Source organism: Pseudomonas sp. B1(2018), assembly GCF_003097365.1.
Lineage (GTDB): Bacteria > Pseudomonadota > Gammaproteobacteria > Pseudomonadales > Pseudomonadaceae > Aquipseudomonas > Aquipseudomonas laurylsulfatiphila.
In genome coordinates this window covers 1-57,671 of record NZ_PYUK01000011.1, presented here as the reverse complement: position 1 = coordinate 57,671, position 57,671 = coordinate 1, and the positions used below count along the sequence as shown (strand labels likewise).

Genomic DNA, 57,671 nt, shown 5'->3' with positions numbered 1-57,671 from the left:
CTGGCGCTGGCCGACACCCTGTACGGCGGTGAGCGCAACGTCATCACCATCAACATGTCCGAGTACCAGGAAGCCCACACCGTCTCCAGCCTCAAGGGTTCGCCACCGGGCTACGTCGGCTATGGCGAGGGCGGCGTACTGACCGAAGCGGTGCGACGCAAGCCGTACAGCGTGGTGCTGCTCGATGAAGTGGAGAAAGCCCACCCGGACGTGCTCGAACTGTTTTTCCAGGTGTTCGACAAAGGCGTGCTGGATGACGGCGAGGGTCGCGAGATCAACTTCCGCAATACCGTGATCATCCTCACGTCCAACACCGGCACCGACCGCATCATGCAGTGGTGCCTGAATGCTCAGCCGCAACCGACGCCGCAGGACATCGTCGAAGGGCTGCGTGACGAGTTGAACCAGGTGTTCAAGCCGGCCTTCCTCGGCCGCCTGACCATCGTCCCCTACTACCCGGTCAAGGACGCGATTCTCGAGCGCATCGTCGCGCTCAAGCTGGACCGCATCCGCCAGCGCTTCGAGCGTAATCATCAAGCGCAGTTGAGCTATGACGACGCGCTGGTCAAGGCGATTGCCTCGCGCTGCACCGAGGTCGACAGCGGCGCCCGCAACATCGACAACATTTTGTCCCAGACCCTGATGCCGGAACTGGCCCAGCGGGTCCTGGAGCGCATGGCGCAGGACAAACCGATTCAGAGTTTGAACATCGAGTTGGGCAGCGACGGCGATTTCGCCTATCGCCTGAGCTGATCGAGCATTAACAGGTAGTGGTCATGGACAAGAAATATTCAGGGAAGCGTCCCGCAAGGACGACGTTGGCCAAATGCCTGACGGCGGTGGCGATGATGACGGTACTCAGCGCCTGCGGCGTCACCGACCGGGTCGGCAAGCGGGTCGACAACACCTGGGCCGGCGACATGCTGTTCGAGGATAACGAGAAGGTCATCCTCACGTCCGACGGCGGCAACCAGCTCAACCCCGACGCGTCCGGCAAGCCGCTTTCGGTGGTGCTGCGGGTGTACCAGCTGACTTCGCTGGAGCGCTTTGCGTCGGTGGATGCCGACTCGCTGTGGGACGACCCGCAAAAGGCCCTCGGCAATACCCTGATCGAAAACCGCGAAATCACCTTGTTGCCGGGCATGGGGCAAGTCGACAAGTGGCCGCTGAACAAGGCAGCGGGCTATGTCGGCGTCGCGGCTTTTTTCCGCAACGACGAGAACAGCCGCTGGAAGGTCGCGTTCGACGCCAACTCCCTGCGCAAGGACGGCATCTGGTTCTCCTCCGACGGCTTGCGTGTGCTGGTGGACAACAACACGGTGTCTGCCGTCAGTGGTGTCGATGTCCTCGATAAACCCAAGACCCAGGAACAACTGGCCAAAGCCGCTGAGCAACCGGCCGAACCCACGCTGACCGAGCGCGTGCAGGACGCCGTGGTGCAAAAAGCCCAGGACCAGGCGAGTGCCTCCGCGCAAAAAGCCGTGGAGTCGAAATTGAATTCATTATTGGAAAGCGCTCAATGAGTAAGCAAAGCCGGGTGATGTGGTCCGAAGGTATGTTCCTTTTGCCACAACATTTCCAGTATCAGGATGAGTTCCACCAGCATCAGCTGGCGCAGGCGACCCTGCGCAACACGCCTTTTCACTGGGGCGTGCAGTTGCTCGAAGTGGACGAGGAAGCCCTTGCCACCGGCTCCCTGCAGCTCAAGCGCCTGAAGCTGGTGTTTCCCGACGGCAGCCTGTTCGACGCACCGCAGCACGACCCGCTGCCGGCGGCCCGTGACCTGAAGGACCTGCTCAAGGGCAACGACCTGAAGGTCTACGCCGCGCTGAAACTGCCTGAGCCATTCGGCCTCAATTACGTCGAAGACGGTCAGGAGCAGAAGACCGGGCGGCGCTTTCGCAAGCAGTTCGACACCTTGCCGGACCTCAATGAAGGCGACCTGGAAAACGAAATCACCAGCCTGCGCCTGAACGTGGTGATGCTGATCGACGGCGACAACCTCGATGGCTACACCTGGTGCCCGATTGCCCGGCTGTCGCGCAACAACATCGGCGGCTTCAACCTCGACGGGCATTTCGTGCACCCGACGCTGCACCTGGGCACCCACGACACCCTGGTCGGACTGGGCAAGCGTTTGCTCGGCGCCCTGCAATCCAAGAGCAAGGCGTTGTCGGGTCGGCGTCGCGAGCGCGCGGACCAGATTGCCGAATTTGGCTCCAGCGACGTCACCCTGTTCTGGCTGTTGAACACGGTGAACCGTGCCCACCCGAGCCTGGCGCACCTGCTCGCGCATCCGCGCCTGCACCCCGAGCGCTTGTATCTGTTCCTGGCCGAACTCGCCGGCGGCCTGCTGACGTTCTCGCTGGATACGCAGCTCAACGACATCCCCGAATACGACCACCACGACCCGGCGGCCTCGCTGGTCAAGCTCGACGAAATGATTCGCGTGCTGCTCGACAACGTCGTGCCGAACCAGTGTGTGGTGATCAACCTGACCCAGACCAAACCCTCTTACTGGCAAGGGCAGTTGCACGACCCACGGCTGGCCGAGGCGGACTTCTATATCTCCGTGCACGCCGACATGCCGGGCGCAAGCCTGCTGGAGCTGGTGCCACGGGCGTTCAAGGTCGGCTCGCCGGAAGACATCGAAGTGGTGGTCAACAGCGCCATGCCCGGCGTCACCCTCAATCATTCGACCCGCCTGCCCAATGCGATTCCGGTGCGACTGGACAATCACTACTTCTCCATCGAGCCCCATGGCCGGGTGTATGAACGAATGATGAGCGCCCAGGCCATCTCTTTCTACGCGCCCAGCGCCTTCACCAACCTCAAGCTTGAACTGATGGCGGTACTCAAATGACCGAAGCCGTACTGCAAGGCGCCGTTGCGGCCGCCCGTGAAAAACCGACGCTCAAAGACCTGGTGCAAGACTTCATCAGCATGGCGCTGATCGTGCGCAAGGGCCGGCAAGTGACGTCGGTCAGCGCCTTCGAGGCCAGTGTCGACACCTTCTTCAAGGCACTGGAGCGCGATGCCCGCAGCGCCAACTACAGCGTCGAACAAGTGAAGGACACCCAGTACGCCCTGTGTGCGTTCCTCGATGAAAGCGTGTTGCGCTCCGGGGACAACGAGTTGCGCCGGCACTTTGAATTGCAGCCGCTGCAGTTCCGCTATTTCGGCGTGCACCTGGCCGGCGAAGGCTTCTTCGAAAAAATCGATGCCCTGCGTGGCGACGTCAAACAGCACCTCGATGTGCTCGAGGTCTACCACCTGTGCCTGGCCCTGGGTTTCGAAGGCAAGTTCAGCCTCGGGCAAAAGGATCAGCTGCGTTACCTGGCCAATACCCTGGGCCAGGACATCGCGCGTTATCGCAAGACGCCCAAGGCCCTCTCGCCCGACTGGGCGTTGCCCGACCAGGTCTCGCAAATGCTGCGCCATGAAGTTCCCCTCTGGCTCTACCTGGCGCTGATTGCGCTGGTCTGCGCAGGTGTCTACCTGACGCTGGACTGGTTGCTGGCCAAGGACGTAGCCGCGTTGTCCGAACAAATCAGCCAGCTGTTCAGTGCCTGAGCACAGGTCAGGTAACCGAGTCAGGAAGACATGAAGACATTATTGCGTTTGTTGAAAAGCTTTTGGTTCCTCGTTCCCGCCCTGTGGCTGGCGAGCCTGGCGGTCTGCTGGTTCGTCGCGCCGCATGTGAGCTGGCTGCGCGGTTATGCGCCGGAGGCGATGGCGATCGTCAGCGCCTTCTACCTGCTGATCATTGTGCTGCGTCAGTACAAGCGTATCCGGGCCGAGCACAACCTTGAAAACCTGGTGCAGATCGAAGTCGATCGTTCGCTCAAATCCACCGGTGAGTTCCGCGATCAGCAGGTGCTGCGCGAACGTCTCAAGCACGCGATCGCGATGCTGCGCACCGACCGCTCGGCCGGTGGCGGCGGCTCGTCGGCACTTTACGATTTGCCGTGGTACCTGGTCATCGGCATGTCCGCGGCGGGCAAGACCTCGTTGCTGACCCGCTCTGGCCTTTCCGCAAGCATTGCCAGCAGCGCCAACGACACCGAGAGCGGCACCCAGCATTGCGATTGGTATTTCAGCCCCGAGGCCGTGATGATCGATACGGCCGGCCGTTATCTGCGCGACGACCCGTCGGCCAGCGAATTCGCCGCCTTCCTGCGCATGCTGAAAAAGCAACGCAGCAAGGCCGCGGTCAACGGTCTGGTGCTGGTGGTGAGCCTGCCTGAACTGCTGGCGTGCAGTGCGGCCGAGCGCAACGAACTCGCCGCGCAACTGGTGTCGCGCATCGAGGAGTACAACGCTTGCCTGGACGCGAGCCCACCGATCTACCTGATGCTGAGCAAGACCGATCAACTGCCGGGCTTCAGCCAGGCGTTCGAGGGCCTGGACCTGAACGAACGCCAGCAACCGCTGGGCATGACCTTCGGTTTGTCCGAGATCCGCAACCAGGGCCTGCGCCCGGTGCTGGATGCCAAGCTGGCCAACCTGCACAAGCATATTCGCCGTCACGTCGACGCCCAGATGATTGCGCTGGGTGCCGATGCCAACAGCGCACTGCTGAACTTCCCGAACTATTTCGCCGAACTGTCCGGGGTGCTGGAGCAGTTTCTCCAGCACTTCGCCGAGACCGGTCGCAGCGGTGCGCCGCTGTTGCTGCGCGGGCTGTACTTCACCAGCGCCCTGCAGACCGACCAGCAGTTGGGCCAGGTGTATGAAGACGACCTGGCCGAGTCGTTCGCCCTGCAACCGGAACATGAGCAATCGGAGCCAAGCACCGGCAAGAAAATCAGCGACCGCAGCTATTTCATTACCGATACGTTCCGCCGGGTGATCTTCCCGGACCGCGACCTGACCCTTTATCAGTCGCGCCTTGGCAAGAACACCTCCGTCAGCCCTGCCCTGCTGGGTCTGGCGGTACTGGCCGGCGTCGCGTTCATTGGCTGGCAAGCCCTGTCGTTCCAGAACAACCGTCAGTGGCTGGCCACGTTGCGCGAGCAACTGAGCGAGCTGCAACAGTCCCCGGAGCGTGCCGGGTTGCTCGCCTCGGGCCAAGGCCTGGAGCTGTTGCGCGAGCAGCTCTCGGCCATCGAGAAGAACCGTGCCAAAGGCGTGCCGTTGCAGTTGGGCGCAGGCCTGTATCGCGGTGACGACATCTACCGCGTCGCGCAAGCCGCCTATTTGCAACAACTGCGTACCCAGGCGCTGGAACCCGTCACCTTGCAACTGCAATTGCAGATGCGCGCCTTCAACGAGTTCGCCAAAACCATGGACCCGCAGAACAGCTTTGCCTCGGCGGCGTCCAAGGCCGACGCTGCCAAAGGCCGTGCGCAAGGCCTGAAGCTGCCCACCCGCCTGAACGGCTTGCCGCGCAGTACCGGTGAGGCGGCCAGTCGCCTGAGCGGCGCGGCCAAGGGCGCTGCCAACAAGGCCCGCGGCGAAGCGCTGGCAGCACTGCGCAACCCGGCCACGGCCAGCGATGCCGCGGATTTGTCGGCGACCACCGGCGGGCTGTCGTTGTCCGAAGAAATGCTCGGGCGGCTGGATGAGCGACAAGTCGCGTCCATCATCGAGTCCTATAACGCACTGAAGCTCTACCTGATGCTGACGCAACCCGGCACCCACCCGGACCCGGAGTTCGTCGGCGCTGCGTTGCCGGTGGCCTGGGCCAATACCGCCAGTGCCGACAACCCTGTCAGCACCGCGGTGATCCAGGACAACTCGCCGGTCTACGTGCAATTGCTCAAGAATGGCCAGGCACCGTCCTTGTCGCGTAACGAGCAACTCATCAGCGAAACCCGCAACAGCCTGAAGTCCTTCATGATTTCCAGCTCTCTGGTGGACCGTGAATACCTGCGCCTGCAACTCGAATCCAGCCGTCAGTTCCCGGCCGTGGGCCTGAGCGACCTGGTGCCGATGCCCGGCCGGCAGTTGCTGTACGGCACCGAGGCGGTGCCGGCGATTTTCACCCGCCAGGGTTGGGAACAGTTCGTCAAGCCTGAGCTGATCAAGCTGGTGTCGGGCAACCTGCAAAACGAATCGGACTGGGTGCTCGACGGCGAAGGCGGCGACAGCATCGTGCAGAAAGCCAATTTCATCCGCGAGTTCATGACGCGCTACAAGCGCGACTACACCCAGGCCTGGTACACCCTGATCGACAGCGTCGGTGTTCGCCATTTCACCGACATGGCCAATGCCACCCAACAGCTGGCCCTGCTCAGCGACGTGCAGAACTCGCCGGTGAAAATCCTCCTGGCGGCGGTCAACGACAACACCCAATGGGATGTCCCGGCCCCCCGCGAAACACTGCCGGCGGGCGTCAAGCCCGATGACGGCTTCTGGAGCAGCGTCAGCGGGATTTTCGATGGCAAGAACACCTCGCCCAGCGCGCTGATTTCGCCTTTGCCGGCGGTCGATGACGGCAGCCTGGCGAAGCGCTTCGAGCCTGTGTCGCGGGTATTCGCCGTGCAAAACGCCGAAGGCGCCGACAGCACGATCATGGACCGCTACCTCGCGGCCTTGCGCAAGCTCAAGGTGCGGATGAACAACATCCAGCGCTCCCAGGACGTGGGCAAGAGCAGCAAGCAGCTGATCAGCGAAACCCTCGAAGGGCTGCCAAGCGAAGTGACCAGCGTGCGCAACTATGTCGAGACCACCGTCGACACCAGCCAGGGTGGCCTGTCCGAATCGTTGCAGGGCCTGTTCAGCCTGCCGATCCAGTTTGCCTGGGAAACCCTGCGCGACCCGGCCGGCCAGCAGATTGCCAAGGCCTGGGCACAGCAGATCGCCAAGCCGTGGGAGCAAGTCATGGCGCACCGTTACCCGATTGCGCCAGGCAGCCGCAATGAAGCTTCGGTCAAGGACCTGCAGCGTTTCGTCGACCCGGAGTCCGGGCTGCTGCCGAACTTCAAGCGCAACGAAATCGGCAACCTGTCCGGAGGCGAAGGCCTGGGGATGAGCAGCAACAGCAAGGCAACGCCGCTGGTCAACCCGAACATGGTCAACAGCATCGACAAGGCCAGCTCGTTGGGCCAGGTGATCGCCAGCCTGTCGGACCGCGACAACGGCTTCGAGATCATGCTCGAACCTTCCGCCAACCTGACCGACATCATCTTCACCCTCGATGGCCAGGTGCAGCACTACCGCAACGGCAAGACCAGCTGGAGCCGCTTCTCCTGGCCGGGCACGACCACCACGCCGGGCGCACGCCTGGATGTGGTGACCCTGACTGGCGAGCGCATCACGGTGTTCGACTACCCGGGCCGCTGGGGCCTGCTGCGCATGAACGACAGCGCACGGGTCAGCGATCTGGACGGCATCCAGCAACGCTTCAGCTGGAACACCGGCAGTGGCCCGGTCAGCCTCGCCGTGCGCAACTACGGCGGCGTCAAGTTGACCGACCTAGCCAACGTCAAGGCCTTGAGCGCGCTCAACGCCAAAGAAGGCCAAGCGCTGTGAGCCGCCGCACCTTGAACCCGGGAACCGGCCAATGATCGGCTGCTTCGGCAAGGTCCCCGCGAGCCCGGACTTCGTCAGCCTGCAAGGTGCGGGCGACGAGGTCTGCGAGTTCGATAGCTGGCTGCAAGGGGCGCTGGCCGCCCTGCAGCATCGCGAAGACTGGCGAGCGTTGTTCGACGCTTTGCCGGTGTGCTTTTTCAGCTATCGCGCGCGCAGCGGCAACTGGTTGCTGGGTGGGTTGATCAGCTCGAGGGATTCGAGTGGACGGCGCTACCCGTTTTTCATTTTCCAGACGCTCAAGGCCAGCGAAGCCGAACCGCTGGTCAATCCGTTCACCCTGGGCGAACTGTTCAGCGGGCAGATCAGGCCGCTGCTGCACATGGCGGTCCAGGGCGAAAGCACTTCGGTGCTGTTCGAACGCATCAAGGCCCTGCGCCCGTTGCAAGGACAGGACTTCGAGTTGTTCCGGCGCGTGCATGACAAGTTCCTGGTGAACTTCAACCTGGGCGACATCGCCTGCGCGCTGCAGGGCACCTACCCGGAATTCGTCACCAACGCCGTGCTGACCCGGCTCCAGGCCCTGAGAAGGCACCTCGATCAGGCCACGCCGATAGGCATCACCCTGCCCTTGCCGGCGGAACGGGGGTTGAAAAACCCGACCGCCGATTTGTGGGTCACCTGGCTGACGCAAATGACACCCGAACGCGCCGTGCCGCACATCAACCTGCTGGCGGACGACTTCATGCGCCCCCGGGTGATCTGCTTTGCCTCACGCAATACCAGCGATGCCTATCGCCTGCTGACCGGCATCAACGACCGCTCGCAGAGCTACGACGTACTGGCGTCATTCGATGCCTTTGACGAGCACCACCGCACACACGCCTTTCCCGAAATCGACCGCCCTCTGGGTGACGTTATCGACCGTTTTGTCGATGCCCTGGATTCGAAGTCCGTATGAACAAGATCAAGTATTACTTCTTGCGCTATCAACCCTACATCCTGGGGGTGTGCTTTTTCCTCGCGATCTTCGTGGTGTGGGGCATCGGGCGTGCGTTCGGCTTCAGTTCGCTCAACAGCCTGTTGACCGGTATCGGTGTGTTCCTGGGTCTGTCCGCCGGCTATGTGCTGCTGCTTTATCGGGGCGTGTCCCGGCATCACAACCTCGAGGGACTGCTGCGCGAGGATGCCGACCAGGCCGTGTTGAACGCGAGCCCGGCGGATCGCGAGGAAGTCAGCCTGTTGCGCGAGCGCCTGTTGCAGAGCATCGAGCGCTTGCACAGCAACAAGCCACGGGGCAGCAACCCCAAGGATGCGCTGTATGCCCTGCCCTGGTACCTGGTGGTCGGCCAGCCTGCGGCAGGCAAGAGCACCATGCTTTACCAGTCGGGGCTCAATTTCCCTTACGCCGAGCGCGAAGGCGTGCGGGTCGCCGGTCTGGGTGGCACGCGCAATTGCGACTGGTTCTTCAGCTCCGAGGCCGTGCTTCTGGACACCGCCGGGCGCTACATGAACAACCAGGAAGAGGCCGGCAAATGGCGTGCCTTCCTGCAACTGCTGCGCCAGCATCGCCAGCGCCGGCCGCTCAATGGCCTGATCGTCACGGTGAGCATCCACGACATCCTGCAAGCCTCGCTCGAAGATCAGGAGCGCATCGCCAAGCGCCTGCGCGAACGCATCCAGGAAACCCATGCCTTGCTGGAAGTGCGCCTGCCGGTCTACCTGGTGTTCACCAAGTGCGACCTGGTGCCGGGCTTCGCGCCCTTCTATCGCCAACTGGACGAGACCGCCCGCGGCGAAGTGATGGGCAAGACCTTTTCCCACAAAGGCTATGAGCAGGCCGACTGGGGGCAGCGCTTCGGCGTCGCGATGGACGAACTGGTCAGCTATTGGCAACAGGTGGCGAGCCAGCAACTGGTCACGCAGGACATCCAGATCACCCGGCAGGATTCGGCGGTGTACCGGTTCCCGCTGGAGCTGGCGGCCCTCAAGCCCCGGCTTCAACTGTTCGTCGATGCCCTGCTGCGCGCCAACCCTTATCAGAGTGCGGAACTGCTGCGCGGCTTCTATTTCACCAGCGCCCTCGATGCCGACCAGCCGGAACTGGGCGGTCATGCACGCCAGGTGACCGAGCGTTTCTCGCTGGAAGGTGAGCGGGAGATCGCCGACGGCAATGCGCAGCCGCGCCCGTTGTTCATCAACAGCCTGTTCCGCAAGGTCATCATTCCCGACCAGCACCTGGTGGCGCTGTACACCACCAACCACCGCGAGCGTCGGCGCAGGGCAGCCTGGATCGGCGGTGCCGGACTGGTCGCTGCATTGCTGTGCAGCCTGTTGGGCTGGTCGTACGTCAACAACAAGAACACCCTGCAGAGCCTGTCCACAGAACTGACCCAGGCCGCCGCCGACGATCACTCGGCCATCGGGCAATACACCGCCTGGCAAACCCTGGATCGCCTGCGCTTCTGGACTGCGCACTACTACGCGCAACACCACGATCAGGGCGTGCCGCTGCGCCTGCGCCTGGGGCTCTATCAAGGCCACAAGGTCGAGCCACTGGTGCGCAGCCGCTATTTCGAGCGCCTGGAAAGCGTGATGCTCAAGCCCACGGCCGACAACCTGACCCGCTCGCTGTATCTGCTGACCACCCTCAAGGTCTATCAGCGCAACGCCAAAGAGTTGATGCCCGTGACCGGCGTGGACAGCGTCGAACCCAAGGCGCTGCCCAATGACAACCGGGCGCAGTCCATCGCCGGTTTCGGCAAGACGACGCTGGACACCTACGTCATGCTGTCGCGTGCCCAGCGTGAAAAGGCCGACCCCGGGTTCCTGAAAGCGAAAATCCCGGATTACTGGTACCCGGCGATTGCCCGTCAGGTGGGCAACGCCAGTGTCGCCGCCTCGGACTATGAGTTCGCCAGCCGCCAGATCAACTTCTACAGCGACCAGATCCACGAGCCGGACGTGCCGCGGATCCTCGACAACGCGTTCCTGATCTCCAGCTCGCGCAACTACATCAACAGCCTGCTGACCCAGTCGTTGCGCTCGATCGAAACCATCACGCTGGAGTCGGACACCCTGTTCGCCTTCGCCCGTGCGGATTTCCAGAGCCTGAAGACTGAAGGGCAAAGCCAGCTGAGTGCGATCGCCGGCAAGCTGCTCAGCACCCCCAACATCGGAAAAATCATCATCGCCGGGCACGCCGATCAACTCGGCGATCCCCAGGGCAACCTGCAGGTGTCCAGACAGCGGGCGCAAACCATCAAGACCTACCTGGTGGGCAAAGGCGTGCCCGGCGAGCTGGTGGAAGCGATCGGCGAAGGCAGCACCAAGCCTCTGGTCAAGTGCGACATGCAGCAACCCAGGGCCCAGCTGATTCACTGCCTGGAGCCTAACCGGCGAGTAGAAATCGAAGTGCGGGCACTCAACTGAGCAGGCGCGCCTTGTGAAGAAATACCGGTATCCGGGTCATCTCGACGAGAGGTCCGGGCCGGCATAAGACACCTCTCTTGATCGTTTCAAAGAGGTTAAAGCGAAGGGCTGTGACTTGCGCGCAAGTCGCCTCCCTTTAAATGAAGGTAAGGAGAAAATAGAAATGGCATTTGACGCATACATCCAGATCGACGGCATTCCAGGTGAAGTTCTGGACGACAAACACAAGGATTGGATCGAAGTGCTGGGCTACGAGTACGGCGCCACCCAAGCGACTTCCGCGACGGCCAGCTCGTCGGGCGGTGCTTCGTCGGAGCGTGTTGCGTTGAGCGACTTCAGCATCCGCAAAGCCGTGGACAAGGCTTCTGCCAAGCTGTTCGAAGCCTGCTGCAAAGGCACTCACATCGCCAAGATCCAGCTGAACGTGAACCGCGCCGGTGGCGACAAGGTGACCTACCTGACCATCAACCTGGAAGAAGTCGTGGTGTCTTCCGTGAAAGCGGTCGCCGGCGGCAGCCAGAACGGTGAAGACAAAGCCGTTGGCGATCTGCCGATCGAAGAAATCAGCTTCAACTTCGCTCGCATCAAGACCACCTACACCCAGCAGAGCCGTGCAGATGGCCAGGGCGGCGGCAACGTCACCGGTGGCTGGGACCGTACCGCGAACAAGGTTTTCGCATAACACCGTGGTAACGACGGGCCGCGCAAGCGGCTCGTTTTCAGCACCGTGCCTGCCCGGCGGGCACGGTGTTCTTTTAGCCTGATCAGAGTTTCCCATGTCTGAATTTCTCAACGACCTTTCGCTGGCCGAACTGACAGCGCCCATCAACGAGGGGAGCGGCGAAGACCTGAGCTTTTCCACCTTGTTCGATCAGGTGAAAGAAGCACGGCGAGCAGACCCCGACTACCTGACCCAGGGTGACTGGCAAACCGACCTGAAGTCATCCGACTGGGACCTGACCCTCACCCTCGCTGCCCAGGGCCTGGCTCGCCAGAGCAAGGACCTGATGCTCGTCGCCTGGCTCAGCGAAGCCCTGGCGCACAAGTACCATTTCACCGGTATCACCTTCGGCCTGACCCTGGCCGAACGCATACTGGACAATTTCTGGACCGACCTCTTCCCGTCCCTCGAGGATGGGGTCGATGAACGCGCTGCCCGCCTGGCATGGATGAAAACGTCGCTGGCGGATGTCGTGGGCGGACTGCCCATCACCCAGGGCCAACAATACGGCCTGCTGCGCTATGACGAATCCCGGCACATGGAAAACCTTGGGCTGCAGAACCCCCAGGCCATGCGTGCCGCCCTCGACGAAGGCAAGATCAACGCCGAGGTGTTCCAGCGTTCGGTGGTGCTGACCGACTCCGATCACCTGCGCCAGAAGGCCGGCGAAATAGCCGCCAGCCTCAACGCATGCCAACGGCTGCAGAACACGGTCGACAGGCTGTTCGGCCATGACGCGCCGAGTTTTGCCGGGCTCCACGACGTGTTGTCCCGCGCCGGCCAACTGGCCGAGAAGCTGCTCAAGGATCGCGGAATCGAACTGAACCCGGCCCCTGCCGCGCCCACCCCGGCCGTCTCCGAAAGCGCTGGCGCACAACCCACAGGTGCTGCAATGACCCAGACCCAGCAAGACCTTCCAGTCACGCCGCTGCGCACCACGCCACAGACCCGCGACGAGGCGTTCACCCTGCTGGCGGGTATCGCGCAATTCTTCAAGCAGACCGAACCCCAGAGCCCTGTCCCCTACCTGATCGAACGCGCGATCAAATGGGGCAACATGCCGCTCGAGGGTTGGCTCAATGATGTGATCAAGGACAGCAATGTGGTGGACAACATCCGTGATGTGCTGGGGACCAAGGAAGCGAAGTCCTGACGACCATCAAGCAACGTCACTCCCTCCTCCCCCCCTGTTAAAGATCAATAGATAACCCTGTGGCGAGGGAGCTTGCTCCCGTCGGACTGCGCAGCAGTCCCTGTTTTTTGGCAGCTTCGCACTGGAGCGCCCAACGGGAGCAAGCTCCCTCGCCACAGATAAAGTATTCATCCCTTCCTGAACAACATTCTCCCCACCCGACGTAAACCCCTGCCTGCCGTTTGTCCGCTGCGACCGGTGGCACACACTTTTGCACGCCATCCAGCCAGAAACTCCGTTCAGGGACTTGTGCTTCCGGTATTATGGTATACCATCAGACGCACAGACACCCAAAACCTCTACGGAGCAGCTCATGAGTTTCGAAATCCGCAAGATCGTCAGCTATGTCGAAGAAACCTTTATTGAAGGCGGCAAAGCCACCGATAAGCCCGTGACCATGGTCGGTCTGGCCGTGGTGATGAAAAACCCCTGGCTGGGCAACGGTTTCGTCGAAGACCTGAAACCACAGATCCGCGCCAACTGCTCTGACCTCGGCGCACTGATGGTTGAGCGTCTGGTGGGCATCATCGGCGGCGCCGAGAAGATCGAGGCTTACGGCAAGGCTGCGGTGGTCGGTGCCGATGGCGAAATCGAGCACGCTTCGGCGGTGATCCACACCCTGCGCTTCGGCAACCACTACCGCGAAGCGGTCAAGGCCAAGAGCTACCTGAGCTTCACCAACAAGCGCGGCGGCCCGGGCACTTCGATCCAGATCCCGATGATGCACAAGGACGACGAAGGCCTGCGTTCGCACTACATCACCCTGGAAATGCAGATCGAAGACGCCCCGCGTGCCGACGAAATCGTCGTGGTCCTGGGTTGCGCCGACGGCGGCCGCCTGCACCCGCGCATCGGCAACCGCTACATCGACCTGGAAGAACTGGCCGCCGAAAAAGCCCAGTAACCGGCCAGCAGAACGACAACAAGAAGGCACTGCAGGAGCGCTCCATGATTCGGCTCACCGCTGAACTCACCCCGGCTGGCACCAGTTACCTGGCGACCGGCCAAGGCCAGCCCGTGGTCTTGATCCACGGCGTGGGCCTGAACAAAGAAATGTGGGGCGGCCAGATCGTTGGCCTGGCCACGAAGTACCGCGTCATCGCCTACGACATGCTCGGCCATGGCGCCAGTCCGCGGCCAGAGAGCGGCACGCCGCTGCTCGGCTATGCCGACCAGTTGCTGGAGCTGCTCGACCACCTGCAATTGCCCAAGGCAACGGTGATCGGTTTTTCCATGGGCGGGCTGGTGGCGCGGGCGTTTGCCCTGCACTACGCGCAACGCCTGGAAGGCCTGGTGGTGCTCAACAGTGTGTTCAACCGCAGCGCCGAACAGCGCGCGGGGGTCATCGCTCGTACCAGCCAGGCTGCCGAACACGGTCCGGACGCCAATGCCGAAGCGGCGCTGTCGCGCTGGTTCAGCCGCGAATACCAGGCGGCGAACCCGGCGCAGATCGCCGCGATTCGCCAGACCCTGGCCGGCAATGACCCGCAGGGTTACCTGACCACCTATGAACTGTTCGCCACCCAGGACATGTACCGCGCCGACGACCTGGGCAGCATCCGGGTGCCGACGCTGATCGCCACCGGCGAACTGGACCCCGGCTCGACCCCGGAAATGGCCCGGCAACTGGCCGAACGCATTCCCGGCGCGACCGTTGCCGTGCTCGCCGAGCAACGGCATATGATGCCCGTAGAATCGCCGCGCCTGGTCAACCAGCTGTTGCTGGAGTTTCTGCAGGCCGCGCACTCCCAACAAAACCAGATCAAGGGGATCGTTGCATGACACTCGCACGCTTCCAGATGTGCATCGGCGGTGAATGGGTCGATGCCCTGTCCGGCAAGACCTTCGAAAGCCTCAACCCGGCGCTGGCCGAGCCTTGGGCCGAATTGCCCGATGCCGACGAAGCCGATGTCGAGCGCGCCGTTCAGGCAGCGCAGACCGCTTTCGACAGCCCGGCCTGGCGCGGCTTGACCGCCACCGCGCGCGGCAAATTGCTGCGACGCCTGGGCGACCTGATCGCCGAAAACAAGGAACAACTGGCGCAGCTGGAAAGCCGCGACAACGGCAAGCTGATCCGCGAAACCCGTGGCCAGGTGGGTTATCTGCCGGAGTTCTTCCACTACACCGCAGGCCTGGCCGACAAGCTCGAAGGCGGCACCCTGCCGCTGGACAAGCCGGACCTGTTTGCCTACACCGTGCACGAAGCCATGGGTGTGGTTGCCGCGATCATCCCGTGGAACAGCCCGCTGTACCTGACCGCGATCAAACTCGCCCCGGCCCTCGCCGCAGGCAACACCATCGTGATCAAGCCGTCGGAGCACGCCTCGGCGACCATCCTCGAACTGGCGCGCCTGGCCCTGGAAGCCGGGATTCCGCCGGGGGTGGTCAACGTCGTCACCGGTTATGGCCCAAGCACCGGTGCCGCCCTCACCCGCCATCCGCTGGTGCGCAAGATCGCCTTCACCGGCGGCGCGGCCACGGCGCGGCATGTGGTGCGCAGCAGCGCGGAGAACTTCGCCAAGCTGTCGCTGGAACTGGGCGGCAAATCACCGAACATCATCTTTGCCGACGCCGACCTCGACAGCGCGATCAACGGCGCCATCGCCGGGATCTACGCCGCCTCCGGGCAGAGTTGCGTCTCCGGTTCGCGCCTGCTGGTGCAGGACGAAATCTACGACGAGTTCGTCGCTCGCCTGGTGGAACGCGCCCAGCGCATTCGCATCGGCAACCCCCAGGAAGACAGCAGCGAAATGGGCCCGATGGCCACCGCGCAGCAACTGGCCGTGGTCGAAGGCCTGGTGGCCGATGCCATCGCCGAAGGTGCGCGCCTGCGCCTGGGTGGCAAGCGACCGGAGAATCTGGGCGATGGCTGGTTCTACGAACCGACGCTGTTCGAGTGCGACCGCAACTCGATGAAGATCATGCAGGAAGAAGTCTTTGGTCCGGTGGCTTCGGTCATCCGTTTCAAGGACGAAGCCGAAGCCCTGGCGATCGCCAACGACTCGCAGTTCGGCCTCGCCGCCGGCATCTGGACCCGCGACCTGGGCCGTGCCCACCGCCTGGCCCGGGACGTGCGTTCGGGGATCATCTGGGTCAACACCTACCGCGCGGTCTCGGCCATGGCGCCGATCGGCGGTTTCAAGAACAGCGGCTATGGACGCGAAAGCGGCATCGATTCGGTGCTGGCCTACACCGAGCTGAAAACGGTGTGGATCAACCTGTCCCAGGCACCGATGCCTGATCCCTTCGTGATGCGCTAGGAGTCCTGGAAAATGATCGAACCCGGCATTTACAAAGACGTGATGAGCTCGTTCCCGTCCGGGGTCACGGTGGTCACCACCCTGGACCCGGACGGCGGCATCGTCGGCATCACCGCCAGCGCCTTCAGTGCGCTGTCGATCGACCCGGCACTGGTGCTGTTCTGCCCCAACTACGGCTCCGACACCTACCCGGTGCTGCGCGACAGCAAGCAGTTCGCGATTCACTTGCTGTCCGCCGAGCAGACCGCCGAAGCCTATGCCTTCGCCGGTAAAGGCAAGGACAAAGCCAAAGGCATCGAGTGGCACCTGAGCGAACGGGGCAACCCGATCCTGGCCAAGGCGACGGCGATCATCGAGTGCGAACTGTGGCGCGAATACGACGGCGGCGATCACGCGATCATCGTCGGCGCGGTGAAGAACCTGATCCTGCCCGAGCAACCGGTGACGCCGATGATCTACCACAAAGGCAAGCTGGGGCCGCTGCCTGCCCTGGCCTGATGGCTCGACACAATCCCCCTGTGGGAGCGAGCTTGCTCGCGATGACGGTGTATCAGTGACATAGATGTTGAATGTCAGTCCGCTATCGCGAGCAAGCTCGCTCCCACAGGTACCGCGGTGCATATTCTTTTTTTGTCAGGAGCCGGCATGAGCCCAGCAGCCTCGTTACTGTTCCGCCAGCAGGCCTACATCAATGGCCAATGGCTGGATGCGCCCGATGGTGCGCAACAGGACATCTTCAACCCGGCCACCGGCGAGTTGATCGGCCAGGTGCCGAACCTCGGCGCCGGGCATGCGCGCCTGGCCATCGAGGCCGCCAACAAGGCCTGGCCGGCCTGGCGTGCGCTGACCGCCAAGGAGCGCAGCAATAGGCTCAAGCGCTGGCATGCCCTGATGCTGGAAAATGCCGACGCCCTGGCCGAAATCCTCACCCTCGAACAAGGCAAGCCACTGGCCGAAGCCAAGGGCGAAATCCTCTACGCCGCAAGCTTCATCGAGTGGTTCGCCGAAGAAGCCAAGCGCATCTACGGCGACACCATTCCCAGCCACAAGGGCGATGCGCGCATCGTGGTGAGCAAGGAGCCGATTGGCGTGGTCGCGGCCATCACGCCGTGGAATTTCCCGGCGGCGATGATCACCCGCAAGGCCGGCCCGGCGTTGGCCGCCGGTTGTCCATGCATCGTCAAGCCGGCTCCGGAAACACCCTTCTCGGCACTGGCCATGGCTGCGCTGGCGGAACAGGCCGGCATTCCAGCGGGTATTTTCAACGTGATCACCGGCGACGCCATCGCCATCGGTGGCGAGCTGACCACCAGTGCGCAGGTGCGCAAACTGTCGTTCACCGGCTCCACCGCCATCGGCAAACTGCTGATGGCCCAGTGCGCACCGACGCTGAAAAAAGTCTCGCTGGAGCTGGGCGGCAACGCGCCGTTCATTGTCTTCGACGACGCCGATCTGGAGCGTGCCGTCGACGGTGCGCTGATCGCCAAATTCCGCAACGCCGGGCAGACCTGCGTCTGCGTCAATCGCTTCCTGGTGCAGGCCGGCATCCACGACGCCTTTGTCGCACGCCTTGCCGAGCGGGTTTCGCAGCTCAAGGTCGGCAGCGGTTTCGAAGAAGGTGTGACCCAGGGCCCGCTGATCAACGAGCGTGCCGTGGCCAAGGTCGAAGAGCACGTGCAAGACGCCCTGGCCCTGGGTGCACGACTGCTGTGCGGCGGCGAACGCCATGCGCTGGGCAATGGTTTCTTCCAGCCGACCGTGATCACAGGCGTCACCCCACAGATGAAAGTCGCCCGCGATGAAACCTTCGGTCCGCTGGCCGCGGTGTTCCGTTTCGACACCGAGGCCCAGGCCATCGAAATGGCCAACGACACCGAATTCGGCCTCGCCGCCTACTGCTACACCCGCGACCTGGGCCGCGCCTGGCGCATGAGCGAGGCGCTGGAGTACGGCATGGTCGGGATCAACGAAGGGCTGATTTCCACCGAAGTCGCACCCTTCGGTGGCATCAAGTCCTCGGGGCTGGGCCGTGAAGGCTCGAAGTACGGCATCGAGGATTATCTGGAACTCAAATACACCTTGATGGGCGGCCTTTGAGCCCACGGGAGCTACGCAAATGAGCAACGAAAAATACGAGAAAGGCCTGAAGATCCGCACTCAGGTATTGGGCGAAGCCTACGTCAATCGCTCCATCGAGAACGCCGACGACTTCACCCGACCGTTGCAGGAGATGGTCACCGAGTATTGTTGGGGTCATGTCTGGGGCCGTGAGGGTTTGTCCCTCAAGGAACGCAGCATGATCAACCTCGCGATGATCTCGGCCCTCAACCGGCCCCATGAACTCAAGCTGCATGTGCGCGGCGCCTTGCGTAACGGCCTGAGTCGTGAGCAAATACGCGAAATATTGCTTCAGGTCGGCATTTATTGCGGTGTCCCCGCTGCCGTAGACAGTTTCCGGCTCGCCCGTGAAGCCTTCGCCGAAGCCGATGCCGAGGCCTCCAGTTAACCCTTGGCTGTTTGATCCGACCGAGCACCGGGATTCCCGTAATCGAAGTGCTCTTTTTGCATGGACAGCCACAATCAGAGCGGACCCCATGAAACGCCTGCCACTCGACGACAGCTTCAAGGTCAATCGCAACCCCGTCACCCTGCGCGAAATCGTGCTGGATAAACTGCGAAGCGCCATCATGAACTTCCAGCTCCTGCCGGGAGACCGTCTGGTCGAACGCGATCTGTGCGATCGCCTGGGCGTCAGCCGTACTTCCGTGCGCGAAGCCTTGCGTCACCTGGAATCCGAAGGCCTGGTGGAATTCGCCGATGCCAAGGGCCCGCGTGTCGCGATCATTACCCTGGCCGACGCCGTGGACATCTACGAGCTGCGCTGCGTGCTCGAAGGGCTGATCGTGCAACTGTTCACCCTGCGCGCCAAGGCCAAGGACATCAAGGCCCTGGAAAAAGCCCTCGAAGAAAACCGCAAGGCGCTCAAGGACGGCGAACTGCAGCAGGTCATCGATTCGGTGCAGGGTTTCTACGACGTGCTGCTCGAAGGTTCGGGCAACCATGTCGCGGCCACTCAGTTGCGCCAGTTGCAGGCGCGCATCAGCTACCTGCGCGCGACCTCGGTGTCCCAGGAAAACCGTCGCGGCGCCAGCAACCAGGAAATGGAACGCATGGTCGAAGCGATCAAGGGCGGCGATCCGCTGGCCGCCCACCAGGCTTGCGTCGACCACGTGCGCGCGGCCGCGGCCGTCGCCCTGGACTACCTCAAGCGCAAGCAGGAAGAAACCGGCGACGTCCCGGCGATCACCCTGCCCATCGCGCTGAAAGAACCGCGCATAGGTCGCTGAGATGTTCAGCCCGAGCTTTTGCCCCAAGTGCGGCAGCGCTGATCTCGGTCAGCAACTGCCGCCGGGCGATACGCACGAGCGCCTGATGTGCCGCGGTTGCGGCTACATCCACTACATCAATCCGAAAATCATCGCCGGCTGCATCATCGAGCAGGACGGCAAGTACCTGCTGTGCCAGCGCGCCATCCCGCCGCGCCCCGGCACCTGGACCCTGCCCGCAGGCTTCATGGAAAGCGGCGAGACCACCGAACAGGCGGCCTTGCGCGAGGTCTGGGAAGAAAGTGGCGTGCGTGCGGAAATCGTCTCGCCCTACTCGATTTTCAGCGTGCCCCAGATCAGCGAGGTGTACATCATCTTCCGCGCCATCGCGCTGGAGATCACCGGGCAATACGGGCCGGAAACCCTCGACTATAAATTCTTCGCGCCTGAGGAGATTCCCTGGGACAGCATCTACTATCCGGCGATCCGGCAGATTCTCGAGCGTTATATCGAGGAGCGGCAGGCCGGGGTTTACGGCATTTACATGGGCAATGATGACAGCGGGAAGATTCACTTTATTCGCTGATTCGTCTTTGCCTTTGACTGTGTACCTGGAAAAACGGAACACCGCCCGGCCTGTAGGAGCTGCCGCAGGCTGCGATCTTTTGATTTTGATTTTTGACGATGTCGAAAGAGCGGAAGATCAAGATCAAAAGATCGCAGCCTTCGGCAGCTCCTACAGGGGGAATGCGTTTAGCCGAACGGCGTACACAAACGCTCTTCACCACTCAACAGGCCGAGCGTTAGCTCGCCTGCAGCTTGTGATCTTGATCCACCCGCCCCCTCGGCAGGCTGAGCGGAGGTGTTCATCCGGGGATTGGCGCGCAGCGCCGTTCGACGCAGTCGAACTCATTGCATGTAGGTCGAAGCGAAGCCGACCGGAGGGCAATGCCCCCGGATGAATACCGCAGCGAAGGAACCCCGAGCCTCAGCGAGGGGCCGTACGTTCGGGGCGAGCGTTTTTTTGGTTACTTTTTTTAGGCGCTTGTAAAAAAAGTGACTCGCCGTAAGGGCGAAACCGCCAGCCGCCGTTACCGCAGCAACGGATATGTCCCCAACAAAGCCTACACCCCCAGACGAAACTGCTTGGGCGTAACCCCAAACCGCTTCCGAAACGCCCGAATAAAATTACTGGCCTGCCGATACCCCAACCGCTCGGCAATCCGCTCAATCGGCTGATCGCCGGCCGTCAACCAATGGCGCGCCAACTCCAGACTGTCGCTACGACTCTGTTGCGCCGCCGCAGTCTGCCAATGCCGCAACATGCTCTGATGCAAAAACCCATTGGCCCCCAGCAACGGCTCATCAAGGCTAACCGCTGGCAGGCTCAAACACGGATGCGCGCCCTCCAGCACCTCGATACCCACGCTACGCAACCACTGCCCGGCCGCCTGCTGCGGCGTCAGGCGAACGCTGACAAACACCTCGGCCGGCGCCCGCCCCAAACGTCGGGCGATGTTGCGCACCAGCGTCAGGGTCGCCGCATCGAGGCCGAAAAAATGCGCCTGCCGGCCAGCACTGCGCAAGTGCAGGCGAGCCTGCCCCTCACCCTCCTCCAGTTCCGCCACCACATAATTGGTCACCCGAGGCAGGAAATCAGTGAAGCACGCCAGGCTCGCGCGCAAGGTGGCGGCGGAATCCAGCAGGATGTTCAAACCCCGCAACGTGGTGGTCGCCATGCCATTGACCAGTTCACAGCCAAACGACGGCCCCGCGCCCGCACGTTCGCACTCGTTCCACAGGCGCTCGACCAGGTGCGCAGGCACGTGCAGATCCTGCCCTTCGAGCAACGAAAGACAGATGCCGGCCCGTTGCAGCAGTTGGTCCTGGCACAGGCCGGACTGCCGGGCATGGCTGAGAATGGTGCGGGTGAAGGCGCTGGAAATGAACGGTTGGCAGGTCATGGCAGGTTACGGCGAGAAGACAGGCGTGTACTTATGCCAGCCTCTGTGCTATCGATCCAATGCATTAAAAGTATCCACCAAATGCAGGAGACGCATGATGGATCTACGACAACTTCGCCACCTTGTCGCCCTGGCCGATTACCGCAATTTCGGGCGTGCGGCCGAGGCGATCAACCTCAGCCAGCCGGCCTTCAGCCGCAGCATCCAGACCCTGGAGCGCGACCTCGACTGCGCGCTGGTGGAGCGCAGCAGCCGCGAATTCCGCCTGACCGGCCAGGGTGAACTGGTGCTGCAACATGCCCGGCGCCTGCTCGCCGGCAGCCAGGCCCTGCACAACGAACTGACGCAATACAACGGCCTGACCGGTGGCGAGTTGCACTTCGGCTGTGGCCCGTATCCGGCACAGTTGCTGGTGCCCGAGGCGCTGGCGGAATTCATCCAGGCGCACCCGGCGATCCGTATCAGTTTTCACCAGGGCGACTGGGAACAACTGGCGGTCTGGCTTCGTGAACAGCAGATCGAATTCCTCGTGGCCGATGCGCGCTACTTCACCGGCGACCCGCAATACCAGGTACAGCTGTTGCGCCCCCGGCGCGGGCGGTTCTTTTGCCGTGTCGGTCATCCCCTGGCGCAACAGCAGGACCTGTCCCTGCGCGCCCTGCTCGACTACGCGGTGGTCGGCACGCGAATACCGCCGATGATCCGCAAGATCCTCGCCGACGCGCAGGGCGAGGCGGACTTCAACCCGAGCGTGGAATGCGCGCAGTTCGATGCCATCCGCCGCGTGGTGATGCGCTCCGACGCGGTGGGGATCGCGACCATGGAGGCCCTGGCCGAACTGGTCGACCAGGGTCTGATCCGCCTGCTGGAGTTTACCGACGTGCCCAAGGGCGACCCCGGCCTGCAATTGCACTACGGCATCGTCAGCCGCGCCGGCCATTCCCTGACACCGGCGGCGCTGGCGATGGTCGAGGCGGTGCTGACGGTTGACCGGCGTTTGTTGGCGTCGAACTAAGGCTTGCCTGCAACGCCGCAATCCTTGTGGGAGCGAGCTTGCTCGCGATAGCGGTGTGTCATTCAACAATGATGTCGGCTGACACGGCCCAATCGCGAGCAAGCTCGCTCCCACAGGGTTCGGCGTTGCCTTGATGTCACGCGCGCAGGGCGAACGACTGCAATGCCCGGGGCTCACCGAGGGCGCGCAGCAGGCAATGCATCGCCTCCTCGCGGCTGCGCTCGAAGCGATAGCGGGACTCGATGTACAGCGCCAGTTTCAACTCCACGGGTTCGTCCAGGGGCAGCGGCACGTGTTGCAGGCCCAGCACACTGGCGACCCGGCTTGGCAGGCTGATGCCCAACGGCTGGCGGTCGGCGATCAGCTTCGCGGCCAGGGTGCTCTGGGTGCTCATCGCGATATGGCGGCGCAGGCCTTTCAAGCCGAGCTGCAAATCCACCGGGCTGAGTCCGTCGCGGCGGCTCGACACCTGAATCTGCGGTTGCTCCAGGTATTCCTGCAGGGTGCGCGGCGGCGTCTTGAGCGCGGTGCCATAGGCGAACACGTAATGGTCGGCGGGCAATGCCTGCTTGTGCAGGCCGGCCAGCCCGGCCAGCGGCTGGTCGAGGTCGATCAGGATATCCAGCTTGCCGCTGGCCAGGTCCTGCAAGGCGTCACGGCGCCGGGGCTGGAAATAGCGCACCTGCCAATCGGCATGGGGCGATTCGAGCAAGGCATCGAGCAGCACCGGTTGCAGGCAATCCAGGCAACTGATGCGCAGCAGCGGATTGTTCTGCCGCGCGGCGGGGATCATGCGCAAGCCATCGCGCAATGACTCGAGCGCCGCACGCACGTAGTCGGCCAGACGATGGGCGACCAGTGTCGGCGTCACGCCCAGGCGACTTTTGATGAACAGCGGATCGCCGCACAACTCGCGCAGGCGGCGCAACGCATTGCTCATGGCCGGTTGCGACAGGCACATCACCTCGGCGGCACGGGTGACGCTGCGCTGCTGGTAAATCGCATCGAAGGCGAGCAACAGGTTCAAATCGAGCTGGCGTAAATCAAGCATGGTCTTGCTCCGGCAAATCGCTTAACGTCGGGCAGCCTAACCAGTGTTCCGGAACAAGCTGTGAGCCCTACATGACAAAAAGCGATCAGCCACTGCACGATCAAGCCATACCCAATGCGTTCTACGCGCCGACCCTGCTGCCGGCCATCGAAGAGCTGCTGGCACGCGGTGTGGACCGCGAACACATCGAAGGCCTGTTTCGTCGCAGCCTGTTCGAGTTGCGCACGCCCTTCATGCGCGTTCCGCTGTTCATGTCGCGGCGCTTCTGGGCGTTTGCCCTGGAACGGACCGGCGACCCGCTGATCGGCCTGGCGGCCGGCCGGCGTTTCGTTTCCACCGCCACCAATGGCCTCACGTACCTGTTCGACGTGGCCGAATCACTGGACAGTGCCTGCCAGTATTTCGTGCGCTTCTTTCCGTTTTTCAATGGGCACTTCCAGGCGCAGATCGTGCGTGGGGGCGACACCGTCGAACTGCGCCTGCTCGATCGCGGCAGCGTGAAAGCCGGCGCAGCCACCGCCGATTACATCCTCATCAGCCTGTGCAGCATGTTGCGGCGCAAGTTCCTCGCCAGCGGCCTGGAGCGCGATCCGGTGCTGGGCATCGGGCTGACCGGGCCCTGCACCGCCAACCCGCAGGAACACGAGCAAGCCTTCCGCGCCCCCGTGCAGTGGCAACAGGCACAACACTCGATCCGCCTCGATCCACAACTGTTCGTCATCCCGTTGACGCCGGGCAATCATGAACTGGAGCAGACACTGGTCGAACTGCTGGAACAGACCCGACGCAACAGCGAACCGACCTTGCTGGAGCAAGTCTGCGACCATGTGATCGTCGACCTCGCACAAGCCAACTGGCAGCAATGGTGCAATGCCCAGCATCTGCTCGAGCGCACCGCAGCCCGACGCTTGAAGGCGTTGGGCTGGAGTTTTTCCGAGTTGCTCGACGAGTACCGCCGCTTCCGGGCCGAAGATTTTTTGCAGGGGACAGACCTGGAGCTGGTGGAGATTTCCGATCGCCTGGGCTACAGCGATGTTCAAAGCTTCAACCGTGCCTGCCTGCGGTGGCTGGGGTGCGCGCCGGGCGCCTGGCGAGCCCGGCTCCTGCAAGGGACCGCGCCCGCGCTGAAACTGTAGGAGCCAGCTTGCTGGCGATGGACTCCAGTGCGCCGCGTTGATCCAGCTCACCCGCGTTATCGTTAACGACCATCGCTGCGATGCGGCGACCCGACAAGCCAGCTCCTACAGGGGACCGCGTTCATCCAGGTCACCCGCCTTATCGTTGACGACCATCGCTGGCAGGCCAGCTCCTACAGGGGACCCGCGTTCATCCAGGTCACCCGCGTTATCGTTGACGACCATCGCTGGCAGGCCAGCTCCTACAGGGGACCGCGTTGATCCAGCTCACCCGCGTTATCGTTAACGACCATCGCTGGCAAGCCAGCTCCTACAGGGGACCGCGTTCATCCAGGTCACCCGCGTTATCGTTGACGACCATCGCTAGCAGGCCAGCTCCTACAGGGGACCCGCGTTCATCCAGCTCACCCGCGTTATCGTTGACGACCATCGCTGGCAAGCCAGCTCCCACAAGGGACAGTGAAAGCCACAAAAAAACCAGGCTCGTGCGTCACGGGTGCCATCGGTTTTTTGCGTCCCCCCGGTTTCCAGCTACAAATGATGGGTGGGTTGAGTGTCCGCAATCCTGACAGCGATGGTCAGGGGGCGGACGTCGATGGATGGCTTCGGTTTTACGGATGGTCAGGCGCATGGCTCAAGGCAAGTATCGCTCCGACATAGATGGGCTGCGCGCTGTCGCGGTGATTGCCGTGCTGCTGCATCACCTCAAGGCCGGTCTGTTGCCCGGCGGCTATGTGGGCGTCGACATCTTCTTCGTCATCTCGGGATTCCTGATCACGTCCCAGGTGTTTTCCGAGGTCAAGCGCAATGCCTTCTCGCTCAAGGGGTTTTATCAGCGGCGCATCAACCGCATCGTGCCGGCGCTGGCGACGGTGCTGCTGGCGACCGTGATCGCCGGGGCCTTCATCCTGTCTCCGGTCGACCTGGTCCGGCTCAACGTCAGCGCCCTGCTCTCGCTGCTGGGTGTCTCGAATATCTACATCTGGGTCAAGTACGGTAACTACTTCGCCGCCGATGCCAGCGAAGCGCCTTTGCTGCACACCTGGTCGCTGGGTATCGAGGAGCAGTTCTATGTCATCTGGCCGCTGTTCATCGTGTTGCTGTATCGCCTGGCGCCGCGTTACGTGTTGCCCGTGCTGGCCATCGGCGTGGTGCTGGCGGTGGGGGTTTCCGAGTACGCGACGGGGGTCTTCGCCACGGCGGCCTACTACCTGCTGCCCACGCGTTTTTTCGAACTGATGCTGGGCGGGCTGTTGGCGATCTACCTCCATTCACCGCGCGTGATCGGCAAACGGGCGGCCCATGGCTATGCATTGGCGGGCTACCTGCTGATCGGTTTCTCGCTGTTTGCCTTGAACCCCAACTCCACCTTTCCCGGGATCAACGCCCTGGTTCCCTGCCTGGGCGCCGCCTTGCTGATCCTGGCCGGCAGCGGAGAACGCCATTCACGCTTGCTCACCAGCCGGCCCATGGTGTTTGTCGGCCTGATCTCCTACTCGCTGTATTTGTGGCACTGGCCGCTGATTGCCTTCCTGAACTACGTGGAAATCCCCATCGACCTGCCCGTGGGCGCGCTGCTGATTGCCGCCGCTGTCCTGCTGTCGTGGCTGTCCTGGCGGTACGTCGAAGTGCCGTTTCGCCGTACCGGGGCCGGCCTGCACTTTGCCCGGGTGTTCACCCGCCGGTTTGCCCTTCCGGCGTTGGGGCTGGCTGTGCTGGCGGGGCTGAGCCTGCAGTTCAACGGTTTTCCACAACGCTTCAACGCCGACGTTTCAGCGCTTGAAGCGATGACCCTGAACAAGCCTGCCGAGGTCCGCCGCGGCTGCCATGTGCCCAATGCGCTGTACAAGACCGAACCCAACGAGCACTGCCGGCTGGGCGCAACCAAGGATGAACTGGACGGCATCATGATCGGCGACTCGTTTGCCAATCACTTCACCGGCATGGTCGACATCCTGGCCAGGCCCAACAACATCATGCTCATGGACTACACCATGGACTCCTGCCCGCCGATCCTCGGCTACACCGCCGAAATGCCTCCGGTGTATGCGGCCCATTGTGCGAAACGCAACGAACGGGTGTTCAGCCTGATCGAGCAGAACAAGTATCGCTACGTGGTACTGGCGGCGATCTGGCCCAAGGATGCCCGGGCCAGGGACCTGGTCGAGGCGAGCCTGCGGCGGGTGGTGGAGAACAGCGGCCAGGTGATCGTCATCCTGAGCAACCAGCACATCGAAAAGGCCGCGAGTTGCCCGATTCGCCGGCTGATGTTCGACACCGGGCGCAACTGCTCGGTGGCCCAGAGCGCTCTGGCGCCCTATTGGGCGGACGTGCGGGCCAGGTTCCCGCAGATACGCTTCATCGACCCCAATCAGGTGATATGCCCGGCCGGCGTGTGCAGTCCGATCATCGAGGGTCAGTTGCTGTACCTGGACGACTCACACTTGAACGAAGTGGGCTCGCGGTTTATCGGCCACACCTTGCTCGATCGTGGCTTCTCCCTGCTGCACGACCCCAAGGCCAACCCGCAAACCGCCGACGCAAGGTCGGGTGCCAGCGTGGTCAATTGACCCCACCTCCCCCCGCTCACGGGCGCCCGGCAGAAGGTGCGCCCGGCTCATGAAACAGCCACTGACCCGCCCCCCCTCGACCTCTAGGATCGTTGAATTTGCCATGCCCCGACAGGCACGTGCCAATAGATTGTCGGTCGATTCTTGACGATAGCATATGGCCATGCACGCGTAAGAGTAGTCGGAATTTGGGGAAAAGCGTCAATAAACCGGTGACTCAAATCTGACACACTCAAGCTGCTACAGCCCTTGTATTTCGCGGCTTACGACCGTTTATCGCTTTCTTTGGACTCTCGCCAAACGCCCAAAATCGGGGGAAAACCCAACACTGGTGCGAGGTTGATGGCATTTGGCCCCCCGAGTTTGGGGGTGTCTTGCCCAATTAACATGCCGGATGGCTGACGCGGTTTTCCGAGGCTGGTCTATACCCCTTTTGACAGTTTTACTTCGCAACTCTCCACCGTCTTACGAGGCACGCCAATATGGACGTGAGCGTATTTGGTACGGGCTATGTTGGCCTGATACAAGCAGCGGCACTGGCCGATGTCGGGCATCGTGTCCTGTGTGTCGACATCGACCCGAACAAGATCCGGCAACTGCAACAGGCCGTGCCACCGATCAGCGAGCCAGGGCTTTCCGGCACCCTTGAAGAAAACATCAAGGCCGGTCGCCTGCTCTTCACCACCCAGGCCAGCGATGCAGTGGAGCATGCCGATCTGATCTTCATCGCCGTCGGTACGCCCGCCGACGAAGACGGTTCCGCCGACCTCAGCCATGTGCTGAACGTGGCCCGGCAGATTGCCTGTTTCATGGAGGCCGACCGCACCCTGATCATCAAGTCCACGGTGCCGGTCGGTACGGCGGACCAGGTCAGTGCCACCGCTGTCGAAGAGTTGCAGCGCCGCGGCAAAGGCTCGTTGAAGGTTCGGGTGGTGTCCAACCCGGAGTTTCTCAAGGAAGGCAGTGCCCTGGCCGATTGCATGCGTCCGGACCGGATCATCATCGGTACCGCTGACGATGAAGCCCGCAGCCAGATGAGCGACCTCTACGCGCCGTTCTGCCGTAACCGCGAAAAACTGATGTTCATGGACAATCGCAGTGCCGAGCTGACCAAGTACGCGGCGAACGCGATGCTGGCCACGCGCATCAGTTTCATGAACGAACTGGCCAACCTCACCGAGTTGCTGGGTGCCGATATCGAAGCGGTGCGCAAAGGCATCGGTTCGGACCCACGCATCGGTTACCACTTCATCTACCCCGGTTGCGGCTTCGGCGGTTCCTGCTTCCCCAAGGACCTGCGCGCCCTCCTGCACACCGCCGAGCAAAGCGGCATGCCCTTGCGTCTGCTGCGCAGCGTAACCGAGGTCAACGACCGCCAGCGCCATATTCTGTTCAGCAAACTCAAGGCGCAATTCCCCGGCGGACTGGCCGGCAAATCCATCGCCGTGTGGGGCCTGGCGTTCAAACCCAACACCGATGACATGCGCGAAGCCCCCAGCCGTTATCTCATGGAGGCACTCTGGGCCGAAGGCGCAAGCGTGCAGGCCTACGACCCGGAGGCCATGTCCGAGTGCCGGCGCCTCTACGGCTACCGTGACGACCTGCACCTGTGCGCCACCCGCGATGACACACTCGAAGACGCCGATGCCCTGGTGATCTGCACCGAGTGGAAGAACTTCCGCGTGGTCGACTTCGACCTGCTGGCGAGCAAACTGCGCTGCCGGGTGATCGTCGACGGGCGCAACCTCTACAACCCGGAGCAGGTGGCGGCTGCCGGCCTGCACTACAGCGGCATCGGCTTGCGCCATATCGTGCCCGAGGCCGTACGTCCATGAAGATTCTCGTCACCGGAGCGGCCGGCTTCATTGGTGCCCATTGCGTGCTGCGACTGTTGCGCGATGGCCACCAGGTGTTCGGCCTGGACAACTTCAACAGCTACTACGACCCGCAACTCAAGCACGATCGCGTGCGCTGGGTGCAGGAGCAGGCACGCCCTTTCCAGCTCGCAACGGTTGACCTGGCCGATACGCCGGCCATAGAGGCGCTGTTTGCCAGGGAGAAACCGGAGGTGGTGATCCACCTCGCCGCCCAGGCCGGTGTGCGCTACTCCCTGGAAAATCCCCGGGCCTACCTCGACAGCAACTTGAGCGGTTTCCTGAATATCCTCGAAAGTTGCCGCAAGCACCCGGTCAAACACTTGATCTACGCCTCGTCCAGCTCGGTGTATGGCGCCAACCAGCACACACCCTACTCGGTGCGCGACGGTGTCGATCATCCGCTCTCGCTGTATGCCGCGACCAAGAAGTCCAACGAGTTGATGGCCCACAGCTACAGCCACCTGTTCGGCATTCCCTGCACCGGGCTGCGCTTCTTCACGGTATACGGCCCCTGGGGACGGCCTGACATGTCGCCGATCCAGTTCGCCCGGGCCATTGCCGAAGAGCAGCCACTGAAGCTGTTCAACCACGGCGAACACCAGCGCGACTTCACCTACATCGACGACATCGTCGAGAGCATCACGCGCCTGATCGAGTGCCCACCGCACGCCAATGAGCAATGGGACCGCGAACACCCGGACCCGGCCACGAGCATGGCGCCCTGGCGGATTTTCAATATCGGCGGCCAGCACCCGGTAGCGCTCAAGGATTACCTGGCGCTGCTGGAAAAACACATGGGGCAAAAAGCCCGGGTCGAGCTACTGCCGCTGCAGCCCGGCGATGTCCTCAACACCTGCGCCGATGCCAGCGACCTGGCTCGCGCGACCGATTTCCAGCCGCGCATAGAGCTGGATGAGGGACTTGGGCAGTTTATTGCCTGGTTCCGCGCTTACTACCAACCCAATAATTAGAACTAACTAAGCAACTATATAATTAGCACTAACCAAGTAATTAACTGATTAACACTAATAAACTAATTAATTAGTGATTAACACTAACTAACTGCCTATCGCCCACGCCGCACGCGGCTGAACTTTGCGGAGGAATTATGACTGGTCATGAGAAAAGTGTGCCCCTGGACACCATGCGCAGAGACAAGCGCATGGACCCCGAGCACCGCATGCGCATGGACGCCGCCATTCACATGCAGGGACGTGGCTGGATTACCGGTCGCGACGGTGGCCGACCCTGGACCCTGTCGCGCACCAACCGCGTGTTGGCCAGCTGCGGTGCGCTGCTGATCCTGGTGCTGATTGCGCCGGTGCTGCTGGGCCTGGCGCTGGCCATCAAATGCACCAGCCCGGGGCCGGTGATGTTCGTGCAGAAACGCACCGGTTACCGCGGCCGCCTGTTCGGCATGTACAAGTTCCGCACCATGGTCATCAACGCCGAGGAGCTCAAGGAGTCCCTGCGGCACCTGAACAAGCACGGCGCCGACGCCATCGATTTCAAGATCGACAAGGACCCGCGCATCACCGGTATCGGCGCCTTTCTGCGGCGCACCAGTCTCGACGAGCTGCCGAACCTGTTCAACGTCGTGACCGGCGACATGCGTCTTGTCGGCCCCCGGCCCACTTCGTTCAACGCCTATCGCTACAAGGACAATCACCTCGTTCGCCTGAGCATCTACCCCGGCATGACCGGCCTGTGGCAGATCTCCGGGCGCAGCAATATCGACTTCGACCAGCGCGTCGAGCTGGATCTGCGTTACATCGCCCAACAGAGCCTGCTGCTTGATTTGAAGATTCTGTTGAAAACCCCTTTCAAAGTATTCAGCGGCCACGGAGCGAGTTAAATGGACGGTTCAACTGCTAAAAGCCTCAGCATTGCCAGCCCGAGCGAGTCCAACCTGACATCGACCGTGCTGGACCAGGACCTGCGGATCCTGTTCCTGACCGCCGCCAACCCCGGCGCGGGCACCACCACCAGCGCCCTGGCGCTGGCCAGCCAACTGGCGCAGATGAGCAGCGGCCTGGTGCTGCTGGTGGACGCCAGCCAGTCGGCGACCAACCTCACGCAACAGTTGGGGCTGACCAGGGAACGGGGGTTTCACGACTTGCTGTTCAACACCCAGAACCCGCCCTTGTTGCAGGACTGTGTGGTGAACGTGTCCAGCCTGCCGTTCCACGTACTACCGTTCGGCCGTCACTCCCGGGGCAACGAACACCTCACACCTGAACGCCTGGGCCCGCTGCTCGATCAACTTGGCAGTCAGTACCGCTTCGTGGTGATCGACGGCGATGCCGTGTATTCGGATTCCGACACCCTGGCCATCAGCACCCAGGCGGACGGCGTGGTCATGGTCGTGCGCTCTGAAGACACCCGCTGGGAAGTGGCCCAGGCCGCGGCCCAGCGCCTGAGCCAGGCCGGCGCGAAACTGGTCGGCAGCGTGTTCAACCGACGCAAGTACTACATGCCCAAGTGGCTGTACAAAAACCTGTGAGCAACCAGATAAGGATGACGCCATGAACGCCAAGATGCTTGTCCTGCTGTTGCTGCCGCTTGCAGGTTGCTCCAGCACCTCCTCCGACCAATCCCAAAGCATGCCGGTGCAAATTCTCACGGCCCCGCCGGCCAACGCCCAGGCCACCGACGTGCCCAAGGTCGAGCAGACCCTGCGGCCACAGGATGTCCTGGACGTGATTTTCCACATCAGCACCAGTGGTTCGGACGCCTATCGCGTGCAGTCCGGGGACATGATCTCGCTGAACTTCACCGCCGCCAGCCAGCTCAACGGCAACCAGTTGGTGCTGCCCGATGGCACCATCGAACTGCCAGGGGCCAACACCTCGGTGAAAATCGAGGGGCTGACCCGCGATCAGGCACGCGAAGCGATTCAGCGCGCCTACGACCGCAAACAGCTGTTCCAGCCCAACCGCAATCAACTGTCGGTGAACCTGGTGAGCCCGCTGACCAATGAACAGAACCTCAAGTCCGTGCTCAACCACCCCGGCACCGGCATGAGCCGGGAAATCACCGTAGGCACCGACGGCTACGCCAGTTTCCCGGAAATCGGCGCCGTGCCGCTGCAAGGCATGACCGTCAACCAACTGGAGGCCTTCCTCAATAAACGCTACGCCACCTTGCCGGGGCGCATGACCGTGGACGTGCTGCTCAAGTCCACCGCCGGCAACGAGATCTTTGTGCTGGGTGAAGTCGGCCAGCCGGGCTCCTACCCGATCCGCCGCCCGGTGTCGGTGCTTGAGGCCCTGACCATGGCACGCGGCTCCAACGTCAAGGCGCGCCTGGACTCGGTGATGATCATGCGACGCAACGGCAACCAGGTGGTCGCGCATCGTTATGACGTGGAGAAAGCCTTGTCCGGCGATGCCTCGCAGATCGCCTACCTGCAGGCCGACGACATGCTGTACGTGCCCAAGACGAAACTGGCCAGCGCCGGCGAACTCGCCCGGCAACTGGCGGACGTGGTGTTGTTCCAGGGCGTGGGCCTGAGCTTCAGCTATCGCATCGACAACAAAGACAGCAACAACTAACTCTCAGGTGACCGCCATGAATCCAAAGGAAAACTACCTGCATGAGTTCTTCAGGATCTTCTTCGCCAACAAGCAATTGGTGAAACGAGTGTTCCTGGTCTTTGCAGTGATCGCCGTGGTCTTGCCGCTGATGCTCAAGCAGAGTTTCGATATCACCGCCCAGGTGATCGTGCAGTCCAAGAAAATCTCCCAGGGGGATGCCACCAGCACCCTCAACCAGGAGAACGCGTCCTTCATTCCGCCGTCGCTGGCGGACATGGAGACCGAAAGCAATATCCTGCGTTCGCCGGCCTTGATCCGCCAGACCATCGGCCAGTTGCGCGAAAAGGGTGAGTACACACCGCCCGTGAGCGTCCTCAACAAAGTGTTGGTGCAGCCGTTCAAACGCTTTGTCAGCAATCCCGTTCGCGAGCAGGTGATCAACCCGCTTCGCAGCATGCTGGGGCTGCAGACCGATCCGGTGCGCGACACCGTGCTCGATGTGCTCACCCAGGAAGCGTCCGACGCCCTCAAGGTGGAAACCTTGCCGGGCTCCAACGTGATCTCGATCGTCTACAGCTTCCCTGACCCGGCCCAGGGCACCCGGTTCGTCGCCGCCCTGCTGCAGAACTACCTGGTCAGTCGCCAGGAAATGCAATCGATCGACCTGCCGCAGAGCTTCTACGAAACCAAGAAGTTGCAGTACCAGGTACGTCTCGATGGCCTGGAAGCCAATCGCCTGGGCTTGCTCGAAAGCATCGGCTCGTCCGATCCCAAGGAAGAAATCACCTTCCGCCTCAACGCGATCAACACCGAGGAGCAGGCGCTCAACCTGTATCAGGACCGGTTGCTGCAAAGCCAGCGCTGGCTCGATTACCTGAAAACCAACCTGGCCACTGCCAACAATGCGAGGTTCAACGACTACACCTTCCCCTACACCTTCACCACCACGGTCGACAACGTCGCTTTCGAAGACCGCGAGATCAAGCAACTGGGTGAGCAACTGACGACCTTGGTCAGCCGCTACATGAGCGACCTGGCGATCTTTCAACCCGGCAGCGAACCGATGCAGCTGGCGCGTGAGCAAATCACCCGCACCCGAGGGCAATTCCTGAAGATTGTCAGCAACCGGATCCAGGAGCGCACCAGCGACCTGGCGACGATCAGTTCGGTCATCGACCAGAAAACCGCGCGCATTGCCGAGTTCAAGAACCGCATCCACCAGTTGCAGGAAACCCAGAGCAAGCTGCGGCAGATGGACACCGAGATCGATGCGCTGCACGCGGCGTTCTCCACCTATGCCCAGCGCTTCGCCGAAAGCAGCACCGCGCGCGCGCTGGACAACGACCTGTCCAACGCCCGGGTGCTCAGCCCGCCGTTCGAACCGACTGAAGCGGCGTTCCCCAAACCGCTGTTGATCATTCCATTCGGGCTGTTCACCGGTCTGCTGCTGGCGATTGCCCTGGTCTACGTGCGTGAGTTCTTCGACCACCGCTTCAAGCACCCTGCGCAAATCACCCATGAACTGGGCTTGCCGGTGCTGCTGGTGCTCAACGACCAAAGTACCCTGCCGAACAATCCGCACAGGAACTGGAGCGTTCCGGCCCTCGTACATTGGGTGCGCAATTGAACGCGGCGCTCGGTTCCACCCGCGACCTGCCGATCATTCATTTGCTCAGCAGCGGCGGTTTCTATGGCGCCGAGCGGATGCTGCTGGACCATTGCCTGGCGACGCCGGGGCAGCACCAGGTGCTGTTTCTCGATGCGCCGCCAGAGCTGATCGCGCGCTTTCGCCAGGCCGGTGTCGATTGCCTGGGCTGCGCGGGGCTGGGCGCGTTGCTGGGGCATTTGCGCCAGCGTCGGGACTCGCGGCCACTGATCAATACGCACAACTTCAAGGGCCTGCTGTTCGGCTGGGTCGGCGCCACGCTGTTGCGCCTGCCCCTGGTGATCACCCAGCACGGTTTCACCCCGCGCAGCCGCAAGCAGAAGTTCTACACCTGGCTGAGCCTGCAACTGTGCCGCACGGCTTCGGTCGACCGGGTGGTGTGTGTCGCCGAAAGCATTGCGGCGCTGCATCGCCAGGCCAACGTGCGCACGGACAAGTTGCAGGTGATCCCCAACGGCCTGCCGGCGGCCAAGGACCTGCTGCCGCACAGCGGCGCACGTCAACGCTGGCTGGCCGGTTACGTCGGGCGCCTGAGCAGTGAAAAAGGCCCGGACCTGTTTCTCGATGCGCTGATCCCGTTGTGTCAGCAGTATCCGCAACTGGATGCAGTGATGCTCGGCGACGGGCCGGAGCGGGAAAGCCTGCAGGCGCGCATCGACGAGGCCGGCATGCAGGCACGCATCACGTTGCCGGGCTACCAGACCGACATGCGCGTCTGGTGGCGGCAACTCGATGCGCTGGTGATCAGCTCGCGCACCGAAGGCACGCCGATGATTCTGCTCGAAGCGATGCAGACCGGCGTGCCGGTGGTGGCCTTTGGCGTCGGCGGGATTCCCGATGTCCTGCAGGACCGCCACAACGGCCTGCTCGCCGCGCCTACCGACAGCGCCGCCCTCGCCCGCCAGATCGGCACGCTGGTGCGGGACCCGGCACTGGCCGGCGAGTTGATCGACAACGCAAAACGTACGCAACGGGATCGCTACGACCTCAAGGCCCTGGCCGAACGCTGGTCGCAGCTTTACATCCGCACTGCACGGGAGGCACGCGCGTGATTTTTCCGCTCTCGATCGTCAGTTTGCTAGGCCTGGTCTGCCTCGGTCTGCTGGCCAGCCCTTATCCGTATCTGGCGCCGGGCGCGGTGCTGGGCCTGGTGGGTGTCGCGGTGCTGTACCGCAAGCCGACCTGGGGCCTGCTGGGCATTGTCGCCATCCTGCCGTTCGAGGGGCTGTTCAAGGACAACGCGTTATCGGGCTCCAAATTCCTCGGGGCCTCGCTGGCGCTGGTCCTGATGCTGCAACTGGCGATTCGGCAACTGCCGGCCGATCGCCTGCGCAGCAATATCTGGCACTTGCTGGTCGGTTTCATGCTGCTGTACCTGCTCAGTCTGTTGAACACCGACGACATGGGCATCTCCCTGGGCCATCTGCGCGAATTGAGCGTCGGCCTGATTCTGTTTGTCATCACCCTGCTGGTCGGGCGTGAGTTGAACCTCGACATGTTCGCCCGGCTGGTCGCCATCAGTGTCGCGGTGACCTGCGCCATGGCCATGTTCTCCACCAAATACCAGGACGCCGGCCGTGCGTCCGGCTTGCTCAAGGACCCGAACAACTTCGCCCTGATGATCGCCTTCGCCGTGCCCATGGCACTGTTGCTGGTGGTGCGCAGCCCGAACCTGTTGCAGCGGTTGTTCTGGGGGGGCTGCACCCTCCTGTTGCTGGGCGGCATGACCAAGACCGATTCCCGTTCGGGGCTGGTGGTGTTGTTCCTCAGCCTGTTGATCGGTGCGTGGCATTACCGTGCGCAATTGCCACGCATTCGCCCGCGCCACCTGGGCTTTGCCATGCTCGGCCTGGCGGTTGTGATTCCGCTGGGGTTGTATGCGATGCCGGCCGGTTACGTGGCGCGTATCCAGTCGCTGAGCATCCTCAGTTCCGGGGCCAAGAGCCAGGACCCGTCCCTGGGCCGTCGCGCCTCCTACATTGTGGTCGGCAGCGCGATGATCGCCGAGAACCCCTTGCTCGGCACCGGCCCCGGCACCTTCCCGCTGCATTACGCCACCACCGGTTACGCCAAGGCCTTTTCCATCAAGGGCGAGACGCAAGACCTTTACCGGCGCGCCCACAACACCTACCTGGAAATCTTCAGTGAACTGGGGATTCCCGCCGGCCTGATGTTCGTCGGCATGCTCGCCCTGGGCTTGTACAACCTGATTCGCGCCCGCCGGGCCTGGCTGTTGCGCGGGGACGCAGCGCGAGCCGATGTGATGACCCACCTGAGCATGAGTTTTCTGTCGTTGACCTTGTTCCTGATGTTCCTCAGCGCGCCGAACCACAAGTACCTGTGGATCATGCTCGCGTTGACCAGCGTGCTGCGCACCAAAGCCGAAGAAGCCCCGTTGACGGAGGTCAGGGCATGAACCGCATCAGTATCGTCATCCCGATGTACAACGAAGCCCGGCACATCGCCCGGACCCTGTTCGCGGCACAACATGCCGCCGATGCGGCCAGTGTGGAATGCGAGTTGATCGTGGTCGACAACGGCTCCGACGACCAGGGCCCGCACATCGCCCGGCAGTTCGGCGCCCAGGTGCTGGTCCTGCCCGGCCTGCTCATCGGCGCATTGCGCAATCGCGGCGCGGCGATCGCCCGGGGTGAATGGCTGGCCTTCATTGATGCCGACATCGAGATGCCGGAAAACTGGTTCGAGCTGCTGTTCGACCTCGAATCCGCCGGCCAGGCCGATGTCATGGGGCTTGACCTGCACACCCCGGCCGAAGCGCCGTGGTACGCCGATGCCTGGCAACGCCGCACCTTGCGCCCCGATACGCAGCCGGTGCATGTCGTGCAATGGCTGCCCAGTTCCAACCTGCTGATGCGCCGTCGCTGGTTCGACAAGGTTGGCGGTTTCAATGAACAACTGCGCACCGGCGAGGACAAGGAACTGACCATGCGCCTGGCCGATGCGGGCGCCAAGCTGCGCTCGGTGAACCGGAGCGTGGCGCTGCACTGGGGCTACGAAGGCAGTTGGCGCGAATGGATGGGCAAGGAGCTGTGGCGCCAGGGCAGTCATCTGCAACTGCTGCGCACCCATGGCCCGAGCCTGCGCCTGCTGCGTTTTCCGCTGCTGTCGATGGCCGCCTGGGGGATCGACTTCCTGGCCATCTCCGCCCTGCTCGACGGCTTCCCCCACCATGCGCTGCTGATGCTGTTGCTGACCGTCCTGCCCGCCCTGGGCCTGAGCCTGCGCCAGAGTGCCAAACACCACGACATGCGCCTGACCCTGCAACTCTGGGGCCTGCACTGGGTGCGCCTGCACCTGGCGGGCGCCGGATTCATCCTCAGCCTTTGTCATTGGAATGCCAGGAGGCCCGCCCGTGGCTGAATTCATTTTCTGGTTGTGCCTGTTGCTACCGGTCTACGCCTACCTCGGCTATCCCCTGTTGCTGACGTTGCTGGCACCCTTTTATCGGGCACCGCGTCATGGACCGGCGCAACCGATGGACGTGAGCATCGTGATTGCCGCACACAACGAGGCGCGGCATATCGAGGAAAAACTGCGCACCGTGCTGGCCCAGGATTACCAGGCCCGCTCGCTGCACATCATCCTCGCCAGTGACGGTTCGACCGACGACACCGTGGCCTGCGCCCGCAGGGTCGATGATCCGCGCATCAGCGTGCTCGACCTGCCCCGCCAGGGCAAGGCGGCGACGCTCAATGCCGGGGTCGCGATCAGCAGCGGCGAGATCCTGGTGTTCACCGACGCCGACAACCAATGGTCCAGCGACACCCTCGGCCATCTGCTCGCACCGCTCGACGACCCGCAGGTCGGTGGCTGCGCCGGGCACATGGTGATCCCGGTGACCGGCAAGGGCCTGAGCATTGGCGACAGCCTGTATCGGCATTACGAAGGCTGGCTGCGCTACGTGGAAAATCGCACCGGTTGCATGGTCTCCGCCGACGGCGCCTTGCTTGCCCTGCGCCGCGAGTTGTTCCAGAACGTGCCGGCGGAGGTCAACGACGACTTCTTTATCAGCACCTGCGCCCCGGCGGCCTTCAAAAAGATTGTCTACGTGCCCCAGGCCCAGGTGATCGACCAGGGCGTGGACGAAGCCGACAAGCAGTTCCGCCGCCGTCAGCGGGTCACGGTCGGTGGCCTGCAAAGCCTGGCCCAGCGCCGCGCGCTGCTCAATCCGCTGACCCACGGCCTGTATGCGATTGCCCTGATCAGCCACAAGCTGATCCGGCGACTGGCGCCGATCCTGTTGCTGCCGTTGCTGCTGAGCAATTTCTGGCTGTGGGAAGACCACGGCTTCTATCGCCTGAGCCTGATCGCGCAACTGCTTGGCTACACGGTGGCCATTGCCGGCCTGCTGGATTCGCAACACCGCTTGCCCAAACCCTTTCGCCTCGCCGCGTTCCTTCTGGTGACCCTTGCCGGTATGAGCATTGGCCTGTGGCAGTTCCTGCGCGGTCAGCGTTACGCCCAATGGAACCCCGAGCAAAATCGATAAGAGGCGCGTGCCATGGCGATCAAGCAATTGTTAAAACGCACCAGTGGCTGGCTGTACCTCAATTCCCCGGTCGGGCGTAATCAACTGCACGGCGCCGGGGTGATCCTGATGCTGCACCGGGTGCTGGCCAGCGACCGGGCCGCCGCATTGCCCCATCGCAATGAACTGTGCGTCGGGCCAAAGGCCTTTGAACACCTGCTGCTGTGGTTGAAGAAACACTTCGACTGCGTGCCGCTGATGGACATCCTGCAACCCGGCACGCCACGCTCGGAACGGCCGAAAGTGACCCTGACCTTCGACGACGGCTGGCGCGACAACGCGATGAATGCCTTCCCGTTGCTGCGGGAATACCAGGTGCCGGCGAGCATTTTCCTGTCCACCGATTTCATCGGCAGCCGCCAGCGGTTCTGGTGGGAAAGCATCGGCGAAACCTTGTGGAACAGCCATGGCGAACAGGCACGCCGGCACCTGATCGAACGCTTGCAGCTCGCGGGGCGTCCGCTGCCGACACTGTGCGATGACCCGGACGAGCAGCGCCGCAGCCTGGCGTTGCTGAGTTTCCTGCAGAGCCTCAAGACCCTGGCGCCGCCGGACCTCCATCGCCTGACCGACGACTGCCCGCAGGAGTCGTTGCCCCAGGCGCTGGACTGGCAGCAGGTGCGTACGCTCGAAGCGTCCGGCCTGGTGCGCTTCGGCCCCCACGGTGCCAGCCACGCGATCCTCACCGGTCTCGACGATCAACGCCTGGACGAAGAGCTGAGCCGCAGTCGCGACGCGCTGCTGCACGGTTGCAACCGGCCGCTGCCGGTCTATTGCTACCCCAATGGCGACAACGATGCACGGGTGCGCCAACAGGTGGCCAGGCAAGGCTTCCCGTTTGCCCTGGGCACCGGCACCGGCCTTTTTCGCGGGGCCGAAGATCCGCTGGCCCTGCCGCGCTTCGGCGTCAGCCAGCGTACCGCACGCAATCCCGAGCTGCTGTCCTGGCGCATCTACCGTGGGGCACGTCCATGAGTCGCAGCCACTACCTCAAGCATCTGGCCCTGAGCATGGGCACCAAACTGGCGATGATCGCCTTGCGCCTGCTGCGCAACGTGCTGCTGGCGCGGATTCTCGGCCCCAGCGAGCGCGGCCTGTTTGCCTTGCTCAGCACCCTGCCCGACCTGATCAGCGCGGCCACCAGCGGCGGCTTGAACTCCGCGGTGGGTTATCAGGCGGCCAAGCAACGACCGATGGGCTTGCTGCTCAGCCAGGTGCTGGTGTTCGGTTGCCTGCTGGCGGCGTTGCTGACCCTGCTGGTGGTGGCGCTGACCCGCGAGTTCGGCAGTGAGCTGGACATCACCACGCAATTGGGCCTGCTCGCCTGGCTGTTGCTGCTGGCGGTGCCGCTGACGGTGCTCAAAAGCGGTTTGCTGACCTTGCACAACGCCTCGGGCGGCGTGGTCGCCTTCAATGCCTTGCGCCTGATCGAATCGCTGGCGCCGCTGTTGCTGTTCCTCGCCTTGTTCTGGATGTGGCAAAGCGCGGCGCTGGAAGCGGCGCTGATCAGTTGGCTGGCGGGCATCAGCCTGGTGGTGCTGGTCGGTTGGGTGTGGCTCAAGCGCAACCAGCCGCTGACCCTGCAATGGGACCGCGCCAGCCAGAACGAACTGCTGCGCTACAGCGCCCGCAGCCATCCGGACCTGCTGTTCCAGCAAGTGATCCTGCGCTCCGACTACCTGTTCATCGGTGCCCTGCTCGGCAGCACCGCGCTGGGTCACTACGCCATGGCCAGCGCCGCCGCCGAGTTGTTGCTGATCGTCCCGGAAGCGGTGACCACGCCGCTGATGAAACGCCTGCTGCAACAGGAAGAAGGCATCGACAAAGTCACGCCGCTGGCCTTGCGCCTGACAGCCACGGTGATGCTCGGCGCCTGCCTGAGCATGGCGCTGATCGGTGAATGGCTGATCGTCACGCTGTTCGGCGTGGCCTACCAACCGGCCTATCCGGCATTGCTCGCCCTGCTGCCGGGCCTGCTCGGGCTGTGCTACGCGAGCATCCTGCGCCTGGACTTGCTGGGCAAGAATCGCCCGGGTTCGATTTCGTTGTTGATGGGCCTCGGTGCCCTGCTCAACCTGGCGCTGAACCTGGTGCTGATCCCGGCCTATGGCATCGTCGGTGCGGCGGCGGCCTCGTCCATCGCCTACCTGGCAGTGACGGTCGCCCTGTTGGTGATGTATTGCCGCCTGAGCCAGGTGCCGCTCTGGCAAACCCTGATCATCCTGCCCAGCGATATCGCGCCGATGCTGCTGGTGCTGCAACGGAAGTCGGCATGAAGTATTTCGCGCTGCTGGTGAGCCTTGGCCTGAGCGTCGACGTCTATGCCGGGCCGATGCGCTGGGCCGATATCCGCGACGGCAGCCTGTACCTGCAAACGGATCGCCCCGACACCCTGAACGTGCAATGGGTGCCGGCGTGGCAGGCCGGGGCCAACGAAGAACATCTGTATCTGCTCGATGGCCAGGGCCGGCTTGCGGGCGAACGGGCGATTGCCGCCGCCGAGACCCAGGGCAGCCAGCGCTGGCCACTGACACCGGGTGCCAGCAGTTATCGCCTGGAGATTCCGGGCTACAGTTTCCGCCGCTACCGCGTGGAACACGATGAGCGCACGGTGGCGCTGTTCGCACCGGCCAAGGTGCATTTCAGCGCGGAAACCCGTGATGGCGACGAGCTGTATTTCAAGGTCGCGGCCGGGGAGCACGCCGTCCTCGCCGGTAAATTCCACGATGGCGTCCAAGCCCTGCAAGCCCAGCGCGTGGGCGACGGCAAGCAACTGACGTTGCCCCTCAAGCCCTACCGCGCCTATTGGCAATTCGACCAGGCCGAGCTGCCGGTCGCCGACAGCGATCAGGTTTGGCGCCTGCGCCTGCAAGGCAGTGGCAAGGCGGCATTCTGGCTCGATGGCACGGCCAATCTGTTCGCGCAGAATCCGCAACAGCTCAAGCCGCTGCGCGAGGACGATGGCCGGACCCGGTTGACCCTGCACAAGGACCTGCTCGGCACCACCCCGGACCTGGGCATCGCCCTGCCCTACGTGATGCCGCCACCCGCCAGCTTTGCCGTGCTCGATGCGCTCAAACCGCAGGCGGCGACCTACTACAGCCTCGTCGACATCATGGCCACGCGGCCGCACTACGAAGACGCGTTCCGTCGCCTGTACCAGGAGCGGTTCGGCATCACGAAGGACATCACCCTGTTGGCCGGCAGCCAGCGCCAGGCTGAACTGCGCGCCGACAGCACCAGCCATGGCGGCCTCGAGGCCTGGCTGGCCGCGACCCGTGCCTTGGGCGGCAAGGGCACGCACTACATCGGTTTTGCCGACGAGCCGAACCTCAATTACCCGGACTACGCCAGTTTCCAGACCCAGTTCGACAGCATGGCCCGGCAGGTACGCGACAACCCCGACAATGCCAGGGCCGGTGTGCGCATCGCCATACCGGCCAGCTCGCGTTTTATCAACGGGCCGCTGTCTGAACACGCCGGCGAGCGGCGCGGCATCGATTGGGCCCGGCGCCTGCTCAAAGACAACGGCGAGCAGGTTGACGCCCTGGCCTGGCACGAATGGATGATCCGCGACCTGCTCGCGACCCGTGTCTACCGCGACAGCGTGCGCCGTGCCGCCGAACTGGTGGGGCTCGACGCTCAGGGGCGGCCGCGCAAGGCCTTGTTGCTCGACCAGACCAACATGTCCAGCGGTGCCAGCCTCAGCCCTTACGATCAGGAAACCCACTACGCCTCGCTGTGGTGGGCCTCGGTGGTGATCAACGCGTCTCAGGACGGCCTGCTCGACATGCTCGGCTGGTTCCAGGCCGCGGACGAGCCCGAGTACCCCAAGGGCATGCTGCGGGTGCTCGGCGATGATCGTTTCGAACTCAAACCCGTCGGCCTGGCCCAGCAGTTCATCCGGCAACACTGGCTGAGCCAGGTGGTGCGCCTGGACAACGATGCCTTCGAAGTCGATGCGCTGGCCATGGCCGACGACCTCAAGCGCACGCTGCTGGGGGTGAACAAGGGCACGCGTTTGCAGCGTGTCGACCTCAGCGGTGTGGCCTGCCCGCTGGGCAAGGGCGCCCTGCGTTACTTCGGTGCCGACAATCGCAGTCGCGACGCGCCCTTCAACTGCCGGGACGGTCGCGTGAGCTTCGAGCTGCCCGGGCAAACCCTGTTCGCCCTCAGCTGGATTGCCTCATGACCGCCCCGCTTGTGCTTGGCCGTGTCGGCATTTCGCCGCGCGCAGGAATCTCTCCACTCACGGGCAATCCCGTCAGGAGCCAACAACATGAGTGCAATGCACAAACTCAGCGAACACATCAAGCAAAGAGGCCTGAGCGCCACCCTGAAAAAAGCCTGGAAGCACTACGTGTTTTCCCACCAGGAACTGCTGTGGATGGAGCGGGACCTGGTCAGCCCGGTGCCACCGCACAAACTCAAGGCCTACCCGCCGCTGCGGGTCGCGAGCATCACCCCGGAGAACGCCGTGGCCTTCACCCGTCACTTCGGCGACCGGGTCGAGACCATGGCCGAACTGGCCCGCGAGGGCTACACCGGGCAAATGCACCTGGACGACAAGGGTGACGCGGTGGCGTTCATCTGGGGGGCCGCCCGCAACTATCACGACAAGCACTACTACGGTTGCTGGTTCCCGGTGCAGCCAGGGGAATTCTTCGAGTTCGGTGGCGAGCTGGCCAGGGCCTACTGGGGTACCCGGCTGTCGATGGACCTGCAAACCGAGCTGTGGAAAGCCATGCACGCCCAGGGCTGCAACAAGGTGGTGGACGTGTGCGAGTGGCACAACATCCCGGCACTCAAGCTGCATATACGCACCGGCTACAGCGAGCAGGGACGGATCACCAACGTCTACGAACTGTTTGGCCGCTGGCGCTTCTTCCGCGAAACACGCTACACCGGCTCGCGCCTGGAAACCTTGCGCAAACCGGTGCGTGAACCTGCCACCGCCGAGGCGACGTGATCCCATGACGCTACGATTCGAATGGCACACGTCGTTGTGCACCCACGACTTTCCCGCGGCGGCTTACGAAGCGTTGCGCCAGTGCGTGACGGACCACACGCCGTTCAACACCCTGGCCTGGCTATGTGCAGCGGAACAGGCACTCAAACCCGGCGAGCGGTTGCACGTGCTGCTCGGCTGGCAGGGTGACGAACTGGCGCTGTGCCTGCCGCTGGTGGCGTCCGTGGAGCGCTTTGCGCGTGTGCCATTTCGGGTCCTGCATCATTTGGGTTACCCCCTCGCCGACCGTCTCGCGCTGCTGACCAGGCTGGACGGCGACGCTTTAGGCAAGGCGCTGACGCAGATCCGCCAGCGCCTGCCCCATGCCCTGCTGCAATTGAATGAACTGGCCGGTGCCACGGCCCAGGCCCAGGCCCAGGCCCTGGCACCGTGGCAGGCGCGGAGCTCGACCGCCGAACAACGCCTGAGCTGTCGGGTGCCGGTGCATCTGATCAGCGAGGCCGACCACCAGGAAGTCTCCGGCGATCCGCGCTACAAGCTGCGCCGCGCACGCAAACGCATCGCCGCCTGTGGCGCCCGGGTACGGCGGATTACCCCCGACGCGCTGACCATGGGGCCGCTGCTGCAGGAAATCGCTGAAGTCGAAGCCGTGAGCTGGAAAGGCGATGAAGGAGTCGGGATCTTTTCCGATGCACGCCATCGCCAGTGGATGGACCGCGCCTTCACCGCACTGGCCGCCCGCGGCCTGGTGCGCGTGGTGGTTCTGGAACTTGAGGGGCGCTGCATCAGCTATCGCCTCGGCTTGCTGGAACAGGGTCGGCTGTACGACTACAACCTGGCGTTCCTGCCGCAATATGCCGACCTCGGCAGCGGCCGGGTGCTGCTCGAAGAGTGGATTCGCTGGGGCCTGGAAGACCACTGGCAGTGGATCGATGCATCACGGGTCAGCCTGGAAAATTCCAGCCATCAACTGCACGAACGCATGACCGGGCAACTGGAACACTGGCGCTGGAGTTTTTACTCCTGGCGCCCGAGCGGTCTGGTGCTGGGACTGGCCTTGCGGGTCTGGCAACGCTTCAAACCCCGATTGCAGCAATGGCGTGCCCGACGCGCAGCGGCTGCAGTCGCCACCCCGGCGCCCGTCGCGACACCGGCTGTCAAAACACCTGCGCCCACGGAAAAACTCAAGGAGGCCGAACATGCCCCGGCAAGTGATAGTCAACGCTGACGACTTCGGCCTCAGCGCCTGCGAAAACGCGGTGATCCTCGGCGCGTTCCAGGCCGGGCTCATCAGCTCCGCCACCGCCATGGCCAACATGCCGGCGTTCGAAGCGGCCTGCGTCCTGGCCCGGCACCCGTTGCTCGAAGGTCGCATCGGCCTGCACTTCAACCTGACCTACGGCCGCCCGTTGAGCCAGAGCATTGTGCAGCGCCCGACCTTTTGCGACGGCGCCGGCGTGTTCGACCTCAACCTGCGCCGCACCCGCCTCTGGCTCGGGCGCCGGGATCGCCACGCCGTGCTCGAAGAACTCGAAGCGCAGTGGCAACGCTGCCTGGACAACGGCTTGCGCCCCAGTCACCTGGACTCCCATCAACACGTGCACAACATCTGGCCGATCGGTGAGATCGTCGCGCGCTTCGCCGCCCGCCAGGGGGTGCCCGTGCGTCTGGCGCGCAACCTGGGGCAAAACCTCAGCCTGCCCAAGCGCGTGTTCAAGGACCTGCTCAACCGTCGCCTGAGCCACCTGGCCGGCGCCACCGCCAACTACGTGTGTACCCCGGTGGATCTGCGCAACGGCGCGCCGCCGCCCGACGGACTGCTGGAAATCGTCGCCCACCCGAACCGCCTCGGCGCCGACTTCGGTGATGCCTACCTGGAACCGGGGGAGTCCTTGAGTGCGTTGCTGGAACAGCGTTTGCCGGGTGTGCCGCGGGTGGCCTATACCGCTCTGGAGTAACACCGACCCCCTGTGGGAGCGGGCTTGCTCGCGAAGGCGTCAGTTCAGGCACCCATGATGTCGCCTGACACTGCGCCTTCGCGAGCAAGCCCGCTCCCACAGGTTGTACACCTTTCAATCGGCTGTTTTCCTCGCGAATACGTCCGGGACGAGCAGCTTTTTGACGCCTGAAAACCGTGTCAAGACTGAAACACAACTTGAAATACATTGATGGCAAGGACATGGCCATGCAATTGCCATTAGTGATCTATACCCATCACTGCCTTCACCACACACCACCAATCCTCGGTTAAAGGAGGGATTCATGAGCGTACTCGACAAGCTTCACGAACACATCAAGCGCAAGGGCCTGGGTCGCACGTTCAGTACGCTGTGGAAGCGCTATGTGTTCTTCCACTGGGAGTTGCTGTGGATGGAGCGCGACCTGGTCAGCCCGGTACCGCCGCACAAGTTGCGGCCCTATTCTCCCGTGCGCCAGGTGACCATCACCCCGCAGAACGCCACGGCGTTCGCCAAGCACTTCGGCGACCGCGTCGGGACCATGGCCGAGCTCGCCGCCGAAGGTCATACCGGGCATATGTACCTGGATGACGAAGGCCATGCCATCGGCTTCATCTGGGGCAGCACCCGGGATTATTTCGACCGTCACTATTACGGCTGCTGGTTCCCGGTCAAGGAAGGCGAGTTCTTCGAATTCGGCGGCGAAATGACCCGCGCCTACTTCGGCACCCGCCTGTCCGTGGATGTCCAGGTGGCCCTCTGGGAAGCCATGGCGCTGCAAGGCTGCAACAAGGTGGTGGACGTCTGCGAGACCCACAACATCCCGGCGCTGAAACTGCACATCCGCATGGGCTACCAGGAACAGGGCCGCGTCACCCACGTCTACGGCCTGTTCGGCCGCTGGCGCTTCTTCCGCGAAACCCGCTACAGCGGCTCACGCCTGGATCCGCTGCGCAAACCGGGGCGGCCGGTGGTGACGCAGGCGCAGGCCGAGGCTTGATTCCGGGGTTATCCGCTTTAGCGCGTCGTCCCCATCGCGAGCAAGCCCGCTCCCACATTTGATCTGTGTCGTTCACAAATCCAGTGTGGGAGCGGGCTTGCTCGCGATGGGGTCGCCTACATCTTCCTCAGAAAAAAACCACCTGATCGCGGAAATGTCTGACTGTTCACATGTATCCACTTGGATACATTCGAGCAATGAATTATCTTGTCCAGCAAACCACTACTTTCGCAGCATGGCACGCCTCAATTCGTGATTTGCGGGCCAAGCTAGCTATCGCTCGTCGCATTGACCGCGCATCTGCGGGTAATCTCGGCGATAACAAACCGGTCGGTGATGGCGTTTCTGAAATGCGCGTGGACGTGGGTGCCGGATACCGGGTTTACTTCACGATGCGAGGCGGTGTCGTCATTGTCTTGCTGGCCGGGGGTGACAAGTCATCTCAAACCGCCGATATCAAACGAGCAAAAAAAATGGCAAAGGAGGTTTGACCATGAGCCAGACTTTGACGAATTTCGACATGGCGGCACTGCTCGACAGTGATGAAGCCATTAGCGAGTACCTGTCTCAGGTACTGGCAGACGGTGACAACGAGGAGTTTCTTCGCGCTATCGGCTATGTGGTGAAAGCCCGTGGCATGACACAGATTGCCAAAGACTCGGGAATGGGTCGCGAAAGCCTCTACAAAGCCTTCGCGCCCGGAGCAAAACCACGTTTTGATACGGTCCTGAAGGTCATTCATGCCCTGGGCATAGATCTCTGCGCGCAGCCAGGGCACACGGTCAATCACTCAAATCTCTGATTTGATTCCGCGCGTTATGTCACTGGCTTCACCACCACCCAGGTAAAACACAACGGCAACTGCGCCGCCTGCTGCTGATAGCGGTCATACAGTTCTTCGCGGTTGGAGTGCGGGTATTCCTTGAAGTGACGGATCTGCAGGCCTGCGGCAATGGCGGCGCCGAAGAGGTCGCCCAGGGTGTGGGCGAACCAGTAGGACGGCGCGGCCGGCTGTTCGACCTTGCCCTCGTAGACGATCGGTTCGTGCTGCACGAAGGGTTCGCGACGGAAGTATGAACTGCTCGGGCGAAAAGGGTCGGCGGCCTCGGGGTCGAACATTTCCAGGAACGGGTGGGTTTCGTACACCACCAGCGCGCCCCCCGGTTTCAGCGTACGCGCCACATGGCGGAAGAATTCGCCGATGTCCGGCATCCAGTTCAAGACCCCGATGGTGATCAGCGCCAGGTCGAAGCGCTCCTGCAGTGGCGCAGGCAAGTGGTGAATGTCCGCTTCGATGAATTGCGGCGCATGGGGCGAGCGGGAAGCCAGTTCCCGTGCCTGCTCGAGAAATGCGCCGGACTGGTCGACGCCCACCACGTTGCGCGCCCCCAGGGCGAACAGCGACAGGCTTTCGCGGCCGTTGTTGCAGCCCAGTTGCAGCACCTCCTTGCCGTCGACACCGGTCTGGGCCAGCAAGGCGGTCAGGGTGTCATCCAGGCAGGAAAAATCCGCCTGTTCCACACCCTTCAACAAGGCTTGCCATTCGCTGGAGTCTTTGTGGTGACGGGCGGAGTCATTCCAGGCCTCGCGGTTGCTGGCGATGGCTTGTTCTTTTGTCGGCAGTTCCATTGCACACTCCAGGGTTCGGGTCGTCGAATTGACCGGCGGAGTCTAGATCAAGCCCATCCTGACAGATGTTGCGAACTTGTAATCCGCGCAGCGCCGACGGCCGCTCCCGGTGAGAGCTATAGTTAATGACCTTGGAAGAAATGTGGTTAAACCGATTTAGCAGGTGTTGCCATGAAAAAGACCGACCTGACGCTTTTGTTCGCCTTCTGCCTGAGCGTATCCGCTGCTGCCCGCGCCGACGACTTTCCAAACACCACTGACTACAGCAGTGAATTCAACTATTACGGCGCCGACCAACCCTTCGCCCACCCCTCACCACCGTCCATGAACATCATCCCGCCGGGCTCATACATCCCGACCGCGCCCGGGGATTTCATTCCGGTTTCAAGCCAGCATGTGTTTACCGACTCGCGCCTGCCAACCGTGGCCGATGCCACGGTTCGGGTGTTTATCCGCTCCTACGATCCGGAGCGTGGCGTCTACGTGAACCAGGAAGTCGAGAATCCCGATTGCATGCTGTCCTGCCTGAGACAGGGCCCGGTGCTGCAATGATTACCACTGACGTTTGTCCGGGCGGGCGAGGCCGAGCTTTTCGATCCGGTAGCGCAACATGTCACGGCTAAGCCCCAACAGGCGTGCCGATTTGGTGACGTTCCAGTCAGTCTTGTCGAGCATCTTGCGCACCATGTCGCGCTCCACTTCCGGCAGGTTCATGGATTCGCCGCCGTTGTAGGACGGACGCTGTTCGCTGAAATGCTGCGGCTCGTGCTGAAACATCGGTGGCTCATCCACCAGGCTCAGACAGACGTTCAATTGATGGGCGGCGATGGTGTCGCTTTGCGCCAGCAATACGGTTTGCTCCAGCATGTTGCGCAATTCGCGTACGTTGCCTGGCCAGCTGTAGCTGAGCAGCAACTCTTCGGCCTGGTTGCTGAAATACAGGTTCGGCTTGCCGTAGCGTTTGCCGTGCAGCCCCAGGAAGTGCCGGGCCAGCAGCAGGATATCGGCGCCACGGGCATACAGGCGCGGTACCTTGATTGAAATGATGCGCAGGCGGAAAAACAGGTCGCGGCGGAATTTGCCTTGCTGGACCATCTGTTCGAGATTGCAGTTGGTGGCGCTGATCACCCGCAGATCGACCTTGCGCTCCTTCACCGAGCCGACCCGGCGAATGGTCCGGTCTTCCAGCAGCTTGAGAAGCTTGGCTTGCAACAGCAGGTCCATTTCACCGATTTCATCGAGGAACAGCGTGCCGCCATCGGCCGCTTCCACCAGCCCCATGCGACGGTCCTTGGCGTCGGTGAAGGCACCCTTCTCGTGGCCGAACAGCTCTGATTCCACCAGGTTGGACGGGATCGAAGCGCAGTTGAATTCAATGAACGGGCCTTTGCTGCGCGGGCCGTCGAAGTGCAATGCCCGGGCCACCAGTTCCTTGCCGGTACCGGTCTCGCCTTCCACCAGGACCGGCGGCAGATCGCTGTTGGCCATCCGCCGTTCGGCGTCGAGCAACTGGCTGATGGTGCCCTTGAGATACACCATCGGTGCCGACTCGCCAATCAGTGCCTGCACCCCTGACTTCTGGGCCTCACGCTCCTGGTAGAAGGACAGCGTGCGCTCCATGCGGTCGGTCGCCAGGGCCTTGTCCAGCAGCAGCTTGAGTTCCGGCAGGGCCACCGGTTTGGTGACGTAGTGAAAGGCGCCCTCTTTCATTGCCACCACGGCGTCTTCGACGTTGCCGTAACCGGTCATCATGATCACTTTCAGATCCGGCGCGCTGATGCGCAGCTTCTGGATCAGGTCGTGACCACTCATGCCCGGCAACGAGTTGTCGGTCAGTACCACGTCAGGTGCGAAAGAACCCAATTGCTCCAGTGCATCTTCAGCCGAGTGGCAGACGGTCACCTCGAAGTCCTTGCGCTCCAGGTAAGTCTGAATATTCTCGGCGAGGATCTCGTCATCCTCGACCAGCAGAATGCTGTGCTCCATATACCCCTCCCGTTGCCACTTTGAAATTGAGACAAACACGGGTTCCTTCCTGCTCCCGGCTGGTCAGATCGACCGAGCCGTCAAACCGCTCCATTATTCTTTTGACCAGGGCCAGGCCCACACCCAATCCACCTTGTTTGGTGGTGAAAAACGGCTTGAAGACCATTTGCTGTTGTTGTTTGGACATGCCCTTGCCGGTGTCGGTCAGGATCATGCTCAAGTAGCCGGGCACCGGGGAGTCGATCTCGATCGTCAGCATGCCCCCCTTGGGCATGGCTTCCAGTGCGTTGGCAAACAGGCTATTGAGTATTTGCGTCAGTAGCACCTGGTGGCTGACGACCGGTGGCACGCTGGCGGGAGCGAAACGCACTTCGACGTTCGAACGCTTGATCAGGGACTCAAAGGCACTCAGGGTGTCGTCGATGGCGAGCACCAGGTCGACCGCTTCAAAGTCGTCATTCATCGGCCGCAACGACACCAGCAACTCCCGGACCCAACGCGACATGCGGTCGACCTGATTGATGATGTCGCCAATGTTTTTCTGCGCCGGCTGGCTGGCGATGTCCTGGGCCAGTTCGGCGCTGGAACGGATGTTGGCCAGTGGATTGCGCAAGCTGTGGGCGACCGCCGAGGACATTTCCCCCAGGGCGACAAAGGTTTCGTTGGCGATCAGCTGTTTTTGCTGGCTTTGCAACAGCATCGCCGCACGCCGCACGATCCAGAACAACCCCAGGTAGATCGCCGCCCCGCCAATCAGGGTGGCCAGCCAGATCGCCTTGAAACCACGCTGGATGCGCCCCACCAGGTCCACCGGTTCCTTGTAGATCTCCACCATGGCGATGACTTTGCTTTTGTCGGCGTTGAACATCGGAATGTAGTTCTCGACGAACAGGTATTCCGGTTCGTGCAGCAGGCGCTGCTCGGGACGCTCTTCATCGATCTGGTGGTAGCTGGTGGACACCGGCGATTTCATTTCGAAGGATTCATCCAGTTCATTGTCGTCCTCGATGCGCACGCCGATCAACTCGGAGTTGGTCGACCAGACCACGGTGCGGTCCTGGGCGTACACAGTCGCCAGCAGGATGTCCGGCAGATGCTCCACATGGTCGAGAAACTCGGCCCGTGCGGCGGCCCGGGATTCGGGGCGGACGTCGGCATAGGCATGATCCAGTCGCGGATCGAGCATTTCGCCCATGGTTCTGTCCGGCGAAATTCCGGCATGACGGATTTCGGCCTCGCCGATGGCCTGGATGAACTGCGCGGTCAGCATCGAATCGCGCTCGATGCTTTCATCGACCACGAAGCGCGTGGAGATGTAACCCAGCCCCAGCGCCACCACGGCGATGATGAAAAAACTGGCCAGGGAGAACCAGCGCAGCAAGTTGAACTGCGGCCGCCACCCCTTGCGCGGCGCTGCCGGGGCCTGCGGCGCAGGTACTTTTTGTTGTTCCAGTATCTGCATGGGGTCTGTCCTGAGTCCTTGAAAACCAGCCTTTCCAGCCCTGTATCAAGTCAGTGTAGGTAACATTGATAGCAATTGACTGGCCAACGTAACTATTTTGACGCTATTGCATTTGGGGTACGTTCGGTTGCGTAACTGAATGATGATGTTCAGGCTCCTCGCTACCACTGGCCAATGGCGCCACGGGCGGATGCTGACGGTCGGTTTCTTCGTGCAGGAAGTCGATGATGGACTGGGCGGACTTCTGGTCCAGCCGCAGGTTGGGCATCGAGATTTTGTTGTAGCGATCGAACAGTTCCATCGCAATCGGGTCCTTTTCCGCCAGCATGCGATCCGGTTCGCGGATCCAGCGGTTGAGCCAGGTCGGATCGCGCTGACGGGTCACGCCGATCAGGTCCGGGCCGATGCTGCGCAAACCAATGCCCTGCCCGTCCTGTGGGCCGAGGCTGTGGCAAGACGCGCAGCGGGTGCGGAACAGCTCTTCGCCATTGCTTGGCGGACGAATTTCCGGTGCATCGACGTAGCTTTCTTCCACACTGGGCTGCTTCCAGTTCTGCAGGGTGTTGGCCAGTTGGTCGGCCAGGATCCACGGATTTTCGAACGGCGAGGCCTTCATCCAGCGGCCCGTTTCCTGGTTGCCGACGATCAGGCTCAGGTTGTGGTCCTTGTTGCGTCCGTTGTCGATGCCGTCGATGAACAGGCCCAGTTTCTGCCGCAGCTCGGTGACGTCGGCGAATTCCCCGGTGAGGAATTTCCACCCGGGCCCGACCTGGAAGCGTTGCGCATAGGCCTTGAGCACCTCGGGGGTATCGCTCAAGGGGTCGATGCTGATGGAGTAGAAGAAAATATCCTTGCCGACCCTGTCTCCCAGCAGTTTCTGCACTTGACGCAGACGCGCGGTTTCCAGGGGACAGGAGTCGCTGCACGTGGTGAAGATGAAATTGATCACCACCACCTTGCCTTTGATCATGTCATCGAAAAAACGCAGCTGCCGACCGTCCTGGTCGGTCAGCAGGGTGTTGGGGAAATAACCGGCACCCCAAGGGGTAGCGTCCTCGACGACAGCGGGTTCGGCAGCGGCTGCCGGAGCCGCTGTGGGCGTCGACAATGGCTGGCTGGCGACCAGCAGCTGGCTGGCCAGCAAACCGGTCACCAACATCAGCACCAGGTGCATGCCCAAAGCGCGTGAGCGTGGTGAATGCAGCTTCGTGTTCATGTCGACACCCTCCCGGTTCATTTCGTGACGGTCACTTTCGGACCGTAACCATCACCGGTACGGAAGGTTGGCAGCGCGGCAGAGTTCACGTAGCGCACACCATCCCAGCTCGGCAGCGGTGTCGGCATCAACTGGAATTGCCCCGGGTGTTCAATGTCCCAGCGCAACAGCATCGAGTTGTCCTCGTGCTGCGTGTTGTGACAATGCTCCATATAGGTCCCGGCGAATTCGCGGAAGTTGATCGCCATCTCTACGCTGTCCAGCCCATCCTTTTCCGTACCGATGCGGTACACGTCCTTGCGCGCCCATTTTTCCCACTCCGGCGGCGCCTTGCCGCCGCGGCTGAGAATAATCCCCTCCTCGAAGTGCACATGCACCGGATGGCTCCAGCCACCGCCGCCGAGCTTGATGTTCCACACTTCCAGGGTCCCGAAGCCCTTGACGCCGGCATCGGTCGGGCCGCTGGCCAACTGGGTGGCCGTGTTCAGGCGACGTGGATCCATGTGGAAGCCGAAGCCACCATCGGTCTTGACCGTCCAGGGCGCCTCATCGGTGCCGTCGGAGCGGCCGAAGGTGAAGGTGCGATGGCGGGCCTTGGCCAGCAGCGCCTTGTCAGCCGTGTTGTCGCGATGGATCTTCAGCGGGATCATCACCAGGCCTTCAGCCTTGCCCGGTTTGGCCGGCTCGTACAGCGCCGGGTCCATGGCCAGGTCCTGGCCAGTGTAGGCCTTGACGTTGAGCTGCAGGATCTTGCCCACCGCCGGATCACCCCTGTCCCATTGGGGCCCATTGCTGCTTTGCTTGATCACCGCCAGGTATTTCTCCGAGAGCACGTCCGCCAGCGCCACCGGCTCTTTCGGGCCTTTGCCGTCGTCATGCACCAGCAGGTTGACGAAGAAGATCTTGTCGCCTGGCTTGATGCCGTTTTTCGCGAAGTTGACGATGATGTCGAACCGCTCGGCAATGCCCTGGGTGGGCAGGATGGCGTTGTGGTTCTGTTTGTCGCCGTCGGCGTCCAGGTCCATGCTGCCGTCGAAAGGCACGCTGTGTTCCATGATGTTGCCGTCGTTGGCAATCATGTGGAACGGCACCCGGGCATAGGACACACCTGAGCCTTTGGGGCCCTGGAACTCGCCGCTGGTGCCCTTGATTTCACGTACGAGCGCCAGTTTGTAGTAGCGCGATACCGAACCGTTGAGGATGCGGAACCGGTAGCTGCGGGCCCGCACGTCCAGGGTCGGTTTCCACTGCCAGTTGACCAGCACCTGGTCACCGATGAAGCCGTCGGTGTTGAACGGGTTGAACCATAGCTGACCAGTCTGATCCCAGGCCTTGTCGGCCACGACCAGGTTGACGTCGTAGTCGCGGTTACCCCAAGGCAAGGCGCTGCCGCTGGGGAAACGCAGGTTGACGCCGTCGTTCACCGATTCGTTGCCACGGTCCAGGGCGCTGTAGTAGTTCATCATCGCCGCGTTGCCCTTGTAGACATTCTGCGCGGTGAAATCGAGCATGTGGTCGTGGAACCAGTGGGTACTCATGGTTTCACGCCAGTCGCCGCGGATCTTGATGGTGCCGTGGTCGCAGGTTTTCAGGCCAGGGCTGCCGTCGTTGGTCCACAGGGTTTCGCCGGGCGAGCAAGGGAACGCCGCGCGCGGATCCTTGGCATCGGTATTGATGCTGTCATAGCCGGCCAACTGGATCGGCCAGCGATAGTCGTAATACTGTCCCGGAAAGAAAAACGCGTTGGCATAGCCGTCGCTTTCCGCCGGAGCGTGACCGTTGTGCTCGTGGGTGCTGATGGTGTGCAGGCCGAAGCCCATGTTCGCGCCAGGGTCGATCGGCAAGCCGTTGTAGTGACGCATCAACACCGGCTGGCCATACCTGACCATCAGCAGTTTCGGCGGCAAGGTGCCGTCGAAGGTCCACACCGAGTTGTGCTTTTGCACCGGCATGTTCGGGTGAAAACGTGCATCGACGCCCTTGGAGGTGCCATCGGTTGCCGGTACACCGGCGACGTTGTGATACAGACCGCCGGGGCCGAACTCGCCCACGGCGTAGTGGTGCATTTGCCGGGCATCACGGATACCGCCATTGACCCGTGCGCCGGTCTGCACGGTTTTGTAGGCGTTCTGCGGGTAGAACTCGTTCCAGCGCTGATGGGACCAGCCTTTTCCTGGTGGACGGCCTTCGGCGGAAGAACCGATACGGCGGTTGAGAAAATATTCGATCTGCGCCTGCCACGGATTGCGGTCAACCGCATTGGAATACTGGCTCGGAAAGGGTGTCAGCCCCGGTTGGCGCAAAAAGGCATCGAGCGCCGCGGTGGGCGGTGCACTGCGCGCCGCACTGGTAGGGTCCTGTTGCGGCAAAGGGCCGATGGCCGGTGGTGGAAACGGCAGCGGTGCAGAGGGAGTGGTGGGGTCGAGTTTTTCCGGCCCGAATTCCTCGAACAACACCAATTGCTGGGTAAATGGCTGCGCGCCGAACAACGGGCTGGGCTTGCCATTGGTGGGGTAGTTGAAACTGGTTTGCTGTGTCGGCGGAAGTTGGTTTTCCACCCGGGTGGTATCCCGCGAGCCTTTGTTCCCGTCAGGCAGATCGAAGGAATCCTGGTTGGCCTCCGGCATGCTCAAAATGGCATTGAGCGCCGCCGGTTCATCCGCGGGTTCGTCGTAATACGCCGAAGGATCGGTAGGCTCTGGCTGTCGCTCGTCGTCGATGGGGCTGGCGCGCAATGTCGCGGTGCCCAGCGCCATTGTCAGTAAGACGCCCAAAGGCGTTAACAGTGTCAAACGTTTGAAGTTGTACCGAGCTTTTCTTTCCATCACCAGCCGCCTCGATGTCGTGAAGAGGGTGATGGTGGCTGTGCAAAGATCTCGCCAGCTTTGTAACTGTTTTATACAAAAGTATTAACACTCGACAAAACAATGGCTTATCAACATCAATATGCCATGAGCGTGGGAATGACTGGGGAGTGACACCCGCTAACGGGGATAGTTCATCCCCGCTTTCAGGGGACCAACATGAACGACAGACGGACCGTGGTGCCCTCACCTTCACGGCTATCGAGGGTCACTGCACCGCCAAAACGCTCCATGATCCGCTTGACCAGCACCAGCCCGACGCCCAGCCCACTCTGCTTGGTGGTGAAGAACGGCCGGAAGGCCATGGTGCGCTGTTCTTCGCTCATGCCGATGCCGGTATCGCTGACCGTCACGCTGACACGCTGGGCTTCGCGCGGCTCGATCCGGATGGTCAGCGTTCCGCCGCTGCCCATGGCTTCCAATGCATTGGACAGCAGGCTGTTGAGGATCTGGGTCAATTGCACGTGCTGGCTCAGGACCATGGGCGTCTGGCCCGGCTCGAACACCACGTTGACCCTGGCCTTGCCGATCTGCTGCTCGTAAGCCAGCAGGCTGTCGTGCAGTGCAGCCACCAGGTTCACCGGTTCCGCCTCGTCATTGAGCGGGCGCAGGGACTGGAGCAACTCTCGTACCCAATTCGACATGCGATCGACCTGACCGATGATGTCGGTGATGTTGCCGTGTGCCGGACCGTCGTCGAACTCTATCGCCAGCTCGGCGCTTGAACGGATGTTCGCCAACGGATTGCGCAGACTGTGGGCGACCGCCGAGGACATCTCGCCCAGCGCGACGAAGGTTTCGTTGGTGATCAATTGTTTCTGCTGCGTCGCCAGCAGGATCGCCGCACGCCGCACGATCCAGTACAGCCCCAGATAAATCAGGGCGCCGCCCAGGGCGGTCGCCAGCCAGATCAGCACCAGGCCGCGCTCCATGCGGTTGATCAGGTCCTGCGGTTCCTTGTAGATCTCGACCATCGCCGTGACAGTGGTGCCATCGGCGTCGAACAGCGGAATGTAGTTCTCGAGGAAGATGAATTTGGGGCGCACCGCGAACTTCTGCTCCATGCGGGACTTGTCCACATCGTGGTAACTGGTCGACACGGACGTCTTCGAGTTGAAGGCCCGCTCGAGGTCTTCATCGTCATGAATCGTGGTGCCCATCAAGGACGGGTTGGTCGACCAGATCACCATGCGGTCGGGGGCATAGATATTGGCCAGGATCACGTCCGGCAGATTTTCGATATGGTCGAGGAACTCATCACGGGCACTGGCCCGGGCCAGCGGGTCGACGTCGGGAAAGTCCTTGTCTGTTCGCGGGTCGAGCAACTCGCCCATGGTCCGCACGTTGGGCATGGACACATGGCGCACCTCGGCCGTGGCAATCGCCTGGACGAACTGTGAGGTCAACAGCGCATCGCGCTGCACGCTTTCGGTAATCACGAACCGCGTCGACACCGCCCCCAGCGCCACCGCCACCGTGCCGATCACCGCCATGCTGATCAGCGAAAACCAGCGCAGCAGATCGAACGGCTGCTTGCGCGTTCTCAAGCGGACTTCGCTTTCGCTCGCAAGCACTTTGGCGATTGTGGTCATGGACACGTTCCCGGTAACCCCCCATAGGTTTATAGCCCACCCAAGGCAAATTGCCCGAACCTGGGGGCTGTGATTCCCCCCCCCCCCCCACCCCCCCCCAACCCCCCCTCCCACAGGTCATTCATCTGCCCAGAGAATTTGGGCAGTGTGGCTTATTGGGCGCGCAGGGTCTTTACGCCTTCGCTGGTACCCAGCAGCAACAGATCCGCCGGACGCGCCGCGAACAA

48 protein-coding genes and 1 pseudogene (1 of these 49 running past the window's edge) are annotated in these 57,671 nt (G+C 62.4%); 40 read left to right on the top strand and 9 right to left on the bottom strand.

Going from position 1 to position 57,671, the window contains the following annotated elements; translation table 11 throughout:
* The 17 genes from tssH to C9422_RS18110 all read left to right on the top strand — a co-directional run.
* Window positions 1-753: the 3' end of a type VI secretion system ATPase TssH gene (gene tssH, locus C9422_RS18190; protein WP_116581627.1), read on the top strand. Its footprint begins 1,851 nt before the window's first position; only the last 753 of its 2,604 coding nucleotides appear in the window; its start codon lies off the left edge, out of view; the stop codon is at window positions 751-753.
* 23 nt (window positions 754-776) lie between these two features.
* Window positions 777-1,523: a type VI secretion system lipoprotein TssJ gene (gene tssJ / locus C9422_RS18185; protein ID WP_116581626.1), complete on the top strand. Its 747-nt coding sequence runs from the start codon at window positions 777-779 to the stop codon at window positions 1,521-1,523.
* Window positions 1,520-2,863 carry a type VI secretion system baseplate subunit TssK gene (gene tssK, locus C9422_RS18180; protein ID WP_007978722.1) on the top strand — a complete coding sequence of 448 codons (1,344 nt, stop codon included), beginning with the start codon at window positions 1,520-1,522 and terminating at the stop codon, window positions 2,861-2,863. Before tssJ ends, tssK begins: the two co-directional genes overlap by 4 nt.
* Window positions 2,860-3,573: a type IVB secretion system protein IcmH/DotU gene (gene icmH / locus C9422_RS18175; protein ID WP_102701748.1), complete on the top strand. Its 714-nt coding sequence runs from the start codon at window positions 2,860-2,862 to the stop codon at window positions 3,571-3,573. Before tssK ends, icmH begins: the two co-directional genes overlap by 4 nt.
* Before the next feature lie 30 nt (window positions 3,574-3,603).
* Window positions 3,604-7,476, top strand: a complete 3,873-nt coding sequence (locus tag C9422_RS18170; RefSeq protein ID WP_116581625.1) for a type VI secretion protein IcmF/TssM N-terminal domain-containing protein — start codon at window positions 3,604-3,606, stop codon at window positions 7,474-7,476.
* Between the two features lie 31 nt (window positions 7,477-7,507).
* Window positions 7,508-8,434 carry a type VI secretion system-associated protein TagF gene (gene tagF, locus C9422_RS18165; RefSeq protein ID WP_116581624.1) on the top strand — a complete coding sequence of 309 codons (927 nt, stop codon included), beginning with the start codon at window positions 7,508-7,510 and terminating at the stop codon, window positions 8,432-8,434.
* On the top strand, window positions 8,431-10,905 hold the full coding sequence (gene tssM, locus C9422_RS18160) for a type VI secretion system membrane subunit TssM (RefSeq protein WP_116581623.1): 2,475 nt from the start codon (window positions 8,431-8,433) through the stop codon (window positions 10,903-10,905). Before tagF ends, tssM begins: the two co-directional genes overlap by 4 nt.
* Before the next feature lie 163 nt (window positions 10,906-11,068).
* Entirely contained in the window at window positions 11,069-11,587 is a 519-nt protein-coding gene (locus C9422_RS18155) for a type VI secretion system tube protein Hcp (protein WP_007978712.1), read from the top strand.
* A 94-nt stretch (window positions 11,588-11,681) separates the two neighbouring features.
* Window positions 11,682-12,779, top strand: a complete 1,098-nt coding sequence (tssA, locus tag C9422_RS18150) for a type VI secretion system protein TssA (RefSeq protein ID WP_116581622.1) — start codon at window positions 11,682-11,684, stop codon at window positions 12,777-12,779.
* Between the two features lie 352 nt (window positions 12,780-13,131).
* The gene (locus C9422_RS18145) at window positions 13,132-13,722 is read left to right on the top strand and encodes an amino acid synthesis family protein (RefSeq protein ID WP_007978708.1); all 591 of its coding nucleotides are present in this window, start codon (window positions 13,132-13,134) and stop codon (window positions 13,720-13,722) included.
* A gap of 44 nt (window positions 13,723-13,766) precedes the next feature.
* On the top strand, window positions 13,767-14,600 hold the full coding sequence (locus C9422_RS18140; protein ID WP_007978706.1) for an alpha/beta fold hydrolase: 834 nt from the start codon (window positions 13,767-13,769) through the stop codon (window positions 14,598-14,600).
* A complete protein-coding gene (locus C9422_RS18135; RefSeq protein WP_102701742.1) occupies window positions 14,597-16,078 on the top strand; it encodes an aldehyde dehydrogenase in 1,482 nt (493 codons plus the stop codon). Before C9422_RS18140 ends, C9422_RS18135 begins: the two co-directional genes overlap by 4 nt.
* A gap of 12 nt (window positions 16,079-16,090) precedes the next feature.
* Window positions 16,091-16,576 (top strand): flavin reductase family protein, encoded by a 486-nt coding sequence (locus tag C9422_RS18130; RefSeq protein ID WP_007978701.1) that lies wholly within the window; start codon window positions 16,091-16,093, stop codon window positions 16,574-16,576.
* 147 nt (window positions 16,577-16,723) lie between these two features.
* Window positions 16,724-18,175 (top strand): NAD-dependent succinate-semialdehyde dehydrogenase, encoded by a 1,452-nt coding sequence (locus C9422_RS18125; protein WP_116581621.1) that lies wholly within the window; start codon window positions 16,724-16,726, stop codon window positions 18,173-18,175.
* A gap of 19 nt (window positions 18,176-18,194) precedes the next feature.
* A complete protein-coding gene (locus C9422_RS18120) occupies window positions 18,195-18,584 on the top strand; it encodes a carboxymuconolactone decarboxylase family protein (RefSeq protein ID WP_008059553.1) in 390 nt (129 codons plus the stop codon).
* 88 nt (window positions 18,585-18,672) lie between these two features.
* Window positions 18,673-19,425, top strand: a complete 753-nt coding sequence (locus C9422_RS18115) for a GntR family transcriptional regulator (protein WP_007978695.1) — start codon at window positions 18,673-18,675, stop codon at window positions 19,423-19,425.
* 1 nt (window position 19,426) lies between these two features.
* Window positions 19,427-19,990 (top strand): NUDIX hydrolase, encoded by a 564-nt coding sequence (locus tag C9422_RS18110; RefSeq protein WP_104447627.1) that lies wholly within the window; start codon window positions 19,427-19,429, stop codon window positions 19,988-19,990.
* 538 nt (window positions 19,991-20,528) lie between these two features.
* Here the strand turns inward: C9422_RS18110 and C9422_RS18100 are convergent.
* Complete coding sequence (locus C9422_RS18100; protein ID WP_116581620.1) at window positions 20,529-21,368, bottom strand: AraC family transcriptional regulator; 840 nt, start codon at window positions 21,366-21,368, stop codon at window positions 20,529-20,531.
* 94 nt (window positions 21,369-21,462) lie between these two features.
* Between C9422_RS18100 and C9422_RS18095 the strand changes: the two genes are divergently transcribed.
* On the top strand, window positions 21,463-22,383 hold the full coding sequence (locus C9422_RS18095; protein ID WP_256589978.1) for a LysR family transcriptional regulator: 921 nt from the start codon (window positions 21,463-21,465) through the stop codon (window positions 22,381-22,383).
* A gap of 136 nt (window positions 22,384-22,519) precedes the next feature.
* Here C9422_RS18095 and C9422_RS18085 read toward each other — a convergent pair whose 3' ends face one another.
* Window positions 22,520-23,434, bottom strand: coding sequence for a LysR family transcriptional regulator (locus C9422_RS18085; RefSeq protein WP_116581618.1), 915 nt, complete (start codon window positions 23,432-23,434; stop codon window positions 22,520-22,522).
* Between the two features lie 71 nt (window positions 23,435-23,505).
* On the opposite strand from C9422_RS18085, the gene C9422_RS18080 reads away from it, so the two are divergent.
* From C9422_RS18080 to C9422_RS17970, 21 genes are all read left to right on the top strand, one after another.
* Window positions 23,506-24,570 carry an AraC family transcriptional regulator gene (locus C9422_RS18080; RefSeq protein ID WP_116581617.1) on the top strand — a complete coding sequence of 355 codons (1,065 nt, stop codon included), beginning with the start codon at window positions 23,506-23,508 and terminating at the stop codon, window positions 24,568-24,570.
* A 629-nt stretch (window positions 24,571-25,199) separates the two neighbouring features.
* On the top strand, window positions 25,200-27,140 hold the full coding sequence (locus tag C9422_RS18070) for an acyltransferase family protein (RefSeq protein ID WP_116581615.1): 1,941 nt from the start codon (window positions 25,200-25,202) through the stop codon (window positions 27,138-27,140).
* A 482-nt stretch (window positions 27,141-27,622) separates the two neighbouring features.
* Window positions 27,623-28,975, top strand: a complete 1,353-nt coding sequence (locus tag C9422_RS18065; protein WP_116581614.1) for a UDP-glucose/GDP-mannose dehydrogenase family protein — start codon at window positions 27,623-27,625, stop codon at window positions 28,973-28,975.
* Complete coding sequence (locus tag C9422_RS18060; protein WP_116581613.1) at window positions 28,972-29,988, top strand: NAD-dependent epimerase; 1,017 nt, start codon at window positions 28,972-28,974, stop codon at window positions 29,986-29,988. Before C9422_RS18065 ends, C9422_RS18060 begins: the two co-directional genes overlap by 4 nt.
* A 137-nt stretch (window positions 29,989-30,125) precedes the next feature.
* Window positions 30,126-30,872, top strand: coding sequence for a sugar transferase (locus tag C9422_RS18055; RefSeq protein WP_116581612.1), 747 nt, complete (start codon window positions 30,126-30,128; stop codon window positions 30,870-30,872).
* Window positions 30,873-31,520: a CpsD/CapB family tyrosine-protein kinase gene (locus tag C9422_RS18050; protein WP_007973826.1), complete on the top strand. Its 648-nt coding sequence runs from the start codon at window positions 30,873-30,875 to the stop codon at window positions 31,518-31,520. It begins immediately after the preceding gene.
* A gap of 22 nt (window positions 31,521-31,542) precedes the next feature.
* Window positions 31,543-32,571, top strand: a complete 1,029-nt coding sequence (locus tag C9422_RS18045) for a polysaccharide biosynthesis/export family protein (protein ID WP_116581611.1) — start codon at window positions 31,543-31,545, stop codon at window positions 32,569-32,571.
* Between the two features lie 16 nt (window positions 32,572-32,587).
* Window positions 32,588-34,180, top strand: a complete 1,593-nt coding sequence (locus tag C9422_RS18040) for a Wzz/FepE/Etk N-terminal domain-containing protein (RefSeq protein WP_116581610.1) — start codon at window positions 32,588-32,590, stop codon at window positions 34,178-34,180.
* Window positions 34,177-35,271 (top strand): glycosyltransferase family 4 protein, encoded by a 1,095-nt coding sequence (locus C9422_RS18035; RefSeq protein ID WP_116581760.1) that lies wholly within the window; start codon window positions 34,177-34,179, stop codon window positions 35,269-35,271. The genes C9422_RS18040 and C9422_RS18035 overlap by 4 nt, the downstream gene beginning before the upstream one ends.
* Window positions 35,268-36,635, top strand: coding sequence for an O-antigen ligase (locus C9422_RS18030; protein WP_116581609.1), 1,368 nt, complete (start codon window positions 35,268-35,270; stop codon window positions 36,633-36,635). The genes C9422_RS18035 and C9422_RS18030 overlap by 4 nt, the downstream gene beginning before the upstream one ends.
* Complete coding sequence (locus C9422_RS18025; RefSeq protein WP_116581608.1) at window positions 36,632-37,600, top strand: glycosyltransferase family 2 protein; 969 nt, start codon at window positions 36,632-36,634, stop codon at window positions 37,598-37,600. The genes C9422_RS18030 and C9422_RS18025 overlap by 4 nt, the downstream gene beginning before the upstream one ends.
* Window positions 37,593-38,729 (top strand): glycosyltransferase, encoded by a 1,137-nt coding sequence (locus C9422_RS18020; protein ID WP_116581607.1) that lies wholly within the window; start codon window positions 37,593-37,595, stop codon window positions 38,727-38,729. Before C9422_RS18025 ends, C9422_RS18020 begins: the two co-directional genes overlap by 8 nt.
* Before the next feature lie 12 nt (window positions 38,730-38,741).
* The gene (locus C9422_RS18015; protein ID WP_116581606.1) at window positions 38,742-39,743 is read left to right on the top strand and encodes a polysaccharide deacetylase family protein; all 1,002 of its coding nucleotides are present in this window, start codon (window positions 38,742-38,744) and stop codon (window positions 39,741-39,743) included.
* Window positions 39,740-41,044 carry a lipopolysaccharide biosynthesis protein gene (locus C9422_RS18010; RefSeq protein WP_007973813.1) on the top strand — a complete coding sequence of 435 codons (1,305 nt, stop codon included), beginning with the start codon at window positions 39,740-39,742 and terminating at the stop codon, window positions 41,042-41,044. The genes C9422_RS18015 and C9422_RS18010 overlap by 4 nt, the downstream gene beginning before the upstream one ends.
* Window positions 41,041-42,960 (top strand): hypothetical protein, encoded by a 1,920-nt coding sequence (locus tag C9422_RS18005; protein ID WP_116581605.1) that lies wholly within the window; start codon window positions 41,041-41,043, stop codon window positions 42,958-42,960. The genes C9422_RS18010 and C9422_RS18005 overlap by 4 nt, the downstream gene beginning before the upstream one ends.
* An 87-nt stretch (window positions 42,961-43,047) precedes the next feature.
* Entirely contained in the window at window positions 43,048-43,737 is a 690-nt protein-coding gene (locus C9422_RS18000; protein ID WP_116581604.1) for an N-acetyltransferase, read from the top strand.
* Window positions 43,738-43,741: 4 nt separating this feature from the next.
* A complete protein-coding gene (locus C9422_RS17995; RefSeq protein ID WP_116581603.1) occupies window positions 43,742-44,965 on the top strand; it encodes a GNAT family N-acetyltransferase in 1,224 nt (407 codons plus the stop codon).
* Entirely contained in the window at window positions 44,937-45,695 is a 759-nt protein-coding gene (locus tag C9422_RS17990) for a ChbG/HpnK family deacetylase (protein WP_116581602.1), read from the top strand. The genes C9422_RS17995 and C9422_RS17990 overlap by 29 nt, the downstream gene beginning before the upstream one ends.
* Window positions 45,696-45,999: 304 nt before the next feature.
* Entirely contained in the window at window positions 46,000-46,695 is a 696-nt protein-coding gene (locus C9422_RS17980; RefSeq protein ID WP_116581601.1) for an N-acetyltransferase, read from the top strand.
* 197 nt (window positions 46,696-46,892) lie between these two features.
* Window positions 46,893-47,186 (top strand): type II toxin-antitoxin system RelE/ParE family toxin, encoded by a 294-nt coding sequence (locus C9422_RS17975; protein ID WP_116581600.1) that lies wholly within the window; start codon window positions 46,893-46,895, stop codon window positions 47,184-47,186.
* Window positions 47,187-47,188: 2 nt separating this feature from the next.
* Complete coding sequence (locus C9422_RS17970; protein WP_007973802.1) at window positions 47,189-47,497, top strand: addiction module antidote protein; 309 nt, start codon at window positions 47,189-47,191, stop codon at window positions 47,495-47,497.
* Between the two features lie 14 nt (window positions 47,498-47,511).
* On the opposite strand, the gene C9422_RS17965 is transcribed toward C9422_RS17970, so the two are convergent.
* Entirely contained in the window at window positions 47,512-48,324 is an 813-nt protein-coding gene (locus C9422_RS17965; RefSeq protein WP_116581599.1) for a bifunctional 2-polyprenyl-6-hydroxyphenol methylase/3-demethylubiquinol 3-O-methyltransferase UbiG, read from the bottom strand.
* 171 nt (window positions 48,325-48,495) lie between these two features.
* Here C9422_RS17965 and C9422_RS17960 point away from each other — a divergent pair, with 171 nt between their 5' ends.
* The gene (locus C9422_RS17960; protein WP_007973799.1) at window positions 48,496-48,876 is read left to right on the top strand and encodes a hypothetical protein; all 381 of its coding nucleotides are present in this window, start codon (window positions 48,496-48,498) and stop codon (window positions 48,874-48,876) included.
* Here the strand turns inward: C9422_RS17960 and C9422_RS17955 are convergent, their stop codons facing one another.
* The 6 genes and pseudogenes from C9422_RS17955 to C9422_RS17930 form a co-directional block, all read right to left on the bottom strand.
* The gene (locus C9422_RS17955; RefSeq protein ID WP_007973797.1) at window positions 48,877-50,310 is read right to left on the bottom strand and encodes a sigma-54 dependent transcriptional regulator; all 1,434 of its coding nucleotides are present in this window, start codon (window positions 50,308-50,310) and stop codon (window positions 48,877-48,879) included.
* Window positions 50,279-51,772, bottom strand: a complete 1,494-nt coding sequence (locus C9422_RS17950) for a sensor histidine kinase (protein WP_116581598.1) — start codon at window positions 51,770-51,772, stop codon at window positions 50,279-50,281. Before C9422_RS17950 ends, C9422_RS17955 begins: the two co-directional genes overlap by 32 nt.
* Window positions 51,773-51,875: 103 nt before the next feature.
* Window positions 51,876-52,988, bottom strand: a complete 1,113-nt coding sequence (locus C9422_RS17945) for an SCO family protein (RefSeq protein ID WP_116581597.1) — start codon at window positions 52,986-52,988, stop codon at window positions 51,876-51,878.
* A gap of 17 nt (window positions 52,989-53,005) precedes the next feature.
* Window positions 53,006-55,813, bottom strand: coding sequence for a multicopper oxidase domain-containing protein (locus C9422_RS17940; RefSeq protein WP_116581596.1), 2,808 nt, complete (start codon window positions 55,811-55,813; stop codon window positions 53,006-53,008).
* Window positions 55,814-55,998: 185 nt separating this feature from the next.
* On the bottom strand, window positions 55,999-57,444 hold the full coding sequence (locus C9422_RS17935; protein WP_116581595.1) for a HAMP domain-containing sensor histidine kinase: 1,446 nt from the start codon (window positions 57,442-57,444) through the stop codon (window positions 55,999-56,001).
* A gap of 152 nt (window positions 57,445-57,596) precedes the next feature.
* Window positions 57,597-57,671 (bottom strand): annotated as a pseudogene (locus C9422_RS17930) (ribose 5-phosphate isomerase A); the annotation flags it as partial.

Excerpts from the sequence above, each read along its gene's own strand:
- tssJ (WP_116581626.1), top strand. The coding sequence starts at position 777 with ATGGACAAGAAATATTCAGGGAAGCGTCCCGCAAGGACGACGTTGGCC.
- tssK (WP_007978722.1), top strand. The coding sequence starts at position 1,520 with ATGAGTAAGCAAAGCCGGGTGATGTGGTCCGAAGGTATGTTCCTTTTG.
- icmH (WP_102701748.1), top strand. The coding sequence starts at position 2,860 with ATGACCGAAGCCGTACTGCAAGGCGCCGTTGCGGCCGCCCGTGAAAAA.
- C9422_RS18170 (WP_116581625.1), top strand. The coding sequence starts at position 3,604 with ATGAAGACATTATTGCGTTTGTTGAAAAGCTTTTGGTTCCTCGTTCCC.
- tagF (WP_116581624.1), top strand. The coding sequence starts at position 7,508 with ATGATCGGCTGCTTCGGCAAGGTCCCCGCGAGCCCGGACTTCGTCAGC.
- tssM (WP_116581623.1), top strand. The coding sequence starts at position 8,431 with ATGAACAAGATCAAGTATTACTTCTTGCGCTATCAACCCTACATCCTG.
- C9422_RS18155 (WP_007978712.1), top strand. The coding sequence starts at position 11,069 with ATGGCATTTGACGCATACATCCAGATCGACGGCATTCCAGGTGAAGTT.
- tssA (WP_116581622.1), top strand. The coding sequence starts at position 11,682 with ATGTCTGAATTTCTCAACGACCTTTCGCTGGCCGAACTGACAGCGCCC.
- C9422_RS18145 (WP_007978708.1), top strand. The coding sequence starts at position 13,132 with ATGAGTTTCGAAATCCGCAAGATCGTCAGCTATGTCGAAGAAACCTTT.
- C9422_RS18140 (WP_007978706.1), top strand. The coding sequence starts at position 13,767 with ATGATTCGGCTCACCGCTGAACTCACCCCGGCTGGCACCAGTTACCTG.
- C9422_RS18135 (WP_102701742.1), top strand. The coding sequence starts at position 14,597 with ATGACACTCGCACGCTTCCAGATGTGCATCGGCGGTGAATGGGTCGAT.
- C9422_RS18130 (WP_007978701.1), top strand. The coding sequence starts at position 16,091 with ATGATCGAACCCGGCATTTACAAAGACGTGATGAGCTCGTTCCCGTCC.
- C9422_RS18125 (WP_116581621.1), top strand. The coding sequence starts at position 16,724 with ATGAGCCCAGCAGCCTCGTTACTGTTCCGCCAGCAGGCCTACATCAAT.
- C9422_RS18120 (WP_008059553.1), top strand. The coding sequence starts at position 18,195 with ATGAGCAACGAAAAATACGAGAAAGGCCTGAAGATCCGCACTCAGGTA.
- C9422_RS18115 (WP_007978695.1), top strand. The coding sequence starts at position 18,673 with ATGAAACGCCTGCCACTCGACGACAGCTTCAAGGTCAATCGCAACCCC.
- C9422_RS18110 (WP_104447627.1), top strand. The coding sequence starts at position 19,427 with ATGTTCAGCCCGAGCTTTTGCCCCAAGTGCGGCAGCGCTGATCTCGGT.
- C9422_RS18100 (WP_116581620.1), bottom strand. The coding sequence starts at position 21,368 with ATGACCTGCCAACCGTTCATTTCCAGCGCCTTCACCCGCACCATTCTC.
- C9422_RS18095 (WP_256589978.1), top strand. The coding sequence starts at position 21,463 with ATGATGGATCTACGACAACTTCGCCACCTTGTCGCCCTGGCCGATTAC.
- C9422_RS18085 (WP_116581618.1), bottom strand. The coding sequence starts at position 23,434 with ATGCTTGATTTACGCCAGCTCGATTTGAACCTGTTGCTCGCCTTCGAT.
- C9422_RS18080 (WP_116581617.1), top strand. The coding sequence starts at position 23,506 with ATGACAAAAAGCGATCAGCCACTGCACGATCAAGCCATACCCAATGCG.
- C9422_RS18070 (WP_116581615.1), top strand. The coding sequence starts at position 25,200 with ATGGCTCAAGGCAAGTATCGCTCCGACATAGATGGGCTGCGCGCTGTC.
- C9422_RS18065 (WP_116581614.1), top strand. The coding sequence starts at position 27,623 with ATGGACGTGAGCGTATTTGGTACGGGCTATGTTGGCCTGATACAAGCA.
- C9422_RS18060 (WP_116581613.1), top strand. The coding sequence starts at position 28,972 with ATGAAGATTCTCGTCACCGGAGCGGCCGGCTTCATTGGTGCCCATTGC.
- C9422_RS18055 (WP_116581612.1), top strand. The coding sequence starts at position 30,126 with ATGACTGGTCATGAGAAAAGTGTGCCCCTGGACACCATGCGCAGAGAC.
- C9422_RS18050 (WP_007973826.1), top strand. The coding sequence starts at position 30,873 with ATGGACGGTTCAACTGCTAAAAGCCTCAGCATTGCCAGCCCGAGCGAG.
- C9422_RS18045 (WP_116581611.1), top strand. The coding sequence starts at position 31,543 with ATGAACGCCAAGATGCTTGTCCTGCTGTTGCTGCCGCTTGCAGGTTGC.
- C9422_RS18040 (WP_116581610.1), top strand. The coding sequence starts at position 32,588 with ATGAATCCAAAGGAAAACTACCTGCATGAGTTCTTCAGGATCTTCTTC.
- C9422_RS18025 (WP_116581608.1), top strand. The coding sequence starts at position 36,632 with ATGAACCGCATCAGTATCGTCATCCCGATGTACAACGAAGCCCGGCAC.
- C9422_RS18015 (WP_116581606.1), top strand. The coding sequence starts at position 38,742 with ATGGCGATCAAGCAATTGTTAAAACGCACCAGTGGCTGGCTGTACCTC.
- C9422_RS18010 (WP_007973813.1), top strand. The coding sequence starts at position 39,740 with ATGAGTCGCAGCCACTACCTCAAGCATCTGGCCCTGAGCATGGGCACC.
- C9422_RS18005 (WP_116581605.1), top strand. The coding sequence starts at position 41,041 with ATGAAGTATTTCGCGCTGCTGGTGAGCCTTGGCCTGAGCGTCGACGTC.
- C9422_RS18000 (WP_116581604.1), top strand. The coding sequence starts at position 43,048 with ATGAGTGCAATGCACAAACTCAGCGAACACATCAAGCAAAGAGGCCTG.
- C9422_RS17995 (WP_116581603.1), top strand. The coding sequence starts at position 43,742 with ATGACGCTACGATTCGAATGGCACACGTCGTTGTGCACCCACGACTTT.
- C9422_RS17990 (WP_116581602.1), top strand. The coding sequence starts at position 44,937 with ATGCCCCGGCAAGTGATAGTCAACGCTGACGACTTCGGCCTCAGCGCC.
- C9422_RS17980 (WP_116581601.1), top strand. The coding sequence starts at position 46,000 with ATGAGCGTACTCGACAAGCTTCACGAACACATCAAGCGCAAGGGCCTG.
- C9422_RS17975 (WP_116581600.1), top strand. The coding sequence starts at position 46,893 with ATGAATTATCTTGTCCAGCAAACCACTACTTTCGCAGCATGGCACGCC.
- C9422_RS17970 (WP_007973802.1), top strand. The coding sequence starts at position 47,189 with ATGAGCCAGACTTTGACGAATTTCGACATGGCGGCACTGCTCGACAGT.
- C9422_RS17965 (WP_116581599.1), bottom strand. The coding sequence starts at position 48,324 with ATGGAACTGCCGACAAAAGAACAAGCCATCGCCAGCAACCGCGAGGCC.
- C9422_RS17960 (WP_007973799.1), top strand. The coding sequence starts at position 48,496 with ATGAAAAAGACCGACCTGACGCTTTTGTTCGCCTTCTGCCTGAGCGTA.
- C9422_RS17955 (WP_007973797.1), bottom strand. The coding sequence starts at position 50,310 with ATGGAGCACAGCATTCTGCTGGTCGAGGATGACGAGATCCTCGCCGAG.
- C9422_RS17950 (WP_116581598.1), bottom strand. The coding sequence starts at position 51,772 with ATGCAGATACTGGAACAACAAAAAGTACCTGCGCCGCAGGCCCCGGCA.
- C9422_RS17945 (WP_116581597.1), bottom strand. The coding sequence starts at position 52,988 with ATGAACACGAAGCTGCATTCACCACGCTCACGCGCTTTGGGCATGCAC.
- C9422_RS17940 (WP_116581596.1), bottom strand. The coding sequence starts at position 55,813 with ATGGAAAGAAAAGCTCGGTACAACTTCAAACGTTTGACACTGTTAACG.
- C9422_RS17935 (WP_116581595.1), bottom strand. The coding sequence starts at position 57,444 with ATGACCACAATCGCCAAAGTGCTTGCGAGCGAAAGCGAAGTCCGCTTG.